The sequence below is a fragment of the Streptomyces sp. NPDC050161 genome (assembly GCF_044460025.1).
GTDB lineage: Bacteria > Actinomycetota > Actinomycetes > Streptomycetales > Streptomycetaceae > Streptomyces.
The window spans coordinates 114,118-169,010 of the sequence record NZ_JBITJM010000002.1 but is presented as its reverse complement, the minus strand read 5'-3'; the positions used below and the strand labels follow the sequence as shown (position 1 = coordinate 169,010).

General features: G+C 71.8%; 57 protein-coding genes, 1 tRNA gene and 1 riboswitch (2 of these 59 only partly in view). Of the genes, 16 read left to right on the top strand and 42 right to left on the bottom strand.

The features are described 5' to 3' along the window. The 9 genes from ACIBK8_RS03995 to ACIBK8_RS03955 all read right to left on the bottom strand — a co-directional run. Positions 1 to 922, bottom strand: the 5' portion of a protein-coding gene (locus ACIBK8_RS03995; RefSeq protein WP_399039938.1) for a 2-aminoethylphosphonate ABC transporter substrate-binding protein. The gene continues 143 nt to the left of window position 1, outside the view; 922 of the gene's 1,065 nt are visible here — the first part of the coding sequence; it begins with the start codon at positions 920 to 922; its stop codon lies off the left edge, out of view. A gap of 27 nt (positions 923 to 949) precedes the next feature. After that, positions 950 to 1,747 carry an ABC transporter permease gene (locus ACIBK8_RS03990; protein ID WP_399039936.1) on the bottom strand — a complete coding sequence of 266 codons (798 nt, stop codon included), beginning with the start codon at positions 1,745 to 1,747 and terminating at the stop codon, positions 950 to 952. Next, positions 1,734 to 2,600, bottom strand: a complete 867-nt coding sequence (locus ACIBK8_RS03985; protein ID WP_399039934.1) for a 2-aminoethylphosphonate ABC transporter permease subunit — start codon at positions 2,598 to 2,600, stop codon at positions 1,734 to 1,736. The genes ACIBK8_RS03990 and ACIBK8_RS03985 overlap by 14 nt, the downstream gene beginning before the upstream one ends. After that, a complete protein-coding gene (locus ACIBK8_RS03980) occupies positions 2,593 to 3,696 on the bottom strand; it encodes an ABC transporter ATP-binding protein (RefSeq protein ID WP_399039933.1) in 1,104 nt (367 codons plus the stop codon). The genes ACIBK8_RS03985 and ACIBK8_RS03980 overlap by 8 nt, the downstream gene beginning before the upstream one ends. Position 3,697: 1 nt before the next feature. Continuing rightward, positions 3,698 to 4,414 (bottom strand): phosphonatase-like hydrolase, encoded by a 717-nt coding sequence (locus ACIBK8_RS03975; RefSeq protein ID WP_399039931.1) that lies wholly within the window; start codon positions 4,412 to 4,414, stop codon positions 3,698 to 3,700. A gap of 5 nt (positions 4,415 to 4,419) precedes the next feature. After that, positions 4,420 to 5,541, bottom strand: a complete 1,122-nt coding sequence (locus ACIBK8_RS03970; protein ID WP_399039929.1) for a TIGR03364 family FAD-dependent oxidoreductase — start codon at positions 5,539 to 5,541, stop codon at positions 4,420 to 4,422. Positions 5,542 to 5,680: 139 nt separating this feature from the next. Beyond that, entirely contained in the window at positions 5,681 to 6,451 is a 771-nt protein-coding gene (locus ACIBK8_RS03965) for a GntR family transcriptional regulator (protein WP_399039928.1), read from the bottom strand. 31 nt (positions 6,452 to 6,482) lie between these two features. Next, a complete protein-coding gene (locus ACIBK8_RS03960) occupies positions 6,483 to 7,325 on the bottom strand; it encodes a hypothetical protein (protein WP_399039926.1) in 843 nt (280 codons plus the stop codon). Between the two features lie 409 nt (positions 7,326 to 7,734). Next, positions 7,735 to 8,982, bottom strand: coding sequence for an ROK family protein (locus tag ACIBK8_RS03955; RefSeq protein WP_399039924.1), 1,248 nt, complete (start codon positions 8,980 to 8,982; stop codon positions 7,735 to 7,737). On the opposite strand from ACIBK8_RS03955, the gene ACIBK8_RS03950 reads away from it, so the two are divergent. Beyond that, on the top strand, positions 8,981 to 10,087 hold the full coding sequence (locus ACIBK8_RS03950) for a Gfo/Idh/MocA family oxidoreductase (RefSeq protein WP_399039923.1): 1,107 nt from the start codon (positions 8,981 to 8,983) through the stop codon (positions 10,085 to 10,087). The genes ACIBK8_RS03955 and ACIBK8_RS03950 overlap by 2 nt on opposite strands. A 107-nt stretch (positions 10,088 to 10,194) precedes the next feature. Here the strand turns inward: ACIBK8_RS03950 and ACIBK8_RS03945 are convergent, their stop codons facing one another. From ACIBK8_RS03945 to ACIBK8_RS03910, 8 genes are all read right to left on the bottom strand, one after another. After that, positions 10,195 to 11,991, bottom strand: a complete 1,797-nt coding sequence (locus ACIBK8_RS03945; RefSeq protein WP_399039922.1) for a choice-of-anchor A family protein — start codon at positions 11,989 to 11,991, stop codon at positions 10,195 to 10,197. A 166-nt stretch (positions 11,992 to 12,157) separates the two neighbouring features. Then, positions 12,158 to 13,015, bottom strand: coding sequence for a fumarylacetoacetate hydrolase family protein (locus ACIBK8_RS03940; protein WP_399039921.1), 858 nt, complete (start codon positions 13,013 to 13,015; stop codon positions 12,158 to 12,160). 138 nt (positions 13,016 to 13,153) lie between these two features. Next, the gene (locus ACIBK8_RS03935; protein ID WP_399039920.1) at positions 13,154 to 13,930 is read right to left on the bottom strand and encodes a YidC/Oxa1 family membrane protein insertase; all 777 of its coding nucleotides are present in this window, start codon (positions 13,928 to 13,930) and stop codon (positions 13,154 to 13,156) included. A gap of 124 nt (positions 13,931 to 14,054) precedes the next feature. Then, on the bottom strand, positions 14,055 to 14,360 hold the full coding sequence (locus ACIBK8_RS03930) for a DUF6412 domain-containing protein (RefSeq protein ID WP_399039919.1): 306 nt from the start codon (positions 14,358 to 14,360) through the stop codon (positions 14,055 to 14,057). A gap of 202 nt (positions 14,361 to 14,562) precedes the next feature. After that, positions 14,563 to 16,113, bottom strand: coding sequence for a sodium:solute symporter (locus tag ACIBK8_RS03925; protein WP_399039918.1), 1,551 nt, complete (start codon positions 16,111 to 16,113; stop codon positions 14,563 to 14,565). Then, on the bottom strand, positions 16,110 to 16,343 hold the full coding sequence (locus tag ACIBK8_RS03920) for a DUF3311 domain-containing protein (protein WP_399039917.1): 234 nt from the start codon (positions 16,341 to 16,343) through the stop codon (positions 16,110 to 16,112). The genes ACIBK8_RS03925 and ACIBK8_RS03920 overlap by 4 nt, the downstream gene beginning before the upstream one ends. Positions 16,344 to 16,404: 61 nt before the next feature. Beyond that, positions 16,405 to 17,181 (bottom strand): class E sortase, encoded by a 777-nt coding sequence (locus ACIBK8_RS03915; RefSeq protein ID WP_399039916.1) that lies wholly within the window; start codon positions 17,179 to 17,181, stop codon positions 16,405 to 16,407. Between the two features lie 54 nt (positions 17,182 to 17,235). After that, positions 17,236 to 18,555, bottom strand: a complete 1,320-nt coding sequence (locus ACIBK8_RS03910; protein ID WP_399039915.1) for a DUF445 domain-containing protein — start codon at positions 18,553 to 18,555, stop codon at positions 17,236 to 17,238. A gap of 336 nt (positions 18,556 to 18,891) precedes the next feature. Between ACIBK8_RS03910 and ACIBK8_RS03905 the strand changes: the two genes are divergently transcribed. Beyond that, complete coding sequence (locus tag ACIBK8_RS03905) at positions 18,892 to 20,199, top strand: SGNH/GDSL hydrolase family protein (protein ID WP_399039914.1); 1,308 nt, start codon at positions 18,892 to 18,894, stop codon at positions 20,197 to 20,199. 33 nt (positions 20,200 to 20,232) lie between these two features. On the opposite strand, the gene ACIBK8_RS03900 is transcribed toward ACIBK8_RS03905, so the two are convergent. The 3 genes from ACIBK8_RS03900 to ACIBK8_RS03890 all read right to left on the bottom strand — a co-directional run bounded on the left by ACIBK8_RS03900 (position 20,233) and on the right by ACIBK8_RS03890 (position 22,942). Next, the gene (locus ACIBK8_RS03900) at positions 20,233 to 21,213 is read right to left on the bottom strand and encodes an ATP-binding cassette domain-containing protein (RefSeq protein ID WP_399040283.1); all 981 of its coding nucleotides are present in this window, start codon (positions 21,211 to 21,213) and stop codon (positions 20,233 to 20,235) included. A 63-nt stretch (positions 21,214 to 21,276) separates the two neighbouring features. Next, a complete protein-coding gene (locus ACIBK8_RS03895) occupies positions 21,277 to 22,041 on the bottom strand; it encodes an ABC transporter permease (protein ID WP_399040282.1) in 765 nt (254 codons plus the stop codon). A gap of 103 nt (positions 22,042 to 22,144) precedes the next feature. Then, positions 22,145 to 22,942 (bottom strand): ABC transporter permease, encoded by a 798-nt coding sequence (locus tag ACIBK8_RS03890; RefSeq protein WP_399039912.1) that lies wholly within the window; start codon positions 22,940 to 22,942, stop codon positions 22,145 to 22,147. A gap of 361 nt (positions 22,943 to 23,303) precedes the next feature. On the opposite strand from ACIBK8_RS03890, the gene ACIBK8_RS03885 reads away from it, so the two are divergent. Continuing rightward, positions 23,304 to 25,544 carry a transglycosylase domain-containing protein gene (locus tag ACIBK8_RS03885; protein WP_399039911.1) on the top strand — a complete coding sequence of 747 codons (2,241 nt, stop codon included), beginning with the start codon at positions 23,304 to 23,306 and terminating at the stop codon, positions 25,542 to 25,544. Positions 25,545 to 25,559: 15 nt separating this feature from the next. Here the strand turns inward: ACIBK8_RS03885 and ACIBK8_RS03880 are convergent, their stop codons facing one another. The 3 genes from ACIBK8_RS03880 to ACIBK8_RS03870 form a co-directional block, all read right to left on the bottom strand. Next, a complete protein-coding gene (locus ACIBK8_RS03880; protein ID WP_393685699.1) occupies positions 25,560 to 25,880 on the bottom strand; it encodes a DMT family transporter in 321 nt (106 codons plus the stop codon). A 31-nt stretch (positions 25,881 to 25,911) separates the two neighbouring features. Further along, a riboswitch (guanidine-III (ykkC-III) riboswitch) is annotated at positions 25,912 to 25,979 on the bottom strand. A 90-nt stretch (positions 25,980 to 26,069) separates the two neighbouring features. Then, positions 26,070 to 26,372, bottom strand: a complete 303-nt coding sequence (locus tag ACIBK8_RS03875) for a co-chaperone GroES (RefSeq protein ID WP_227048872.1) — start codon at positions 26,370 to 26,372, stop codon at positions 26,070 to 26,072. 97 nt (positions 26,373 to 26,469) lie between these two features. Continuing rightward, positions 26,470 to 26,790: a DUF3618 domain-containing protein gene (locus tag ACIBK8_RS03870; RefSeq protein ID WP_399039910.1), complete on the bottom strand. Its 321-nt coding sequence runs from the start codon at positions 26,788 to 26,790 to the stop codon at positions 26,470 to 26,472. Between the two features lie 230 nt (positions 26,791 to 27,020). On the opposite strand from ACIBK8_RS03870, the gene bcp reads away from it, so the two are divergent. Further along, positions 27,021 to 27,488, top strand: coding sequence for a thioredoxin-dependent thiol peroxidase (gene bcp / locus ACIBK8_RS03865; RefSeq protein ID WP_399039909.1), 468 nt, complete (start codon positions 27,021 to 27,023; stop codon positions 27,486 to 27,488). Positions 27,489 to 27,702: 214 nt separating this feature from the next. Here bcp and ACIBK8_RS03860 read toward each other — a convergent pair whose 3' ends face one another. Then, complete coding sequence (locus ACIBK8_RS03860; protein WP_399039908.1) at positions 27,703 to 28,980, bottom strand: sensor histidine kinase; 1,278 nt, start codon at positions 28,978 to 28,980, stop codon at positions 27,703 to 27,705. Then, the gene (locus tag ACIBK8_RS03855) at positions 28,980 to 29,486 is read right to left on the bottom strand and encodes a hypothetical protein (protein ID WP_399039907.1); all 507 of its coding nucleotides are present in this window, start codon (positions 29,484 to 29,486) and stop codon (positions 28,980 to 28,982) included. The genes ACIBK8_RS03860 and ACIBK8_RS03855 overlap by 1 nt, the downstream gene beginning before the upstream one ends. Positions 29,487 to 29,888: 402 nt before the next feature. Here ACIBK8_RS03855 and ACIBK8_RS03850 point away from each other — a divergent pair, with 402 nt between their 5' ends. The 4 genes from ACIBK8_RS03850 (at position 29,889) to ACIBK8_RS03835 (ending at position 33,042) form a co-directional block, all read left to right on the top strand. Next, entirely contained in the window at positions 29,889 to 31,427 is a 1,539-nt protein-coding gene (locus tag ACIBK8_RS03850; RefSeq protein WP_399039906.1) for an MFS transporter, read from the top strand. Between the two features lie 166 nt (positions 31,428 to 31,593). After that, positions 31,594 to 32,256: an HNH endonuclease gene (locus tag ACIBK8_RS03845; protein WP_399039904.1), complete on the top strand. Its 663-nt coding sequence runs from the start codon at positions 31,594 to 31,596 to the stop codon at positions 32,254 to 32,256. Beyond that, entirely contained in the window at positions 32,253 to 32,930 is a 678-nt protein-coding gene (locus ACIBK8_RS03840) for an HNH endonuclease (RefSeq protein WP_399039902.1), read from the top strand. The genes ACIBK8_RS03845 and ACIBK8_RS03840 overlap by 4 nt, the downstream gene beginning before the upstream one ends. A gap of 25 nt (positions 32,931 to 32,955) precedes the next feature. Continuing rightward, positions 32,956 to 33,042: transfer RNA gene (locus tag ACIBK8_RS03835), tRNA-Leu, on the top strand. Between the two features lie 82 nt (positions 33,043 to 33,124). On the opposite strand, the gene rdgB is transcribed toward ACIBK8_RS03835, so the two are convergent. The 4 genes from rdgB to ACIBK8_RS03815 form a co-directional block, all read right to left on the bottom strand. Further along, entirely contained in the window at positions 33,125 to 33,754 is a 630-nt protein-coding gene (rdgB, locus tag ACIBK8_RS03830; protein WP_399039901.1) for an RdgB/HAM1 family non-canonical purine NTP pyrophosphatase, read from the bottom strand. Between the two features lie 9 nt (positions 33,755 to 33,763). Continuing rightward, complete coding sequence (locus ACIBK8_RS03825; protein ID WP_399039900.1) at positions 33,764 to 34,159, bottom strand: hypothetical protein; 396 nt, start codon at positions 34,157 to 34,159, stop codon at positions 33,764 to 33,766. Between the two features lie 145 nt (positions 34,160 to 34,304). Beyond that, positions 34,305 to 35,036, bottom strand: coding sequence for a ribonuclease PH (gene rph, locus ACIBK8_RS03820; RefSeq protein ID WP_399039898.1), 732 nt, complete (start codon positions 35,034 to 35,036; stop codon positions 34,305 to 34,307). A 148-nt stretch (positions 35,037 to 35,184) separates the two neighbouring features. Next, complete coding sequence (locus ACIBK8_RS03815) at positions 35,185 to 35,706, bottom strand: glucose PTS transporter subunit EIIB (protein WP_399039897.1); 522 nt, start codon at positions 35,704 to 35,706, stop codon at positions 35,185 to 35,187. Here ACIBK8_RS03815 and ACIBK8_RS03810 point away from each other — a divergent pair. Together ACIBK8_RS03810 and ACIBK8_RS03805 are read left to right on the top strand one after the other, a co-directional pair. Beyond that, positions 35,645 to 36,955 carry a PTS transporter subunit EIIC gene (locus ACIBK8_RS03810; protein WP_399039896.1) on the top strand — a complete coding sequence of 437 codons (1,311 nt, stop codon included), beginning with the start codon at positions 35,645 to 35,647 and terminating at the stop codon, positions 36,953 to 36,955. The two genes, ACIBK8_RS03815 and ACIBK8_RS03810, sit on opposite strands and share 62 nt — an antisense overlap. A gap of 294 nt (positions 36,956 to 37,249) precedes the next feature. Then, positions 37,250 to 38,503 (top strand): PTS transporter subunit EIIC, encoded by a 1,254-nt coding sequence (locus ACIBK8_RS03805; RefSeq protein WP_399039895.1) that lies wholly within the window; start codon positions 37,250 to 37,252, stop codon positions 38,501 to 38,503. Positions 38,504 to 38,598: 95 nt separating this feature from the next. Here ACIBK8_RS03805 and ACIBK8_RS03800 read toward each other — a convergent pair whose 3' ends face one another. Beyond that, on the bottom strand, positions 38,599 to 39,351 hold the full coding sequence (locus tag ACIBK8_RS03800; protein ID WP_399039893.1) for an MBL fold metallo-hydrolase: 753 nt from the start codon (positions 39,349 to 39,351) through the stop codon (positions 38,599 to 38,601). Positions 39,352 to 39,643: 292 nt separating this feature from the next. Between ACIBK8_RS03800 and ACIBK8_RS03795 the strand changes: the two genes are divergently transcribed. Further along, positions 39,644 to 40,177, top strand: coding sequence for a type II toxin-antitoxin system PemK/MazF family toxin (locus ACIBK8_RS03795; protein ID WP_399039891.1), 534 nt, complete (start codon positions 39,644 to 39,646; stop codon positions 40,175 to 40,177). A 76-nt stretch (positions 40,178 to 40,253) separates the two neighbouring features. Here the strand turns inward: ACIBK8_RS03795 and ACIBK8_RS03790 are convergent, their stop codons facing one another. From ACIBK8_RS03790 to clpS, 7 genes are all read right to left on the bottom strand, one after another. Then, positions 40,254 to 41,204, bottom strand: coding sequence for a PLP-dependent cysteine synthase family protein (locus tag ACIBK8_RS03790; RefSeq protein ID WP_399039889.1), 951 nt, complete (start codon positions 41,202 to 41,204; stop codon positions 40,254 to 40,256). Positions 41,205 to 41,206: 2 nt separating this feature from the next. Then, positions 41,207 to 41,485, bottom strand: a complete 279-nt coding sequence (locus ACIBK8_RS03785) for a MoaD/ThiS family protein (protein WP_399039888.1) — start codon at positions 41,483 to 41,485, stop codon at positions 41,207 to 41,209. 95 nt (positions 41,486 to 41,580) lie between these two features. After that, on the bottom strand, positions 41,581 to 41,754 hold the full coding sequence (locus ACIBK8_RS03780) for a putative leader peptide (RefSeq protein ID WP_393685728.1): 174 nt from the start codon (positions 41,752 to 41,754) through the stop codon (positions 41,581 to 41,583). Between the two features lie 134 nt (positions 41,755 to 41,888). Then, complete coding sequence (locus tag ACIBK8_RS03775; protein ID WP_399039887.1) at positions 41,889 to 42,314, bottom strand: Mov34/MPN/PAD-1 family protein; 426 nt, start codon at positions 42,312 to 42,314, stop codon at positions 41,889 to 41,891. Positions 42,315 to 42,430: 116 nt separating this feature from the next. Beyond that, a complete protein-coding gene (locus ACIBK8_RS03770; protein ID WP_399039886.1) occupies positions 42,431 to 43,897 on the bottom strand; it encodes an amino acid permease in 1,467 nt (488 codons plus the stop codon). A 311-nt stretch (positions 43,898 to 44,208) separates the two neighbouring features. After that, positions 44,209 to 44,805, bottom strand: a complete 597-nt coding sequence (locus ACIBK8_RS03765; RefSeq protein WP_399039885.1) for a DUF2017 domain-containing protein — start codon at positions 44,803 to 44,805, stop codon at positions 44,209 to 44,211. Beyond that, positions 44,805 to 45,092 carry an ATP-dependent Clp protease adapter ClpS gene (gene clpS, locus ACIBK8_RS03760; protein ID WP_227050406.1) on the bottom strand — a complete coding sequence of 96 codons (288 nt, stop codon included), beginning with the start codon at positions 45,090 to 45,092 and terminating at the stop codon, positions 44,805 to 44,807. Before clpS ends, ACIBK8_RS03765 begins: the two co-directional genes overlap by 1 nt. 205 nt (positions 45,093 to 45,297) lie before the next feature. Here clpS and ACIBK8_RS03755 point away from each other — a divergent pair, with 205 nt between their 5' ends. Both ACIBK8_RS03755 and ACIBK8_RS03750 read left to right on the top strand, forming a co-directional pair. Next, the gene (locus ACIBK8_RS03755; protein WP_399039884.1) at positions 45,298 to 46,626 is read left to right on the top strand and encodes a nicotinate phosphoribosyltransferase; all 1,329 of its coding nucleotides are present in this window, start codon (positions 45,298 to 45,300) and stop codon (positions 46,624 to 46,626) included. Between the two features lie 157 nt (positions 46,627 to 46,783). Then, positions 46,784 to 47,380 (top strand): isochorismatase family protein, encoded by a 597-nt coding sequence (locus tag ACIBK8_RS03750; RefSeq protein ID WP_399039883.1) that lies wholly within the window; start codon positions 46,784 to 46,786, stop codon positions 47,378 to 47,380. A gap of 22 nt (positions 47,381 to 47,402) precedes the next feature. Here ACIBK8_RS03750 and ACIBK8_RS03745 read toward each other — a convergent pair whose 3' ends face one another. Next, on the bottom strand, positions 47,403 to 47,717 hold the full coding sequence (locus ACIBK8_RS03745; RefSeq protein WP_393685741.1) for a hypothetical protein: 315 nt from the start codon (positions 47,715 to 47,717) through the stop codon (positions 47,403 to 47,405). Positions 47,718 to 47,838: 121 nt separating this feature from the next. Further along, on the bottom strand, positions 47,839 to 50,232 hold the full coding sequence (locus tag ACIBK8_RS03740; RefSeq protein WP_399039882.1) for an immune inhibitor A domain-containing protein: 2,394 nt from the start codon (positions 50,230 to 50,232) through the stop codon (positions 47,839 to 47,841). A 332-nt stretch (positions 50,233 to 50,564) separates the two neighbouring features. On the opposite strand from ACIBK8_RS03740, the gene ACIBK8_RS03735 reads away from it, so the two are divergent. Then, entirely contained in the window at positions 50,565 to 50,873 is a 309-nt protein-coding gene (locus ACIBK8_RS03735) for a hypothetical protein (RefSeq protein WP_399039881.1), read from the top strand. A gap of 6 nt (positions 50,874 to 50,879) precedes the next feature. Here the strand turns inward: ACIBK8_RS03735 and ACIBK8_RS03730 are convergent, their stop codons facing one another. Further along, positions 50,880 to 51,581 carry an RDD family protein gene (locus ACIBK8_RS03730; protein ID WP_399039880.1) on the bottom strand — a complete coding sequence of 234 codons (702 nt, stop codon included), beginning with the start codon at positions 51,579 to 51,581 and terminating at the stop codon, positions 50,880 to 50,882. 84 nt (positions 51,582 to 51,665) lie between these two features. Next, positions 51,666 to 53,243 (bottom strand): RDD family protein, encoded by a 1,578-nt coding sequence (locus ACIBK8_RS03725; protein WP_399039879.1) that lies wholly within the window; start codon positions 53,241 to 53,243, stop codon positions 51,666 to 51,668. Positions 53,244 to 53,482: 239 nt separating this feature from the next. Here ACIBK8_RS03725 and ACIBK8_RS03720 point away from each other — a divergent pair, with 239 nt between their 5' ends. Next, a complete protein-coding gene (locus ACIBK8_RS03720; protein ID WP_399039876.1) occupies positions 53,483 to 53,959 on the top strand; it encodes an SsgA family sporulation/cell division regulator in 477 nt (158 codons plus the stop codon). A 179-nt stretch (positions 53,960 to 54,138) separates the two neighbouring features. Then, positions 54,139 to 54,510 (top strand): tetratricopeptide repeat protein, encoded by a 372-nt coding sequence (locus ACIBK8_RS03715; RefSeq protein ID WP_399040281.1) that lies wholly within the window; start codon positions 54,139 to 54,141, stop codon positions 54,508 to 54,510. 13 nt (positions 54,511 to 54,523) lie between these two features. On the opposite strand, the gene ACIBK8_RS03710 is transcribed toward ACIBK8_RS03715, so the two are convergent. Continuing rightward, a protein-coding gene (locus ACIBK8_RS03710; protein ID WP_399039874.1) for a dihydrolipoyl dehydrogenase family protein crosses the window boundary here: on the bottom strand, positions 54,524 to 54,893 show its 3' portion. The gene runs 1,085 nt beyond the window's last position; 370 of the gene's 1,455 nt are visible here — the last part of the coding sequence; its start codon lies beyond the right edge, outside the window; its stop codon occupies positions 54,524 to 54,526.

Sequence of the window (54,893 nt, the reverse complement as noted above, 5' to 3'; positions counted from 1 at the left end):
GGCGGGCCGCGAAGCCGCCGCCGGCCGCGGAGACCTGGCGCTGGACGGGCTCGGAGAGCAGGTAGTCGAGGAACTTCTTGGCCTGGGCGGTGTGCGGGGCGTTCTTGACCAGGCCCGCCGCGTACGGCAGGGCGAAGGTGGAGGGCTTGCCGCCCGGCTTCGCCGCGGGGAAGAAGATGCCCTGGTGCGGCATGGCGGGCATGTTCGCGTAGTTCATCTGCACATCGCCGTTGGCGACCAGGAGTTCGCCCTTGTCGGTCTTGGGGGCGAGCTGGCCGGTGGAGGAGGACGGGCCGACGTTGTTGGCCTGGAGCTTCTTGAAGTAGGCCATGGCCGGTGCCTGCCCGCCGAGGTCGTGCATGGCCTTGACGACGACGGCGGTGCCGTCGCCCGCCACCCCCGGCGTCGAGTACTGGAGTTTGCCCCGGTACCTGGCGTCGAGCAGGTCCTGCCAGCTCTCCGGGGGCCGCTTCAGCTCCTTCTTGTTGTAGATGAAGCAGAAGTAGTTGTTGACGACCGAGGTCCATCTGCCGCCCGGGTCCTTGTCGTGGGCGGCGACCTGGTCGGAGCCCCGGGGCCGGTAGGTGTCCAGCAGGCCCTTGCCGTCGGCCTGCTGGATGAAGGGCGGGAGGGTGACGAGCACATCGGCCTGGGTGTGGGAGCGCTCGCGCGCCAGCCGCTGGACGGCGGCGCCGGAACCGCTCTCGACGTAGTTGACCTTGATGCCGGTCTTCTTCTCGAAGCCCTTGAAGACCGTGTCGTAGAAGCCGTCGCCCTTCTCGCCGCGGAGGCCGTCGGCGCTGTAGACGGTGATCTCCTTGGCGTTCGGGTCGGCGGTGGCGCCGCAGGCGGTCAGCGAAGCGGCGAGGGCGAGCGCACCGCCGCAGGCGGCGAGCGAGGCGGGAAGGGAGTGCGTGCGCATGGCGGGTGGGGCTCCTGGTGGGAGGGGTCAGCGGTACGAGGCCCTGGTGCGGATGCGGGAGACGGCGAGCAGGACGAGGAAGGTGGCGGCCATCAGGACGACGGCGAGCGCGGCGCCCGCGAAGAGGGAGCCCCGGTCGGTGGTGGCGAAGATCTGCACCGGCAGCGGCATCCAGTCGGGCGGGTAAATCATCATCGTGGCGCTCAACTCGCCCATGGACAGGGCGAAGCAGAGCCCGGCGGCTGCGGTCAGGGACGGCAGCAGCAGCGGCAGTTTCACCCGCCACAGGACGTAGCCGGGGCGCGCGCCGAGCCCGGCCGCGCTCTGTTCGTACGCCGGGTCGAGACGGGTGAGCGCGGCGCTGACGGACTGGTGGGCGAAGGCGGTGACCAGCACCGTGTGCGCGATGATCACGATCTGCCGGGTGCCGTTGAGCAGCAGCGGCGGCTGCGAGAAGGCGACCAGCAGGGAGAGGCCGACGGCGACGGACGGCACGGCGACGGGCAGCAGGAACAGGCCGTCGACGATCCTGCGGACGCGGCGCGGCAGCCGCTCGGCCGCCAGCGCCGCCCAGGTCCCGGCCGTCAGCGCGATGACGCTCGCGGCCAGCGCGGTCAGCACGCTCGTCACCAGGGCGTCCAGGGAGCCGCCGTGCGCCATGTCCCGGTAGTGCGCCAGGGTCGCGCCGGAGGGGAGGGCTCCGCTCCAGCCGGTGGCGAAGGACGCGGCCACGATCACCAGCAGGGGCAGCGCGAAGAGCGGCAGGAAGAGCGCGAAGAAGACGGTCCACACCGTCCATCGGGCAGCTCGGCTATGCACGAGCACGGCGGACACCTCCGGCGGCGGTACGGGCCGCCACGCACCGGTAGAGCGCGTACAGCGCGACGGACAGGGCGATGTTGACGACGGCGACGACGCAGGCTCCGGTGTAGTCACCGTCGAGGATGGCCTTGGTGTAGACGAGGACCGGCAGGGTCACGACGTCCTTGGCGCCGGTGAAGAGCACGATGCCGAACTCGTTCAGGCACATCACCAGCACCAGCGCGCCGCCCGCCGCGAGCGAGGGCAGCGCCTCGGGCAGGATCACCTGCCGCACGATCCGCCAGGGCCGGGCGCCGAGGGACGAGGCGGCCTCCAGCTGACCGGTCTCCACCTGGGCGAAGGCGGCCAGCAGCGGGCGCATCACGAAGGGCGTGAAGTAGGTGACCTCGGCGAGCAGCACGCCCCAGGGGGTGTGCAGGAAGTCGAAGGGTCCGCTCGCCGCGCCGGCCGCCTGGACCCACACGCCGTTGGCGACGCCGACGGTGCCGTAGAGGAAGAGCAGCGCGAGGGTGATGAGGAAGGAGGGGAAGGCGAGGAAGACGTCGATGAAGCGGCCGAGCGCCCGGCCGCCGGGAAAGGGCACGAAGGCGATGACCAGCGCGAGGACGCAGCCCAGCACGAGGGCGCCGGCGGTGGCGCCGACGGCGATCAGCACGGTGTTGGCCAGCGCGTCGCGGAACGACGCCTGGGCGAGCACCGCCGCGTAGGGCGCGGTGGAGTGGCCGCCGTCCTCGGGGCTGAAGGACTGCCACACCACCAGGGCGAGCGGATAGAGGAAGACGAGGGCCAGCGCGGCGACGGGCGGCAGCGCCCAGAGGGCCTGCGCGCGGCGGGCGGCCGGTGCCGTACTAGCCATCGGCCACGCCGCTTCCGGCGAGCCCGGCGGGGATGAGGACCGCGTCATCGGGGGCGAAGTGCAGGGCGATCCCGTCGCCCGGCGCCGGGGTTTCGCGCAGTTCGCGGACGTCGGCCATGACGCGGTGGCCTGACACCTCCGCGTACAGCCGGTGGGTGGCACCGCGCCATTCGATGTCGGTGACGGTGCCGCGCAGGGTGGCGCCGTCCCCCGCCGGGCTCTCGCCGATGCCGACGAGGTGCGGGCGTACGCACAGGGTGGCGGCGGCGCCATCGGCCGCGCCGCCCGTGGCGAGTGGCAGCGTCCGGCCGGCGAAGCGGACCGCGCCGTCCGTCACGGTCACCGGCAGCAGGTTCGCGGTGCCCACGAAGGAGGCGGTGAACTCGGTGCGCGGGCGGCGGTAGAGGTCCTGGGGTGTGCCGCAGTCGCGCAGTCTGGCCCGGTCCATCACGGCGATCCGGTCGGCGAGGGTCAGCGCCTCCACCTGGTCGTGGGTGACGTAGAGGATGGAGACGTCAGGCAACTCGCGGTGCAGGCGGGCGAGTTCGGCGAGCATTTCGGAGCGCAGCCGGGTGTCGAGGGCGGACAGCGGTTCGTCCAGGAGCAGCACGCCGGGGCGGATGGCGAGCGCCCGCGCGATGGCCACCCGCTGCTGCTGCCCGCCGGACAGCTCCCTGGGGTGCCGGTCCGCGTACCCGGCCATGCCGGTCATCTCCAGCGCCTCGGTCACCCGGGGGGCGATCTCGGCACGCGGCACCTTCTGCGCCTTGAGACCGAAGGCGACGTTCTCGGCGACCTTCATGTGCGGGAACAGGGCGTACTGCTGGACGACCATGCCGATGCCGCGGCGGTACGGCGGCAGGTCGGTGACGTCACGGCCGCCGATCAGCACCCGCCCCGACACCGGCCTGACGAACCCGGCGACCGCCCGCAGCGCGGTGGTCTTCCCGGATCCGGACGGCCCGAGCAGCGCCATCACCTCGCCCGGCTCGACGGTCAGATCGAGGCCGTCCAGGACGACGTTGCGGCCGTAGGCGACGCTCACCCCGTCGAAGCGGATGCCCGCCGGGGTGTCCGCCTGCGGTGCGGGCGGCATCTCACACCACCCCGAGCAGCGCGGGGAGTCCGGCGACCGAGCCGAGGACATGGGTGGCGCCGGCCGCCTCCAGCTGCGCCGTGTCGTGCGCGCCGGTGAGGACCCCGGCCACGACGGCGGCACCCGCGCGGCGCCCGGAGAGCATGTCGTACGAGGTGTCGCCCGCCACAGCGATCCGCTGCACGCTGTCGGTGGCGCCGGTGCGCAGCAGGGCGGTGAGCACCATGTCCGGGTAGGGGCGCCCGCGCCCGGCGTCGGCGGGGCAGAGGGTGAGCGATGCCAGGTCCTGCCAGCCGAGCGCGCGCAGGATCGCGTCCTGGGTGACGCGGGCGAAGCCGGTGGTCAGGACGGTGGTCAGACCGGCGGCGCGGAGGGTTTCGATGGTCTCGCGGGCGCCGGGCAGCGGGGTGATCAGGCCGCCGTCGACGAGTTCCCCGTACGCCTCCTCGAAGGCGGTGTTGGCGCGCCGGGCGCTCGCCTCGTCGCCGAAGAGGTGCCGGAAAACGGAGATCTTGGACTCGCCCATGGTGGCGCGGACGTACCGGAGCTTCTCTTCGTGGTCGGGGCTGCCCGGTTCGACGCCGAGCGCGCGGGCCGCCATGTCGAAGGCCCGCTCGACGAGGCCGCCGTCGGCGACGGTGGTGCCGGCCATGTCGAGCACGACGAGTTCGGTGTCGCGAGGCCCGTACGGGGTGTGCGGGGTGTGCGGTGCGGTCATCGGTGTCACCAGCCCAGGTCGTTCGCGGTGGTTTCGGCGATGGCGGGGGCGCAGGTCATGCCGCGCCCGCCGGGCCCGGTGACCAGCCAGACGCCGTCCTGCACCTGTTCGCGGTGGACGACGCGTGAGGTGTCGGTGCACTGGGCGTAGACACCGGCCCAGCGGCGCCGCACGGCGGGCAGCGGGCGGCCGAGTATCGACTCGACGACGCCGGTGAGGTGCGCGTACGGGTCCTCGACGACGTCGAAGCCGAAGGGCGTCTCGTATTCGTGGGTGTCGCCGATGGTCAGGCCGCCGTCGGCGCGCTGGACCATCAGCAGCTGCATCTTGTGCGCGGCGGCGGTCGGCGTCTGCGCCTGGGCTGCGGCCATCGCGTCCAGGGCTCCGCTCGCGTAGGCGGGGTAGTAGCGGAAGCTGTCGGCGTCGGCGACGGAGGTGGTCAGCGGCTCGCCGAGCGGATCGGTCTGCATCATCTGGAGCCGTACCCGGCGCACCGGCAGGCCGGGTGCCAGCTCGCGGACCAGGCCGCCGAGCCAGGCGCCGGTGCACAGGACGACGCTGTCGCCGTGGTGGATATCGCCGTGGTCGTCGCGCACCGCGCGCCCGCCGAGCACCTCGCGGACCTCGCGGCCACCGAGGTAGCGGTACCTGCCGGACGCCAACAGCGTTTCCTTCAGGGTGCGTTGGGCGACGCGGGGTTCGACGGCGGCGTCCCGCTCGCACCACAGGGCGCCGGCGAAGTCGCCGCGCAGCGCGGGGTTGAGCGCGCGGGCTTCATCGGCGTCCAGCAGCCGGTAGCCGCGGGCCGCGGCGTCCGGGCGGCGGGTGGCGGCCTCGGCGACGGCCCGCTCCGCGGCGTTCTTGACGATGCTCAGCGATCCGATGGCGCGGAAGCCGATGCCGGGGACGCGGGCGCCGATGCCCTCCCACAGCTCGCGGGCGCGCAGCGCGGTCGCCAGCTCCTCGCCGCCGGCCCGTCCGCTGACCCAGATCTGTCCGAAGTTACGGACCGAGGCGCCGCGGGCCTCGGCCTCCCGCTCGATGTGCAGGACCTCGTGGCCCCGCTCGACTGCGTGCCAGGCGTGCAGGGTTCCCAGCACGCCGGCTCCGACAACTATGACTCGCATGCCGCAGACGCTCGCGGCGCCGGGTGACCCGCCGCGGTCGGCCGGGCGACGCGACGGTGAACACGGCTTCAAGTTTGGCCTAGACCCGTTATCTTTCCGTGACCCGATTTCCGGACGAAAGGCGCCGTCCGGCCGACGGTCAGGGCCGGGCCGACGTCCCCAGATGCGTGGTGAAGGAGAACCGGTCGCCGCGGTAGAGCGAGCGCACCCGCTCCAGCGGGCGGCCCCCGGTGTCCCGCGACAGCCGGTGGATCAGCAGCATCGGCAGGGCGCCAGGCGTGCCGATGAGCAGCGCCTCGCGCGGGGTGGCGAGCACCGTCTCCAACCGCTCGTCGGCGTCGCCGAAGCCGATGCCGAGCCGCTCGTGGAGGTAGGCATAGAAGGACGAGTCGGGGTCGAAGGCGGTGTCGAGATCCGGCACCCGCGCCACCGCGACGTAGGTGCTCTCCAGGCCCACCCGTTCGTCGTCGGCGAGCAGCACCCGCTCCATGTGCCACACGGGATCGCCGGCCGCCGCCCCCAGGTCGGCGGCGAGCGCGGGCGGGCACGGGAAGCGGTCGAGGCCGACGAGGTGCCGGCCGGGGCGCCGCCCCTGGTCGCGGACGCCTTCGGTGTAGCTGGCCAGGGACAGCGGCTGCGCCAGCTTGGGCCCGGCGACGACGGTGCCGCGGCCCATCCGGCGCAGCCGCCCCTCCAGGACCAGTTCGCGCAGCGCCTGGCGCAGCGTCTCGCGCGAGACGTCGAACCGCTGCGCCAGGTCGCGCTCGGGCGGCAGCGGCTCGCCCTCGTCCGCGTCGGCGAGCAGCGCGGCGATGCCGACCTTGGCCGCGTAGTACTTCGGGATGCGTCCGTGCTCGGGGATGCCGGACCGGATGGGTGCGCCAGGTTCCTGGCCGTACGGGAACTCCACGGCGTGATCCTCGCACCCCGCACAATCCCGCTCAGCGGCGCAGGCGCCTGGCCCCCGCCTTCAACAGGCCGCCGCTCATCAGCAGGGCAGCGGCAGCGGCGCCGAGCCCGAACATCGGGACCTGCCCGGTGGCCGCCAACTGCGGTGCCGCGCCCGGTACTTGGAACCATCCGTCCGCGCGGGCGGGGCCGGCCAGCGGAGACGCGGGCGCGTCGGCGGGGGCGGGCGCCACCGGGAACGAGGGGTCGTACGGGATCGTGGGCCCGGCGTCGGAATAGACGGTGAAGGTGTAGTCGCCGGACGGCTTCGGCCCGGCGCCGCCGCCTTCGGGCCTGCGTCCTGTGGTGACACCCGCGGCGACCCGGTCGCGCGGGGTCTCCCTGGCGAACCGCATCCGTACCGGCACGGCCGTGACGCCGTGCGCCGGAACGGTCAGGCCGCGACCGGCCCGACACCCGCCGCCGCCAAGGCCGTTGGTCTCGTCGCCGTCCTCGCCCAGGACACCGATCTGCTCGTGCCGGTCGGTGGGTGCGAAGGTCACCGGCAGCCAGTCGCCGGTCGTCTGGTCCCGGAACTCCAGCCGGATCATGTCCGGTTGCAGGCCGTGGCGCTCCGCGGCCAGCACCACGGCCGGGTGCACGTCCGTACAGGCCGCGTCGGCGGTGTTGCGGAGTTCCAGCTGCCAGCCGCGCCAGCCGTCGCCCGCCGCGTACTCCCCCGGGGCGCCGCCGGCCCGCGCGGTGAGCCCGGTGCCGCGGCGGCCCTGACGTCCGCATCCGGCCCGGCCCCCCGGCCCGTCCCTGCCCTGCGCGGCGGCCGGGCGGTACGGCGTCGCCGGGGCGGATCCCGACGGGACGGCGTACGCCTCCGCCACCGCCGACAGGCCGTCCGGCAGCGCGACGCCGAGCGCGGCGGACAGCAGCCCCCCGGTGAGCAGTGCCCGCGCCGCCCGCCGCCCGGTGCGACGGCACCCGCCGTGCCGCGGGGCTGACCGCAGGGCGGGCAGGGTTTGACGGACACGCCCTAAACGGCTGCCGCGTCCCTCGCGCCCCCTGACGCCTCTTCCTTGCCGGCCTGCGCTGGGCGTGGCCGCGCCGGACGGGTGCCTGCCGGACGGGTGCATGGCGGTCCTCCGCTGCTGAGTCGCTCGGGTCGTCAGGCGGTGCGTCGCCGCGGTGCCCCCTGCCCGCCGCGCACGGCCTGGCCAGACCCTGCCACGGGCACCGGCGGCGCCCGGGAGACCCGCATGCCGTGCACCCGTCCGGCGGCCGAATGCCGCCTTATCAGATGATTTCCGCGCTGGGGTGGTTGGTCATCTCCCCGCGGCCGGGCCGCGGTCGGGGCGGACCGAACAGCGGCCCGAGCACCAACTGCGCCGCCCCGTCCGCCACCGCCCGCGCGCCGCCGGCGGCCGTCGCCACCGGCACCGGACCGCCGGTCCTGCCGCGGGCCGCGGCCTGCGCCGCCAACTCGCCCGCCACACCGGCCACGAAGACGTCCGGCCGCTCCCACACCGTGCGCCCGCCGAGCAACACCCGCTCCACGTCGAGCAGTTCCACGAGGTTGGCAGCGCCCACCCCCAGCACCCGTGCCGCGCCCGGCAGATCGCCGCGCGCCACCGCCACCAGGCACAGCGCCTCCACGCAGCCGCGCCGCCCGCAGCCGCAGGGCGGTCCGTCCCACTGCACGACCTGGTGCCCGAACTCGCCCGCGCCGGTGTGCGGCCCGCGGTAGAGACCGCCGTCCAGCACCAGCCCCGCGCCGAGCCCGGTCCCCAGATGCAGATAGGCGAACGACCCGGCTCCGCCGCCCGCCGCGCTCCCCGCCAGGCCGAGCGCCGCCGCGTTGGTGTCCTTGTCGACGACGACGGGCAGGCCGAGGCGCTCCGCGAGGGCGTCCCGCAGCGGGAAGCCGTCCCAATGCGGGGCCCCGGTCACCCGGTGCAGCACCCCGGACGCGTGGTCGAGCGGCCCGGGGCAGGCCACACCGACGCCGAGCACCTGCGGGGCGACGGCCTGCGCCCGCACCGCGGCGACCTCTTCCGCCACCCGCTCCAGCACCGCCCCGGGGCCCGCGCCGAAGGCGAGCGGGGCGCGGCGCACGGCGATGGGGGTGCCCGCGAGGTCGGCGAGTACGGCGGTGATCTCGTCGCGGTCCAGGTGCAGCCCGACGGCGTGCCGGGCGCCGGGGACGAGGCGCAGGACCGTACGGGGCTTGCCGCCGGTGGAGGCGCGGCGGCCCGCGTCGGCCGCGAGTCCTCCGGCCCGCAGCCGTGCGGTGATCTTGCTGACCGCCTGCGGGGTCAGACCGCTCCGCTCGGCCAGTTCCAGCCGGCTGACCCCGTCCGCGCCCGCCGCCCGCAGCAGGCCGAGCAGCAGGGCGGTGTTGTGCCCGCGCAGGGCCGGCAGGTTGAAGCCCGAGGGGGCGGGGAGGGCGCCTTCGGTGCCGTGCGGGCCGGGATCGTTGCTGGTCACCCCTCCATTGTGGGCACGTCTTGCACTTTGGCAACAGCGTTGCTTAAGTGGTTCCATGAGCGACTCCACCGGCACCCCCGACTCCCCGCTCCGCGTCGGCCTGATCGGCTACGGCCTGGCGGGCTCGGTCTTCCACGCCCCGCTGATCGCCACGACCGACGACCTGGTCGTCGACACCGTCTCGACCCGCAGCCCGCAACGGCAGGCGCAGGCCCGCGCCGAGCACCCCGGGGTCCGTACCGTCGACACCCCCGAAGCGGTCATCGACCGCGCCGGCGCGCTCGACCTGATCGTGCTGGCCTCACCTAACAAGACCCATGTGCCGCTCGCCACGGCCGCGTTGGAGGCCGGCCTGCCGGTCGTCGTCGACAAGCCGCTGGCCGCGACCGCCGCCGAGGCCGAACAGCTCGCCGCGCTCGCCGACTCCCGCGGGCTGCTGCTCTCCGTCTTCCAGAACCGCCGCTGGGACAACGACTTCCGCACCGTGCGCAAGCTGCTGGACGAGGGCGCGTTCGGCGAGGTGCTGCGCTTCGAGTCGCGCTTCGAGCGGTGGCGGCCCCAGCCCAAGGGCGGCTGGCGCGAGTCGGGCGACCCGGCGGAGGTCGGCGGCCTGCTCTACGACCTCGGCAGCCACCTCGTCGACCAGGCGCTGACCCTCTTCGGCCCGGCCGCGTCCGTCTACGCCGAGTCCGACGTACGGCGCCCCGGCGCGGAGGCCGACGACGACACCTTCATCGCCGTCACCCACACCTCGGGCGTCCGCTCCCACCTGTGGATGAGCGCCACCACCGCCCAACTCGGGCCGCGCTTCCGGGTGTTGGGCAGCAAGGCCGGCTATGTGAAGCACGGGCTCGACCCGCAGGAGGCCGCCCTGCGCGAAGGACTGCGGCCCACCGCGGACGGCACGGCGTGGGGCGTGGAACCGGAGTCCTCCTGGGGCCGGCTCGGGGCGGGCACGTCCCCGCGCGACGGTGGCGGCGAGGTCGTGCCGACGCTGCCGGGCGACTACCCCGCCTACTACGCGGCCGTCGCACGGGCGCTGCGCGAGGGCGGCCTGCCGCCGGTCACGGCGCGCGAGGCCGCGGCGGCGCTGCGGGTCCTGGAGGCCGCCAAGCTGTCCGCCGCCGAGGGCCGCACGGTCACGATCGCGGCACCCGCGTGAGCGCCGTCGCGGTGTCCTGACATGCTCCAGGGCCTCGACCACACCTTGGTGGTCGAAGCCCTGGAGCGCTGTCCGGCCGGCTGTCCCCCGTCCGGCCTCAGGTGCCGTCAGCTGGAACGGCGGTTCCTCACCAGCAGGACCAGTGCCAACCCTGCGATCAGCGCGCCACCGGACGCACCGATGATCCACGGGTTGCTGAGCGCACCGCTGGCGGCCAGCTCACCGTCGTCGTGGCCGTGTCCGCCACCGTGGCCGCCGCCATGGCCGCCACCGTGCCCGTGTCCGCCGTCACCGCCGCCGTGTCCCCAGCCACCGGAGCTGTGCCCCGGCCACGGGTCGTCGGTCGGCTTGCCGGTGGGGTGTCCCGTCGGGTGCCCGGTGGGATGTCCCGACGGATGCCAGGTCGGGTGCCAGGTGGGATGCCAGGTCGGGTGCCCGGTGGGCCAGGTGGGGTGAGAGGTCGGCTCGGTCGGCCGTGAGGTCGGCTCGGTCGGCCCTGAAGTCGGCTCGGTCGGCCCTGAAGTCGGCTCCGTGGGACGCGAGGTCGGCTCGGTCGGACGCGAAGTGGGCTCCGTGGGACGCGACGTGGGCTCGGTCGGACGCGACGTGGGCTCCGTCGGAGTCGCGGTCGGCTCGGTCGGCGTGGCCGTGGGCTCGGTCGGGGTCGCGGTCGGCTCGGTCGGAGTCGCCGTCGGTTCCGTCGGAGTCGCGGTCGGTTCCGTGGGCGTCGCGGTCGGCTCGGTCGGAGTCGCCGTGGGCTCCGTCGGCGTGGCCGTCGGCTCCGTCGGGGTCGCGGTCGGCTCCGTCGGCGTCGCCGTGGGCTCCGTCGGCGTCGCGGTCGGCTCCGTCGGGGCGACCGTCGGTTCCGTCGGGCTGGTGGTGGGCTCCGGGCCGCAGTCCGGGAGGTCGCCCGTGAAGGGGTAGCTGTGGATCTCCGTGCCCGCGGTGCCGATGTGGTCCAGGGAACCTGCGGTGAAGAAGCGGCCGTTCATGCCCGGCATGCTCACCGACGTACGGCTGGCCTGCGGGCCGACGAGTACGGCGCCCTGGAACTGGGCGGTGCCCTTGAAGGTCACCGTGTTCGCGTCCGGGAAGTTCCACAGCAGCCGCTCGCGGATGCCGGCCGGCTGGAGGTCGTGCCCGATGTACGAGCTGATGGTGCGGCTGTCGCCGAGCATGTTGACCAGGACGGTCGCGCCGTCCGGGATGTTCTCGAAGGCGATGCCCTGGTCGCCGCCGTTCGCCGAGGCGATGTCGAAGTCGACGTTGAAGACCTGGAGCTGGGAGGTGCCGTCGCCGCGGAACAGGGTCTGGTAGCCCTGGTTGACCGCGGTGCCGGTGGCCGGCCTGGAGGCGCCGTTCTCGTACGCGTAGCAGCTGCTGGAATCGGTCAGCTGCTGCCGCAGCCCGCGGTAGGGCTCGGCTGCCGCCGCGTCGTGGACGGGAGTGGGGATGACCGTGCCGCTCAGCGCGCCGGCGTACTTGACCACGCCGGTCGTGCTGCCCTCCTCGGCGAGCAGCCGCTGGCCCTGGGCGACGGTGAGGTCGCCGCCGACGGTGAGGAAGTCGGAGCCGTTGGGCGGCGGCACCCGCGAACCGACGCCGACCACGCCGACGTTGTAGACGCTCGACCCGCCGGTCTTGTTCACGGAGAAGTTGCCGAGCGTGACGATCTTGCCCTCGGCCTCGGCCGCCGAGCCGCCGACGTTGTAGTCGCCGCCGACGTAGATATTGATGTTCTCGTCGCGGCCGGCGATCGGGCCGTTGTTCGGATCGCTGTAGGAGCCGGGGCACGCGCTGCCCAGGCAGGGGCCGAGCCCGCCGGGGAGCGGCTCGGCGAACACCACGGCGGCACCCAGTCCGAGCAGCGCGGCGAGCGCCGTACCGATCAGTGCGGCCAGCACCGCCCTAAACCATTTTGTCCTCTTTCTTGGCATGTCTGGCACTATGCGGATGCCGCCCGCGCGCAGGGCAGACCGCTGGGGCGCGTCGCCCGAAAACGACCGGCAGATGGCCCTGACCGGGGCCATCTGCCGTAGTGCCGGATACTCCGGATGCCCGGGAGCGCGGTCAGGCGTCCTTGAGCGGCTGGCGCTGCCTGCCCAGGCCGTCGATCTCCAGCTCGACCACGTCACCGGCCCGCAGGTACGGCTTGGGCTCCGGCTGCCCCATGGCCACCCCCGCCGGCGTGCCGGTGTTGATGACGTCGCCCGGGTACAGGGTCATGAAGTGGCTGACGTAGCGGACGACTTCGGCCACCGGGAAGATCTGCTCGGCGGTGGTGCCGTTCTGCTTCAGCTCGCCGTTGACCCACAGCCGGACGCCGAGCGCCTGCGGGTCGGGAACCTCGTCCGCGGTGACCAGCCAGGGGCCGAGCGGGTTGAAGGTCTCGCAGTTCTTGCCCTTGTCCCACTGGCCGCCGCGCTCGATCTGGAACGCGCGCTCGGAGACGTCGTGCGCCACCGCGTAGCCGGCGACGGCGGCCAGCGCCTGCGCGTCCGTCTCCAGATAGCGGGCGGTACGGCCGATGACGACCGCCAGCTCCACCTCCCAGTCGGTCTTCTCGCTGCCCCGGGGGACCAGCACCGTGTCGTCGGGTCCGACGACGGTGTCCGGGGCCTTCATGAAGAGGATCGGCTCCTCGGGGGCCTTCGCCCCGGTCTCCCGGGCGTGATCGTGGTAATTCAGCCCGATGCACACGATCTTGCCGATCCCGGCGACCGGCGGTCCGGTGCGCAGCCCCGCCGTCCCGATCGCGGGCAGCGCGCCCGACGCCTCCGCGGCACGGATCCGTGCCAGCGCCTCATCGTCGCGGAGCAGTGCGCCGTCGATGTCCCGCACCAGGCCCGACAGGTCCCGCAGGACCCCCGAGGCGTCGAGCAGCGCCGGGCGTTCCGCCCCTGCCGTTCCGACACGCAGCAGCTTCATCGGTACAACTCCCGTGGTCGAAGGGCCGGCCCTGGAAGGGACTTCCGGGCCGGGCGATGGGGGACGGCCATCGAGCAATTCGGCTGATCGTCCAAGAACTCGGTGCAGTCCGCAAGACGGCGTTCACGGACCGGACCGTTACCGCGGGGTAGTGGCGGCGGGCCGCGCCGTGCCACCGGGGGCCGCCGGCGCCGGTTCGGCGCGGGTGCGGTCGCGGTGCAGCAGGGCCCGTTCGCACGCCGTCCAGGTCGTGGTCGTGACCAGGTACAGGCCGGCGGCGAGCGGCACCACCGCCACCGTGATCAGCGTGCCGAACGACAGCAGCGGCATCAGCTTCGCCATCCCCGCCATGCCGGGCAGCGCGGCGCCCCCGGCGTCCGGCCGCGGCGCGCCGGCCACCGCGGCACGCGCCCGGCGGAAGTTCCAGGTGGCGACGGCGGCGATCAGGGCGAACAGGCCGAGGTAGACCAGCCCCTGCGGGCCGATGACCCCGCCGTCGCCGAGCGCCTGCCGCCAGCTGCCGCCGAGCGGCGCGCCGAACAGGGTGTGGTCGAGCAGGCTGCCGCCGCCGGTGGAGAACAGGTGGTACATCACGAAGAAGACCGGCATCTGAAGCAGCGTCGGCAGGCAGCCGGCCAGCGGCGAGGCGCCGGTCTCGGCGTACAGCGCGGCGGTCGCCTTCTGCAGGCGTTCGGGGTTGCCCTTGTGCTTGCGCTGGAGGGCGGCGAGCTGCGGGGCGAGTGCGCTGCGCGCCTTCTCGCCACGGGCCGCCGCGCGGGCGAGCGGGTGCAGCGCGGCGCGTACCGCGAGGGTGAACAGGACGATGGCGACGGCCGTGGCCGAAGCGCCGAAGAGCGGGTCGATCGCCTGGGCGCCGTGCCCCAGAAGATCGCCGAGAAAACCGAATACGGACATGGGTGGGAGCCCTCCACGGGTCTCGTCGTGCCGGAATACGGAATCGGCGTGACGGACCGCGCGGGGCGCGGGGCATGCGGGTCTCGGGGTACGAGAAAAGAAAGCGGAATGCCTGCCTGAGCGCCTACGCGGCCGTCGGGAGGGGACGTCCCGGTGCTCGGGGGCGGGGGCGGCCCGCCGCGTCGGGGTCGCGTTGCGGCAGGAAGGCGGTACGCCGCTCACGGTCGCGGATCGCGGTACGGACCCGGCCGGGTGGCATCGGGCGGGCGCAGGCGGCGATCAGGAAGGCGCTGCACAGCAGCAGCACCGCGGCGGTGGTGGCGGCAGCGGTCAGCCCGGACGTCAGCCCCGGCTCGGCCAGCAGCAGACCGGCGGCGAGGAAGAGCAGCGCGGAGACGTAGAGCCGCCAGGCATCGGCGATGCGGTACATCGGGCGCCTCCTGTGGCCGTTGCCGCGCCGTGCGGCGTTCGGTGCCCTGCGGCCGGGTGGCGGCAGGAACGTATCTGCTCCGCCCCAGGGTAGCCATACGTCAGGGCGGCAGGACACCGGCGGGTGACCTCCGCGCCTCCCCGCCCGCGTCCGGTGGCGGGCGGGGAGTCACCGTACGGCGGCGGCCGGGGCCCTCGGCGGATCAGGCCGCCGGCGCCGGTCCCGGCGTCTCCTCGCGCGCGAACTCCTCGTCGAGCGCCAGCACTTCGGCGTCCGGACGCGGGTCGTCCTGCCGCGGCCCGAGCCAGGTGAAGGCCAGGGCGACCGCCAGGTTCACCGCGAGTCCGATGAGTCCGGCGTTGATGCCCCACAGCGGGTCGTGGCCGCCGAAGACCAGCACGCAGACGACGGTGACGCCGGCCGTCAGCCCGCCGACCGCCCCGTACAGCGTCAACCGCCGCCATATCAGCCCCAGCAGCAGCATCGGCACCAGTTGTGCCATGCCCTCGTACGAGATGAGGGACAGCCGGACGAGAGTGTTCGGGGCGGTGTAGGTGAGCAGCAGCGCGAGCGTTCCGGCGGCGACCACGACCACCTGCGACCACAGCTTCTGGCGCCGGTCGGCCGACCAACCGCCCGGGGTGGCCCCGCGGTTGAGCCGGGGGATGGCGCCGAGCACGCTCCTCCCCCACATCGTGCCGATGACCAGCATGAACACGGCCATCGGCACGATCGACGACAGTGCAGCCGCCACCCCGATCACCCCGACCGCCCAGGCCGGGAGTGAGTCCACGACCAGTTGGAAGAGCGCGAGGTCGGAGTCCGTACCGGTCAGCCCGGGGACCACGAACAGGGCGGCCATGCCCAGCAGCATCGGCACGAACAGCAGCACGTTGTAGGCCGGCAGGTAGACGGCGTTGCGGCGCAGGGTGTCGGCGCTGCGGGCGCCGAGGTAGCCGGCCACGGTCGTCGGAAAGATCACCACGGTCAGCGAGTTGACGAGGGTGGTGCTGATGAACCAGCTCTGGCCGAGGCCGCCGGACTCGTGCCCGGGGAAGGTCAGCCACTGCGGCTTCTCGGTGACGATCCGGTCCAGGAAGTGCCCGTAGCCGCCGAAGTAGTGCAGCGGCACGTAGATCACGAGGAAGGCGAGGGTGACGATGACGAGGACGTCCTTGAGCACCGACACCCAGGCGCTGCCGCGCAGCCCGCTGACGACGACGAACAGGGTGGTCACCGCGAAGCCCAGGAAACAGGCCCAGTTGAGGCTGATCGCGCCGTAGGAGATCGTCGAGACGACCACGCCCATGCCGGTGATCTGCAACTGGATGTAGGGCAGCAGGCAGACGGTGGCCAGCAGGGCGACGGCGGTACCGAGCCAGGGCCTGCCGTAGCGGTGGGCGATGATGTCGGTGATGCCGACCAGTTGGTGGCGGCGCGCGTAGGACCACAGCATCGGGCCGACGACGTAGCCGAGCGCGTAGCCGCAGGACATGTAGGCGATGACGTAGAGGACCGGGGCGCCGAACTTGTAGCCCCAGCCGGCCGCGCCGAGGTAGCTGAAGCTCGTATAGCTCTCGCCCGCCATCAGCACCCAGATGAACGCGGTGCCCAGGCTGCGACCGCCCACCGACCACTCGGCGAGCCCGGTGTCCCGCCGCCCCTTGCGCCTGCCGCGCACCGCGAGCAGGCCGAGGACGACGGTCAGCACCATGAAGGCACCGAAGACCGAGGTGGCGACGGCGGCCTTCACGAGCGCCGCCTTCGCAGGTCACCGCGGAACGCCAGGCCCACAGCGAGCGGCGTCAGCAGCGTCGCGAGCAGCATCCAGAAGATCAGGAAGGGCAGCCCGAACACGAGGGGGGTCAGCCGGTTCACGAGCGGCAGCACCCCCAGGAACAGGACGTAGGGCAGCAGCAGCCACAGCAGCGCGGGGCGCTTGCGGGAGGCCGGTGGCCGGCCGCCGGAGGTCTGGTTTCGCACGGGGCGAGAGCCTAACGGCCCGGGGCGGGCGGCAGTCCTGGCACCCGCGGCCCGGCCGCCCTCACCGGGGGCTCGCCGACCGCAGCTCGGCCCAGACCACCAGCCGGTAGGTGGAGGTGAATTCGGGGGTGCAGGTCGTCAGCGTCAGATAGGAGCCCGGTTGTGTGAAGCCGTACGAGGGGTGCACGGAGCTGTGCGGCACGGCGGCGATGACGGCGGTGTCGAAGGGGGCGGTCCGCGGCAGGACGCTGCGGACGACGTAGCGGTAGCGGGCCCGCGCGGTGTCGATGCCGACGGTGTCGCCCGGCCGCAGCCGGTCGAGGCGGCGGAACGGCTCGCCGTGCGTGTTGCGGTGCCCGGCCAGCGCGACGTTGCCGGCGCCGCCGGGCTGCGCGGTCTGCGGGTAGTGCCCGACGTAGCCGTTGTTGAGGACCGCGGCCCTGCCGATGCCCTCGGCGACCGGCGCGCGCAGGCCGATGCGCGGGATGCGCAGCACGGCGTACCCGATGCCGGGGCGGGGCGGACCCGCGGCCGGGCGGGCGGCGGATCCGGGCGGCGCGGTGGCGGGCGGATCCGCGCCGGACGCCTGCGGGGCGCCGGTCGTGGCGCCGTCCCCCGGCCCGGCCCCCGGTGTCGCCCCGCGCGCCCACCGGCTCTCCAACTGCGCGACGCGGTCCTGCGCGGCGCGCTGCGCCTGGCGGTTGGTCCACCACAGCTGGTGGACGAGGAGCAGCAGCAGGACAGCGCCGAGCGTCACCGCCAGCTCGCCGCAGCCCCACAGGGCCCGCGCCACCGGCGTGCGCCGCCCCCGCGCTCCGACCGCTCTCCGCTCCCGCACGCGGGCACCGTAGGCCCTGCGGCCACAGGTCGCCAGAGCGCGGGCGGGGCCGGGTCAGCCGCCGAACGCCTGCGAGACGGCGTAGATGCACAGCCCCGCCAGCGCGCCGACGACCGTGCCGTTGATCCGGATGAACTGGAGGTCGCGGCCGATGTGCGCCTCGATCTTCTTCGAGGTGTGCTCGGCGTCCCAGGAGGCGACGGTCTCGGTGATCAGGGAGGTGATCTCGCCCTGGTACGTCGTCACGACGTAGACCACGGCGCCCTCCAGCCAGCCGTCGACCTTGCCCTGGAGCCGCTCGTCGTGGGAGAGGCGCTGCCCGAGCGAGAGCAGGGCGGCCCGTAGCCGCAGCCGCAGTTCGCTGCGCTCGTCCTCGGCCGCCGCCACGATCATGGCGCGTACCGCGCCCCACGCGGAGGCGATCAGGTCCTGCACCTCGCCGCGGCCCAGCACCTCCGACTTGAGGCGCTCGACGCGGTCCCTGGTCTCCGCGTCGTGCTGGAGGTCGTCGGCGAAGTCCGTCAGGAAGCGGTCGAGCGCGCCGCGCGCCGGGTGTTCGGGCATGTCGCGCATCTCGGTGACGAACCGCAGCAGCTCCTTGTAGACCCGGTCGCCCACCTTGCGGTCGACGAACCGCGGGGTCCATCCGGGCGCGCCGCCGGAGACCGCCGTCATGACGGAATCGCCGTGCTCGACCAGCCAGTCGTGGGCGCGGGCGCACACCAGGTCCACCACCCGCCGGTGGCCGCCGTCCGCGACGATCTTCTCCAGCATCCCGCCGATGCCGGGCGCGACCTCCTGCGCGTCGGCCCGCCGGGTGATCGCCTCGCCCACCACCGCCTGCACGTCGGAGTCGCGCAGGACGGTGAGCGCGCCGCGCAGCGCGGTGGACAGTTCGGCGGTGACCCGGTCGGCGTTGTGCGGGTCGGCCAGCCAGCCGCCGAGCCTGCGGCCGATGCCGACGGAGCGCAGCCTGCGGCGTACGACCTCGCCGGAGAGGAAGTTCTCGCCGACGAAGTCACCCAGACTCTGCCCCAGTTGATCCTTTTTGGTGGGGATGATGGCGGTGTGCGGGATGGGCAGGCCCATCGGACGTTTGAACAGCGCCGTGACCGCGAACCAGTCGGCCAGCGCGCCGACCATCCCGGCCTCGGCCGCCGCCGCGACGAACCCCGTCCAGCCGCCCGCCCCGGCCGAGCCCGCCCACTTCGCCAGCACGTAGACCAGCGCGACCCCCAGCAGCAGGCCGGTGGCCAGCGTCTTCATCCGCCGTACGGCGCGGCGCTTCTCCTCGTCGGCGGCGCTGTAGCCGAAGCCGCCGGCCGGTGCCACGTCCGGCTGCGGCGCCGCGTCCTTCGTCTGCGTGCGTTCCATCCACTCCACCCGTCCACCTAGGGTCTTTCGTCCCCCTCGTGGGGCCGTGCCCGCCGCCACCCGTCCGGGCGGCGGCGTCGTACGCCCAACTGTGACCTACACGCGGAACGAACCACGAGTTCCCCGCGTCCCGTCATGGGGGCCGGTCAGGGCGCCGGGCCGGCCCCTGGTTCCCCGTGGGATCATGGGGGACCGATCGGACCGCAACGGTGCCGCTGATCGCCGGACGAGCGAGACCTCCGCCTTTCGCCCGCACGAAGGCGCGGTGGGCTCCCGCATCCGGCCGCCCTGCCCGCCCGGAGCCTGCCGCTCCGCCGTCCCAGGAGATCGTCCCGCATGAACAAAAGTGTGGGCTACGCCCTGCTCGCCGGTCTGGCGGCGGTGGTGGTGCTCGTCTCGACCGCCATTTTCGTCGGCTTCGGCGGCAACGGCGGCCTGGGCACCACCGGGAACCCGCCGCGCGACCCGGCGGCACCCGCCGCGGCCGGCCAGTGGGTCGGCACCTGGTCGGCGGCAGCGGCGGCGGCGGAGCCCGGCACCCTGGACGGCTACGCCGGAATGTCGATCCGCAACGTCGTGCACACCAGCGTCGGCGGCTCCAGCGCCCGCATCCAGCTGTCGAACCTCTACGGCACCCGCCCGCTGCCGGTCAGCCACGCCTCGCTGGCGCTCGCCGCGACCACCGGCAACCCGACCGCCGCGACCGGCAGCATGCGCCGGCTCTCCTTCGGCGGCCGGCAGGCGGTGACCATCCCGGCGGGCGGCGCGGTCACCAGCGACCCGGTCGGGCTGACCGTGCCGCACGACACCGACTTGCTGGTCACCACCTACTCGCCGTCCCCGTCGGGCCCCGCCACCTACCACCCGTACGCCCGCCAGACGTCCTACCTGGCACGCGGCGACCGCACGGAGGACGACACCGGCGCCGCCTACACCGAGCAGAGCCCCTACTGGCGCTACCTGACCGGCGTGGACGTCTGGAGCCGGGAGGCACACGGCTCCGTGGTGGCCATAGGCGACTCGATCACCGATGGCATCACCTCCACGGTCGGCGCCAACCACCGCTGGACCGACTTCCTCGCCGAGCGGCTGCGCAACGAGCCGGACGCCCCCCGCCTCGGCGTGCTCAACCAGGGCATCAGCGGCAACCGCCTGCTGGTCAACGGCAGCCGCTTCTCGCCGAACAACGGCCCCAGCGTGCTGTCCCGGCTGGAGCGCGACGCGCTCTCCCGCACGGGCGTGAAGGCGGTGGTCGTCGAGATCGGCCTGAACGACCTGTTCAAGTCACCGCGGCAGCTCGACCCTGAGAAGATCGTCGGGGGCATGCGGGAGATCGTCAACGAGGCGCACGCCCGCGGACTGCGCGTCACCGGCGGCACGCTCAGCCCGTTCGGCGGCCACCGCGGCTACTCACCGAAGCTGAACGAGGTACGCGAACAGGTCAACAAGATCATCAGGTCCGGCACGGTCTTCGACGAGGTCGTGGACTTCGACAAGGCACTCCGCGACCCGGCCCACCCCCTGCGGCTGCGGCCCTCCTACGACTCCGGCGACCACCTCCACCCGAGCGACCAGGGCTACCGCGCGATGGCCGACGCACTCGACCTCGACCACCTCAGGCGCCCGGCGCCCGCCTCGCTCTGAGCCGTACCCGCGGGCCGCGGCGCACCCGGCGGTTCACGACCGGCTGCCCTCCGCCACACCCGCCGGACGCCCGCCCGCGTACAGCCGGGCGATGACGTCCTCGATGTCCGGCTCGCGGATCGAGAGGTCCACCAGCGGATAGCGCGCGGCGACCGCCGCGACCAGCGGCGCCGCGCTCTGCCCCGCGGGGAACGCCAGCCACTGCCGCGGCCCGGCCACCTTGACCGTACGGGCCCCCGGCACCCCGTCGATCGGCGGCAGCTCCCGCTCCAGGTCGACCACCAGCGTCCGCTCCCCCTCGCCTGCCGCCCGCAGCCCGCCGAGCCGCCCGTCGTACACCAGCCGCCCGTGGTCGATGACCATCACCCGGCGGCACAGCTGCTCGATGTCGGTCAGGTCGTGGGTGGTCAGCAGGACGGTGGTGCCGCGCTCCGCGTTCACCTCGCGCAGGAAGTCCCGCACCTTCGCCTTGCTGATCACGTCGAGCCCGATCGTCGGCTCGTCGAGGTAGAGCACCTCGGGATCGTGCAGCAGAGCCGCCGCGATGTCCCCGCGCATCCGCTGCCCCAACGACAGCTGCCGCACCGGCACATCGAGCAGCGGCCCCAGGTCCAGCAGCTCCACACAGCGCTCGTGGTTCGCGCGGAAGACGGCGTCCGGGACGCGGTACATCCGGCGCACCAGCTCGTACGAGTCCTTCAGCGGCAGGTCCCACCACAGGGTGGTGCGCTGCCCGAACACCACGCCGATCCGGCGGGCGAGACGGTTGCGCTCGCGCGCCGGGTCGAGCCCTGCCACCCGCAGCCGGCCGCCGCTGGGCATCAGGATGCCCGTCAGCATCTTGATCGTCGTCGACTTGCCCGCGCCGTTCGGGCCGATGTAGCCGACCATCTCGCCGCGCGGCACGGTGAACGTCAGCCCCTCCACCGCCCGCACCTCCTGCCGCACCCGCCGCAGCCGCCCCGCCTTGCGGCGCACCGAGAAGACCTTCTCGACGTCCGTCACCTCGATCATCACGTCCCCTGCGGCACCACTCACCGCTCCTCCTCCGCTCGTCTCCCGCACCCCCACGCCCCCTCAGCTCCCCGTACTCCGGTACGCCCGCACCCCGTGCCGCCAGGCAAGACCCGCCACCCCCCACAGCGCCAGGGCCACCGCGGGCCCCAGGAAGTCCACCCACCCCGGCAGCCCCAACGGGTCGTCACGGCCCAGCAGCCACAGCGCCGGCAGCCAGTTCACGAACGCCAGCGGCACGATGAACGTCACCCCGCGCACCAGGTCCTTGCCGAACACCGTCGGCGGGAACTGCAGCAGGGCGTTGCCGCCGTACGTGAACGAGTTCTGCACCTGCGCGGCGTCCTGCGCCCAGAACTGGAACGCGGCACCCAGCGTGAAGACCGCCCCGAAAATGACCGCGCCGCACACCACCGTCAACGGCACCATCAGCACCCGGCCCGCCGTCCAGTCCACCTCCAGGCGGCCCAGCGACCATGCGAGCACCAGCAGCGCCTGGGTGATCTTGCCCAGCCTGCGCAGCGCGAAGCGGTCGGCGGCGAGCTGCGCGAAGACCGGCACCGGGCGCAGCAGCAAGACGTCCAGGGTGCCGTCCCTGATCCGGCTGCCGAGCCGGTCCATGCTGCCCAGCAGCAGATCGGCCAGGCCGAGCGAGGTGCTGGCCGTGCCGTAGAGGAAGGCGACCTCGGCCAGCGAGAAGCCGCCGAGCGCGTCGATGCGGGAGAACATCATCAGGATCGCGACGAAGTCCAGGGAACTGGCCGCGAAGTTGCCGACCACCGTCATCACGAACGACGCCCGGTAGGCGAGCGTCGAGCGCACCCACATCCACACGATCAGCCCGTAGACCCGCAGCCCGTGCACCGCCACGGCGCCCCGCCGGGGAGCGCCGTCCGCCACGGCCGTCCCGGCGGCCCGTACCCGTCCGGCGTCAGCCACCCTGCACCACCACCTTCCTGGTGGCCGCCGACTGCATCAGCCGCCCCAGCACCAGCAGCGCCACCGCCCAGCCCGCCTGGAACACCAGCCCCCGCACCACCGCACCCCCGGTCCGCGCGCCGATCAGCACATCGGCCGGCACCTGGAGCAGCGCCGCCCACGGCAGCAGCTGCGCGACCTGGCCGATTCCGTCCGGGAAGATCCGCAGCGGCAGCACCATCCCGGAGAAGAACATCGACGCCAGCCCGCTGATCACCGCCAGGCCCGACCCGTCCAGCAGCCAGAACGACGCCACCGCGACGAGATAGCGCACCGCGAAACTCACCACCACGGCCAGCACGGACGACACCAGGAACAGCCCCCACGTCCACCCGTCCCCGGGCAGCGCCAGATCGAAGAAGCAGGCACCCACCGCCATCGGCACCACCCCGCGGCCGATCAGCTGGAACCCCGCCCGCCCCAGGTCCGCCGCCAGCCACCACAGCTGAAGATCGGCCGGCCGGTGCAGGTCCACCGCGATGTCCCCGCTGCGGATCCGCTCCTCAAGCTCGGCGATCCCGCCGCCGGTCATCATCGCGGTGGCCGCCAGCAGCGCCTGCCCCGTCCAGGCGAACGTCAGCGACTGCGCCTGGTCATAGCCGCCCAGGTGAGGCCGCTCGTGCCACAGCGCGATGTACGAGTAGGCGACGATGAAACCGAAGACGGTGTTGGTGAACACCCCGGCTGCGGTGGCGACGCGGTACGTCGCGTACCGCCGGAAGCCGCCGGCCGCCACGGCCGTGTACAGCATCAGCGCGCTCCCCTTCGTGCTCGGTACCGCTGCCACCTGAGCGGCGGACCGGCGCCCGGCGGACGGATACGACGCCGGACGGACGGAAACAACGCCGGACGGCGGATGGCGGCAAAGCACCGGAGCGTACTGCGGTACCCGGAGCGACCACCATCGATTTATCACCCGAAGGGGTGCGCGAGGGGCCCCGTACGGCCGGACACGGAGCGGTACCCGGCGCACGCCGCCCCTCGCGGCAGGAGCAGATGAGGCGACAGAACGTCCCGGGGCGGGTAACCCTTGACAGGACGTACCGCGCATCCCCCGACGGCACCGATCCACCGCAGCACCATCCCCGGCGGCGGCAGAGGAGTCCCACCAGATGAGCGAAGAGCCGCAGCACGGACCGGAACACGACGGTCCCCCGCAGCAGGGCCCGCGGCCCGGCCCCACGGCCGCCTGGGCCGAGCGCCCGCCGCGCCGCCCGCGGCGCACCGGCCCGCGCCGCTTCCTCCCCACCTGGCGCCAGCTCCTCGGCACGCTGCTGCTGATCCTGCTGATCGTCGGCGGCGGCCTGATCGCCGGCTACCTCCTCGTCGACATACCGCCCGCCAACAGCGCGGCCAAGGCCCAGAGCAACGTCTACCTCTACTCCGACGGCACGGAACTGGCCCGCGACGGCGACGTCAACCGCGAGAACGTCCCGCTCAGCCAGATCCCCAGGACCGTCCAGCGCTCCGTGCTCGCCGCCGAGGACCGCGACTTCTACTCCGAATCGGCCGTCGACCCCGGCGCGATGCTCCGGGCCGCCTGGAACACCGTCACCGGCAAGGGCAAACAGTCCGGCTCGACCATCACCCAGCAGTACGTCAAGAACTACTACCTCGGCCAGGAACAGACCGTCACCCGCAAGGCCAAGGAGTTCTTCATCTCCATCAAGCTGGACCGCGAGGTGAGCAAGGAAGAGATCCTGGAGGGCTACCTCAACACCAGCTACTACGGCCGCAACGCCTACGGCATCCAGGCCGCCGCCCAGGCGTACTACGGCAAGAACTCCGACGAACTCACCACCGCCGAGGGCGCCTACCTGGCCACCCTCCTCAACTCCCCCAGCGCGTTCGACATCACCGCCCACCCCGAGAACAAGTCACGGGCCCTGGCGCGCTGGAACTACGTCCTGGACGGCATGGTGAAGAAGAAATGGCTCAGCCGCGCCGACCGGGCCGCCATGACCTTCCCCGCACCGCACCGCGCCACGTCCCCCACCGGCCTCAGCGGCCAGCGCGGCTACGTCGTCAAGGCCGTCACCGACTACCTGACCGACCACAAGATCGTCGACGAGGACACCCTGCGCTCCGGCGGCTACCGCATCACCACCACCCTCGACAAGGACCGCCAGGAAGCCTTCACCGACGCCGTCGACAACCGGCTGATGGACCAGCTGAGCGACAGCAGGAAAGTCGACTCCTACGTCCGGGCGGGCGGCGCATCCATCGCCCCGGAAACCGGCCGGGTCGTCGCCATGTACGGCGGCGTCGACTACGCCGAGCAGTACGTCAACGGCGCCACCCGGCGCGACTACCAGGTGGGCTCCGTCTTCAAACCGATCGTCTTCGCCTCCGCCGTGCAGAACGGCTCCACCACCCAGGACGGCACCCGCATCACCCCCCAGACCGTCTACGACGGCACCAACAAGCGCATGACCCTCAACAACGGCACCCCCACCGGCTTCGCCCCCGCCAACGAGGACGACCGCTCCTACGGCCCGATCACCGTCAGCGAGGCCATGGACAAGTCCGTCAACGCCGTCTACGCGCAGATGGGCATCGACGTCGGCCCTGCCAAGGTCAAGGACACCGCCGTCGCCCTGGGAATCCCGTCCGGCACGCCCAGCCTCGCCACCTCCCAGGGCGCCATCTCCCTGGGCACCGCCACCCCCAGCGTCCTCGACATGACGCAGGTGTACGCCACCCTCGCCAACCACGGCCAACAGCGCCCCTACACCCTCGTCGACAAGCTCACCAAGGCCGGCGCGGACGTCCCGCTCCCCGAACGCGCCCGTACCACCGCCATCGGGCGGGAAGCGGCCGACACCACCACGTCCGTCCTGCGCAGCGTCGTCGAGGGCGGCACCGCCACCGCGGCACAGGAGGCGGGCCGCCCGGCAGCAGGCAAGACCGGCACCGCGGAGGGCGACAAGGCCGCCTGGTTCGCCGGCTACACCCCCGAACTCGCCACCGTCGTCGCCGTATTGGGCCAGCACCCCAAGACCGCCGCCCAGGAACCGCTCTACGGCGCGGCCGGCCTGTCACGGGTCAACGGCGGCGGCTTCCCCGCCGAGATCTGGGCCGACTACACCGCGACCGTCCTCGACGGACAACCGGTCCGCGACTTCGACCTCCAACTGGAGCCCGGCGCCCACGAACCCGGCCCCGATGACTCCGGATCCCCGTCGGAGAGCACCTCGCCGGAGCCGGGCGACGGCGAACCCACCACCCCGCCCACGGACACCGGCACCCCCACAGAACCCGGCGAACCCGAACCCACCGACACCGCACCGACCGAGCCGACCGGCGCCCCCACCGAGGACTTCCCGACCGTGGGCCCCGACGAGGACTACTGAGTGAGGCCGCGCAGCTCAGTGACCTGACGTCGCCTTGAGCCCCACCACCGACACCAGCAGCAGACAGATGAAGAAGATCCGCGCCGCGGTGGCCGGCTCACCGAGCACCAGCATCCCCACGACCGCGGCGCCCGCGGCACCGATACCGACCCACACGCCGTACGCCGTGCCGATCGGCAGGGACCGCGCGGCGATCGACAGCAGCAGCATGCTCGCGATGATGCCCGCGCCGGTGAACACGCTGGGCCACAGCCGCGTGAACCCCTCGGTGAATTTCATCCCGATCGACCAGCCGACCTCCAGCAGACCGGCGATGATCAACAAAACCCATGCCATGACGGCACCTCCGTGAAAGACCTTCAACAGGGGTGCGTCGTCTTGTCCTGCCCGGTACGGCGCGTCTCGTCGGGTGTCTTCGAGGCTAGCAAAAGCCCAGCACAACGGGCGGTGACCTCGATCACCGCCCGTTCATCGCAGGGCCTTCACGGATGACCGCCGAAGACGGCCACCGGCTACCGGAAACGACTACAGGTACAGCCCGGTCGCGTCGTCCGAACCCTCAAGACGCTCCGCGGCCACCGCGTGCAGATCCCGCTCCCGCATCAGCACATACGCCACACCGCGCACCTCGACCTCGGCACGGTCCTCCGGGTCGTACAGCACCCGGTCACCCACCTCGACGGTCCGCACGTTCTGGCCGACGGCGACCACCTCCGCCCAGGCCAGACGGCGGCCGACGGCAGCGGTCGCCGGAATGACGATGCCCCCGGTCGAGCGCCGCTCGCCCTCGGGGATGTCCGTCCGCACCAGCACGCGGTCGTGCAGCATCCGGATCGGCAGCTTGTCGTGGGTGTCCTTGGTGTTATTCGGGCTCACGGCACGACCGTACCCGCACCCTGCCGACTGCCGGGCCGCCGGGCGCCGTTCAGCCGCGGCGCCGCTTGGCGCGCATCACCAGCAGCCCCACCACACCCACACCGACCATGGCCACCGGAACGATCCGCTCCAGCCGCGGCGCGCCGTCCTCCGACACCAGCTGGGCACGCACGTCCGAGACCGCACGGTTGGCGGCCACATACGCACGCCCCGCCGTCCGGTCCACCACCTCAGCGGTCTTCGCCTTCGCCTCACCGATGATCGTCTTCGGGTGCAGCCGCACACCGATCTCGTCCAGCGTCACGGCGAGATCCTGCCGCCGGCGGACGATGTCCGCCTCGATCTGCGCAGGGGTCCTGGCTTCCGACACCGCGCTGCCTCCGTCGTCTCGGGCCGATGCGTACAGGACCGGGCACGAGCCCCGTACGGAACCGGCCAAGATCCTGTCCGTGCCGATTCGTGAAGGACAGTCTGTCAGCTCACACCCGCCCGCGCCCCACAGCACCCCCGTTACGCGCAGCCACGGCTTCCACCGCACCGCACCACGGGCCCCACGGAAGCCGTAATCTCGGGGGCGTACGCACCATCCGAAGGAGAGACATGAGCGAGCGACTGCAGACCGGTGACACCGCCCCCGCCTTCACCCTCCCCGACGCGGACGGCAACGAGATCTCGCTCGCCGACCACAAGGGCCGCAAGGTCATCGTCTACTTCTACCCGGCCGCGCTGACCCCCGGCTGCACCAAGCAGGCGTGCGACTTCACCGACAACCTCGACTTCCTCGCCGGTCACGGCTACGACGTCATCGGCGTCTCCCCCGACAAGCCGGAGAAGCTCGCCAAGTTCCGCGAGAAGGAAGACCTCAAGGTCACCCTCGTCGGCGACCCCGACAAGCAGGTCCTGGAGGCATACGGCGCCTTCGGCGAGAAGAAGCTCTACGGCAAGACCGTCACCGGCGTCATCCGCTCCACCGTCATCGTCGACGAGGAGGGCAAGGTCGAACGCGCCCTCTACAACGTCAAGGCCACCGGCCACGTCGCCAAGATCATCAAGGATCTGGGGCTGTGAGGCGGGGTTCCGGGCTGTGAGGCGGGAGCTGTGAGGCAGGGGCCGCGAAGGCTCCCCCGCCCGCTGTGAGGCTTCCCCCGCCCCCTCCCCCCTCTCCCCCTACGGGGGAGGGGGCGGGGGTGGGTTCGGGGGTGGGGGGGGGTGAAACGCCGCCCGCGCCCGCCCGACCCCGGAAGCCGCTCCCCGCCCCGGACACCCCCCGCCCCGACCGCCCCTACCCCGCCCCCACCACGTCCACGTCGCCCCCCACCGTCCGGTCCGGCAGCTCCAGGACGGCCTCGGCGCCACCCTGCGCAGCCGTGCCGAAGTCCAGCCGCGCCCCCAGCACCTCCGCCTGGCCCGCCGCGATCGTCAGCCCCAGGCCGTGCCCCGTCCCCCGCTCCGGCGCCGCCGTACGGAACCGCCGCGGCCCCTCGGCACACAGCTCCGCCGGATAGCCGGGACCGTGATCACGCACCACGATCCGGCTGCCCGCCACCACCACCTCGATCGGCGGCTCCCCGTGCTTCGCCGCGTTCGCCAGCAGATTCACCAGCACCCGCTCCACCCGGCGCCGGTCCGTCTCCACGATCCGCGGCTCCCCCTCCACCGACACCGAGACCGACACCTCGGACACGCCCCGCTGCCGCACCGCCCGCTTCACGATCCCCCGCACCAGCGACGGCAGCTCACAGGCATCCAGATCCGCCCGCTCCACCCCGGCGTCAAGACGCGACACCTCCAGCAGGTCCTCCACCAGCCGCCGCATCGCCTGCGCCCGGTCCTGCACCATCTCCACCGCACGCGGCTGCGGCAACAGCTCGGCAGCCGCCACCAGACCCGCCACCGGCGTACGCAGCTCATGCGCCACATCCGCGGTGAACTCCCGCTCCGCCTGCGCCTGCGCCGCCAGCGACATCGCCATGTGATGCACACTGCGGCCCAGCTCGGCCACCTCGTCCCGGCCACGGCTCGCCAGCGCGTCCGCGTCCGGAGCCGCACCGGCGGCTATCCGCCGCGCCGCCGCCGCACTCAGCCGCAGCCGCCGCGACAGCCGCTGCGCCACGAACCACGACACCACCGCCATCACCGTGACCGTGCCCACCCCCGCGACCAGCAGCGCCCGGTCCAGCGCCAGCTGCGCCGGATCGTCATCGGGAAACGCCGCCGACACCGACAGCGAACGCCCCGGCCGCTCCTCGCTCCCGCCGACCCCCGTCGCCGCCCACACCCGCGGATCCTCGCCCCCGCTGACGTACGTCCCCGACTTCCCCTCGAACGCAGCCGCCCGCAACGGCGAAGGCAGCGTCGCATCGTCCAGCTGCGCCCCCATCGCCAGCGTCCCGTCCCGCTCGTAGATCTGGAGCGCCGCACTCAACCGGTAGTCCTGGTACACCCGCGCCGAACGCTCCCGCTCGGCGTCCGCGATGTGGTGCACGGCGAACCCCAGCAGCACCACGGCCAGCGCCGTCATACACGAAATGGCCAGCGCGATCCGGCCTCGGATGCCCATCACGCGAGGTTGTACATCTCCGTCGTGTCGCCGAGCGGCGTCGAGCCGTCGTACGTCACCTCAAGCCCCGTGAAGGCCCGGCCGCCCGCCACCGGCTCCGCCCCGTAGAGCCGGAACGTCGCGGGGAACACCGAATCCGCGCCGCCGCCCGCCGCGGTCTTCTCGACCTGCACCACGCCCCTGCCCTCCGCCGACTTCGCGCCGTACTTCTCCCAGGTGATGGCCGTCGCCACCATGCCCGCATCCGCGCACGTCAGCGTGATCACCCGCGGCTTGACCTCCGGCTCGCCCGCGCCGCAGTCCCGCACCCCCGGCAGCCCGTCCGACGGCTTCCCCGACGACTTCACGTCCTGCACCGCCGACGTCTTCGGCGCCACATCGACCGCCGTCGCATGGCCCCCCGACTGGCCGAACCACACCCCGCCCGCGGCCAGCGCGGTGACCACCACGAACGCCACCAGGGCGATACGCCCCCTCATCCGGCGCGCTCCGTCGCGGTCGGTCATCGCCCTCTCCTCCCGGAGCCCACGCCCCGTACCCCCACCCGGTACACACGAACGCCGCCACTCTCCTCACACGCGCGGCGGAAGCGGCGGCTCCGGGCGCACGGGCGGTGACGACAGCACACCACCCTCCTCCCTCCGCCACACGGACGGATTGCCCGGACGCTGCGATGACCCCGCGGCTGTGTACCAGTTCTGTAACGGCGCACCCCGCCCGAAAGCGCTCCCAAGGCCCGCTCCGGCCCGTAAAACCGCAGGCCAGGCCAAGTCATCCGGACGGCCCAACCCGAGTGACGTACCTCGCGTTCCGGCGCCAGAGTGGTTTGATCCGCGCTCGACTGCGCAGGCGCACTCGTCGTACCCCATCGCGCACCCCGCGCTCTGACCGAACGAGAGGACCGCCTCGTGCCGATCGGCAGCACCGAAGCTGAGAACGCTTCCGAACACGACCCGGAAGCGCTGAAGCGTCACCGCGCGCTCTTCCGTGCCATAGCCAGGCGCAGGAACCCCAAGCTCCGGCGCACCGATATCACGGTCACCGACGAAAAGGTGGTCAAGCGTGCCGTGAAGGCCGCCGCCCTCGGTAACGCCATGGAGTGGTTCGACTTCGGGATCTACGCCTATCTCGCCGTCGTCATCAGCAAGGTCTTCTTCCCCGGCGGCAGCGACACAGCCGGCCTGCTGTCGACGTTCGCGACGTTCGCCGTGGCCTTCCTCGTACGGCCACTCGGCGGCGCCTACTTCGGCCCGCTCGGCGACCGCATCGGCCGCAAGAAGGTCCTCGCCTTCACCATGATCATGATGGCGATCGGCACCCTCTGCATCGGCCTGATCCCCTCGTACGCGGCGATCGGCTTCTGGTCACCCGTACTCCTGATCATCTTCCGCCTCATCCAGGGCTTCTCCACCGGCGGCGAGTACGGCGGCGCCTCGACCTTCATAGCCGAGTACGCCCCCGACAAGAAGCGCGGATACTTCGGCAGCTTCCTGGAAATGGGCACCCTGATCGGCTACACCGGCGCCGCCGGCATCGTGCTGATCCTCAACGCCGCGCTGACCGACGAGGCGATGGTGCAGTGGGGCTGGCGCATCCCGTTCCTGGTCGCGGGCCCGCTCGGCCTGGTCGGTCTCTACCTGCGGATGAAGCTCGACGAGACCCCCGCCTTCCAGAAGCTGGAGGCGTCCCAGACCCACACCGCCACGGGCTCCGCCACCGACGCCGAGGCGGAGTTCTCGCACCTGTCGGAGAACGCCCCGAAGAAGAAGCTCGGCGAGATCTTCGCCCAGCAGTGGCCGACGCTGATCCTGTGCATCGCCCTCGTCGGCGCGTACAACATCACCGACTACATGCTGCTGTCGTACATGCCGACGTACCTCACCGACACCTTGCACTACAAGGAGTCGCACGGACTGCTGATCCTGGTCGGCACCATGATCGTCCTGATGCTGATCGTCAGCAGCGTCGGCAAGCTCAGCGACCGCTTCGGCCGGAAGCCGCTGCTGATGACCGGCATGCTCGGCTTCTTCATCACGTCCATCCCGGCCTTCCTCCTGGTCAAGCAGGGCAGCTTCGCCACGGTCATCGGCGGCATGGCCCTCCTCGGCCTCTCCCTCGTCTGCCTCCTGGGCACCATGTCCGCCGCCCTGCCCGCCCTCTTCCCCACCAGCGTCCGCTACGGCTCGCTCTCCATCGGCTACAACCTCGCGGTCTCGATCTTCGGCGGCACCACCCCGCTCGTCATCACGGCCCTGATGGGCGCGTTCAACGGGAACGTCATGGTCCCCGCCTACTACACGATGGGCGCAGCCCTCGTCGGCGTCATCGCCGTGGCCTGCATGAAGGAGACCGCCCAGCAGCCCCTGGAAGGCTCCCCGCCCTCCGTCGCCACCAAGGAGGAGGCAGTCGAAATGATCACCTCCCAGACGACGGAACCGAAGTTCTGACCGACGCCACATAGAGGGGCCCCGGGGCACGCGCCTCGGGGCCTCAGCCACACCCGGACCCTTCGCATTCTTTCCCTCACCCCGCGTAACCGCCTTTGCGTTCGATCGTTGTTCTGTTCGAGGGGGTGCGGGAAGGGCCCGCGCGCGGAGAACGGGGAGGGCGCACATGCCGGCCAGTCCGTACACCAGAGAACGGCTCACCACCGCGGCATCGACGTCACGGACGCTGTCGGAGGCACTGACCAAGCTGGGGGTGGATCCGAAGGGGCACTCCCGGCGATATCTGCGCGACCGGATGCGGTCGTTGGGGATCGACACCTCCCATTTCGAGCGGGAGGGGGCGCGGTGGACGAGGGAGGTTCTTGAGGAGGCGGTGGCCTGTTCGGTGAACATGTGCGAGGTGCTGCGGCGCCTCGGGCTCGATGTCGTAGGCGGCCAGCACTCCCACATCAGCCGCCGCATCCACGGCCTGGGAATCGACACCTCGCATTTCACACCGCAGGGCCGGAACAGGAGCACCACGCGTCGGCGTCTCGCTCCCGACGAACTGCTCGTGGAGTCCCGCTCTGCCGCCCGCCGGGTGCCGAGTAGCCGCCTCAAGGCCGCCCTGCTGGCTCTCGGGGCGGACGAACGCTGTGCGCTCTGCGGCACGGGGCCCGTCTGGAGGCGTTGTCTCCTGCCGCTGGAGGTGGACCATATCGACGGAGACTGGCGCAACAACCGGCGAGAGAACCTTCGCCTGCTGTGCCCCAACTGCCATGCGACGACGGACACCTACCGGGGGCGCAACACATCCGCACGCTCCGGTCATCCGGCGGGGCAGCGATGAGCGAGCGGGTCCGCTACACACGGGAACTGCTCGCCGAGGCCGCGCGGTGCTGTACGGACATCGACGAGGTCATCGTGTTCTGCGGCGGCCACTCCTACCACCAGGTCCGACGGCACCTGCTCAAGCGCTTCGACCATTTCGGGATCGACGTGTCCCACTTCCGGCCCGTCGTACGGGGCGCCAAACACCCCCGCCCCACCCGGGAGTCCCTGCAACAGGCTGCCGACGCGTCGGTCTCCGTCGCGGCCGCCCTGCGCCACCTGGGCATCGCGGACACCGCGCGCAGCCGGTCCCTCTTCCGTTCCTGGGTGTCCGCCGAAGGCATCAGCACGACACACTTCCTGGGGCAAGCACACATGCGAGGCAAACCGGGCCGGACTCCGCCCAGGAGCCCCGAGGACATACTCGTCAAGCACCACCGGAAGCGGCGCGCACACAGCGCCATGCTGCGGCGAGCCCTTTTGCAGACGGATGTGCCCGAACGGTGCTCCGCGTGCGGTACGGACCCCGTGTGGAACGGCCGGCCCATGACGCTCGAAATCGACCACATCAATGGCGACTGGCGCGACGACCGTTCGGAGAATCTGCGCCTCCTGTGCCCCAACTGCCATGCGATCACGGACACTTGGTGCCGTGGCGGACGGCGACGGCGCCAGCCTTCTGGGGCGTCATAGGCACCCAGTACTATGACCCTGGCGCGCGGCCGTGCTGGAATTGGTGAGACAGGCTGGTTTTAGGTACCAGTGCCTTCGAGGCGTGAGGGTTCGAGTCCCTCCGGCCGTACCAGGTACTCGCGAAGGCCCGGCACGATCACTCGTGCCGGGCCTTTGCCATGCATGCCAGACCTTCGGCAGGCGAGCCGCACGCCTCAGCCCAGGAGTTCCTTCACCACCGGTGCCAGTGCCCGGAACGCCTGGCCGCGGTGGCTGATGGCGTTCTTTTCGTCGGCGGTGAGTTCGGCGCAGGTGCGGGTCTCGCCGAGGGGCTGGAGGATCGGGTCGTAGCCGAAGCCTCCGGTGCCGGCGGGGGTGTGGCGCAGGGTGCCGCGCAGGGTGCCTTCGACGACGCGCTGGGTGCCGTCGGGGAGGGCCAGGGCGGCGGCGCAGGCGAAGTGGGCGGCGCGGTGGTTGTCGTCGATGTCGGAGAGCTGGGCGAGGAGCAGGGCGAGGTTGGCGCGGTCGTCGCCGTGCCGGCCCGACCAGCGGGCGGAGAAGATGCCGGGGGCGCCGCCGAGTACCTCGACGCACAGGCCGGAGTCGTCGGCGACGGCGGGGTGGCCGGTGGCGCGGGCCAGGGCGTGTGCCTTCAGCAGGGCGTTCTCGGCGAAGGTGACGCCGGTTTCCTTGACGTCGGGGACCTCCGGGTAGGCGTCGGCGCCGACGAGTTCGACGTCGAGGCCGACGGTGGCCAGGATGGCGCGGAGTTCGGTGATCTTTCCGGCGTTGCGGGTGGCGAGGATCAGGCGCCGGGGGGCCTGCGGTTCGGTTGTGTGCTGCATGGGACGTAATTATCCCGGGGTGCAGACCTTGGTGAGTTCACCGGCCGCGTCCGCGAGGGGCTGGAGGTCGGGGGCCTTGTTGTCCTCGACGGCGCGCTGTGCGTTGTCGACGGCGCGCTGCAGGCTCGTGACGGTCTTGGCGAGGTCGGGGTCGCCGGTGGAGTCGCCGATGTCCTTGAGGTCCTTGTCGATGTCGTCGAGGGCCTTTTCGGTGCGCTGCGGGTCGTCGAGTGCGTCGCCTGCGTTCTTCTGGAGTCTGTCGACGCCGTTGACGACGGCGGTGGCGGTCTTGGCGCAGTTCACGGCCGTGTCGACCGCTCCGCAGGCGGTGAGGAGCGGGAGGGCGAGGGCCGCCGCGGCGAGTGCGGTGGCGGCGGGTCGTCGGCGGTGCGGGTGCTGGGCCATGGTGCGGTTCCTCCCCTTGGGTCATGCTCGGGCAAAGGATGACACGCACGGGGCCGGTTTTTGGTTGCCGGGACGGGGTGCGGGCCGGGCCAGGACGGGGTGGGGCACCGGGCGCCGCGGCCCCGTCCTGGTGGCGTCGCCGGGGTCAGAGGGTGCGGGCGAGTGCCTCGTGCTGGGCTGCGTCGAGTGCGGCGCAGCCGTTGACGGCGAGGTCGAGGAGTGCGTTGAGTTCGTCGCGGGCGAAGGGCTCGGCTTCGGCGGTGCCCTGGACCTCGACGAAGCGGCCGTCGCCGGTGCAGACGACGTTCATGTCGGTGTCGGCGCGGACGTCTTCCTCGTAGCAGAGGTCGAGGAGCGGGGTGCCGTCGACGATGCCGACGCTGACGGCGGAGACGGTGCCGGTCAGCGGCTTGCGGCCGTGCTTGACGATCTTCTTGCCCTGGGCCCAGGTGATGGCGTCGGCGAGGGCGACGTAGGCGCCGGTGATGGCGGCGGTGCGGGTGCCGCCGTCGGCCTGGAGGACGTCGCAGTCGAGGACGATGGTGTTCTCGCCGAGTGCCTTGAAGTCGATGACGGCGCGGAGGGAGCGGCCGATGAGGCGGGAGATCTCGTGGGTGCGTCCGCCGATCTTGCCGCGTACGGCTTCGCGGTCGCCGCGGGTGTTGGTGGAGCGGGGCAGCATCGAGTACTCGGCGGTGACCCAGCCCTCGCCGCTGCCCTTGCGCCAGCGGGGGACGCCTTCGGTGACGGATGCGGTGCAGAAGACTTTGGTGTCGCCGAAGGAGACGAGGACGGAGCCTTCGGCGTGCTTGCTCCAGCCGCGTTCGAGGCGTACGGGGCGGAGCTGTTCGGGGGTGCGGCCGTCGATGCGAGACATGGCGTAGAGCCTAGATGAGTGCGTCCGGGGTCGTGTCGCCAGGCAGGCGCGGCTTCGGCTCGTTCGTCCGGCGGGCATGGCGCGGGCCCCGTCCCTGGCGTGGGTTGCCGGGGGGCGGGGCCCGCGTGGTGGTGACCTGGGGGTCAGCTCACATCATGTCTTCGATGTCGGCGGCGATGGGGTCCGCGTCGGTGCCGATGACGACCTGGATCGCGGTGCCCATCTTGACGACGCCGTGGGCGCCTGCGGCCTTGAGTGCGGCCTCGTCGACGAGGGAGGCGTCGACGACCTCGGTGCGGAGGCGGGTGATGCAGCCCTCGACCTCTTCGATGTTGTCGAGTCCGCCGAGCCCGGCGACGATCTTCTCAGCCTTGCTGGCCATGTCCACTCCTGCTTGTCTCGGCCGCCGGCGGTTCTGCCGTGCGGTTGACGAACCGTAACGCACGTTCAGCCCAGTTTTATGGGCGTTTGCCCGCCGTCTGGCGAAGGATGGCGAGCACCCGGAGTGCACGCCGGGGGCCCGGAATCGCACCACAACTGGTCTACACCACCAGTATGCGGCACGCCTCGGGCGACGTGGTGACGGGCGGCCTGCCGGGAGGTGGCGGATGAGTTCCGGTGCGGCGGCGGCTCCCCGTAGGACCTGGGCGGCCAACGCCTTCCAGGGCATGCAGAAGATGGGGCGCAGCCTTCAGCTGCCCATCGCGGTGCTGCCCGCCGCGGGCATTCTCAACCGGCTGGGGCAGCCGGATGTGTTCGGCGCCGACGGTCTCGGCTGGGACGACGTCGCCAAGGTGTTCGTGGGGGCGGGCGGTGCGCTGCTGGATTCGGGGCTCGGTCTGCCGCTGCTGTTCTGCATCGGTGTCGCGATCGGGATGGCGAAGAAGGCGGACGGGTCGACGGCGCTGGCGGCGGTGGTCGGCTTCCTCGTCTATTACTCGGTGCTGCACCAGTTCCCGGTGGGCTGCGCCGCGGGGCAGACGTATACGCAGGCGGGTCTGTGGGGCGGGGTGTGCGTGGACGGCAAGGGGGCGGTGGCGCAGGCGACGTTCCAGAATCCGGGGGTGTTCGGCGGCATTCTGATGGGGTTCGCGGCGGCGTGGTTCTGGCAGCGGCTGCACCGGGTGAAGCTGGTGGACTGGCTGGGGTTCTTCAACGGCAGGCGGCTGGTGCCGATCGTGATGGCCTTCGTGGGCCTGGCGTTCGCCGTGGTGTGCCTGTTCGTCTGGCCGCCGGTCGGCGATGCGCTGACGAGTTTCAGCAAGTGGCTGACGGATCTGGACTGGGTCGGTTCCGGCATTTTCGGTGTCGCCAACCGGGCGTTGCTGGTGGTGGGGCTGCACCAGTTCCTGAATACGTTCGTCTGGTTCCAGTTCGGCGACTTCACCAAGCCGGACGGCACGGTCGTGCACGGCGACATCAACCGGTTTCTGGCGGGCGATCCGACCGCGGGGCAGTTCACCACCGGCTTCTTCCCGATCATGATGTTCGCGCTGCCCGCCGCCGCGCTGGCGATCGCGCACTGCGCCAAGCCGCACCGCCGCAAGGAGGTCGCGGGCATGATGCTGTCGGTCGGGCTGACGTCGTTCGTGACCGGGGTGACCGAGCCGATCGAGTACTCGTTCCTGTTCATCGCGCCGGTGCTGTACGGGATCCACGCGGTGCTGACGGGGGTGTCGATGGCGGTCAGCTGGGCGCTGGGGGTGCACGACAGTTTCAGCTTTTCGGCGGGTCTGATCGACTACGTCATCAACTGGGGTCTTGCGACCAGGCCGTGGCTGATCATTCCGATCGGTCTGTGCTTCGCCGTGGTTTACTACGTGCTCTTCCGCTTCGTGATCACGAAATTCGATCTGACGACTCCGGGGCGTGAGCCGGAGGACGTGGCGGAGGAATTGGAGAAGGACAACGTGAAGTAGTCGCGGAAGTCCGGTGCGTGAGCATCGGGCATTTTCGTCCGCGCGCCCCAACTCACCGTGCACACTGAGCCGGTGAGGTTCGCGGCGGCGCATTTCCTGGATGCCTGGCCCGCTTTTTCCGGCCTTTGGACCCGTCGGTCCGAGGGCCGGTCGCCATGTGGTCCACACCACTTGGAAGAATGGATTCCTTTATGTCGGGGCTACGTGCTAAGAATGGTCTAAACCACTGAGTGGTGTAGACCAACAAGCGGGCCGTCCCCCTTCCCGAGTGCCCGCCTCACCAGGAGGAATCCGATGAGTTCGGCCACTGCCGCGAAGGCGGCCCCCGCAAAGAAGCGGGGCTCCGGCCTGTTCCAGGGCCTGCAGAAGATCGGCCGCAGCCTCCAGCTGCCGATCGCCGTGCTGCCCGCAGCGGGCATCCTCAACCGGCTGGGGCAGCCGGACGTCTTCGGCAAGGACGGTCTGGGCTGGATCGACGTCAGCAAGGTCTTCGCCGCGGCCGGCGGTGCCGTCTTCGACAACCTGCCGCTGCTGTTCTGCATAGGCGTGGCCATCGGCTTCGCCAAGAAGGCCGATGGCTCCACCGCGCTCGCCGCGCTGGTCGGCTTCCTGGTCTACAGCAATGTCCTCAAGGCGTTCCCGGTCACCGAGGGACACATCGAGAAGGGCAAGTGGGTCGAGCCGGTCGTCAACAACCCCGGCGTGCTCGGCGGCATCATCATGGGTCTGCTCGCCGCGACCCTGTGGCAGCGCTACCACCGCAAGAAGCTGGTCGACTGGCTCGGCTTCTTCAACGGCCGCCGGCTCGTCCCGATCATCATGGCCTTCGTGGGCACCGCGGTCGGCGTGCTCTTCGTGCTGGTCTGGGAGCCCATCGGCGACGGCATCTCCAGCTTCGGCGAGTGGATGACCGGCCTCGGCGCGGGCGGCGCGGGCCTCTTCGGCCTGATCAACCGCGCCCTGCTGCCGATCGGCATGCACCAGTTCGTCAACACCGTCTCGTGGTTCCAGCTCGGTGACTTCACCGACGCGGCGGGCAAGGTCGCGCACGGCGACATCGGCCGCTTCTTCGCCGGTGACCCGTCCGCCGGACAGTTCATGTCGGGCTTCTTCCCGATCATGATGTTCGGCCTGCCGGCCGCCGCCGTCGCCATCGCGCACGCCGCCCGCCCCGAGCGCCGCAAGGCCGTGATGGGCATGATGGTCTCGCTCGCGCTGACCTCCTTCGTCTGCGGCATCACCGAGCCGATCGAGTTCTCGTTCATGTTCATCGCCCCGGTGCTGTACGCGATCCACGCGGTGCTGACCGCGATCTCGATGGCCGTCACCTGGGCCTTCGGCGTGCACGACGGCTTCACCTTCTCGGCCGGCGCCATCGACTACGTACTGAACTGGAACCTGGCCACCAAGCCCTGGCTGATCATCCCGATCGGCCTGGTCTTCAGCGTCATCTACTACCTCCTGTTCCGCTTCGCCATCAAGAAGTTCAACCTCACCACCCCGGGCCGCGAACCCGAGGAAGAGGTCGAGGACCTGACGAAGGCGTAGCGGTCGCCCCGCACACGGAAAAGGGCCCCGGAACCGATCGGTTCCGGGGCCCTTGTGCGTCCCGGCCGCGCGCCGCTCCTGCTGCGCGGCGGGCCTCAGATCTCGTAGACCGTCCCGGCCCTGGCGACCTCGACGGGCCCGTCGTAGACCTTCTGCGCGTCGCGGAGGCTGATGTCCGGGTCGGTCCACGGCGGGATGTGGGTCAGCACCAGCCGTCCCGCGCCGGCCCGCTGCGCGTGCTCCCCCGCCTCGCGGCCGTTGAGGTGCAGATCGGGGATGTCCTCCTTGCCGTGCGTGAAGGACGCCTCGCACAGGAAGAGGTCGGTGCCGTCGGCGAGGTCGTCGAGCGCCGCGCAGGTGCCGGTGTCGCCCGAGTACGTCAGCGAACGGCCGTCGTACTCGATCCGGAAGCCGAACGCCTCGACGGGGTGGCTGACCCGTTCCGCGCGGAGGGTGAAGGGGCCGATGGTGAACGAACCCGGCGTCAGGGTGCGGAAGTCGAAGACCTCGCTCATCGCCCCTTCGTGCGGCAGGTCGGCGTGCGCGGCGGTCAGCCGGCGCTCGGTGCCGGCCGGCCCGTAGACCGGCATCGGCGCGCAACGGCCGCCGTCCGGCCTGTAGTAGCGGACGACGAAGTAGCCGCAGAGGTCGATGCAGTGATCGGCGTGCAGGTGCGAAAGGAGTACGGCGTCGAGGTCGTAGAGACCGGTGTGGCGCTGCAGCTCGCCGAGGGCGCCGTTGCCCATGTCGAGGAGCAGCCTGAAGCCGTCGGCCTCCAGGAGGTAGCTCGAACAGGCCGATTCCGTGGAAGGGAACGACCCCGAGCATCCGACGACAGTGAGCTTCATACGGTCGTGAACCTCCTGGGCGGGGGCGGCGGAGCGGCAGGCCCGTGCCGTGTGGTGCGGTCCGGCGGTCCACGCAGGTTTCCTGCGGTAACCCGGCGGTACTCGGCGGACACGGGCTCTCAGTGCAGTGCCCACGAGCGTAAGGCGCAAAGGGTTGTGTGGCGCCTCCAGCGGGGCGAGCTGTGGGCGGAATCACCAGTCCGGGTGGGCAGGTGCGGCGGGCCTCTCCCCTGTGCCGCGGACGGCGGCTGCCGGTACGGTCGCAGGGACCTGCGGCGTGGAGGGAGCGGGTGTGGACACCTCGTGGTGGCCGGGTGTGGTGGCCGTGATCGCGTTGGCGCTGGTCGCCGCGGTGGTCGACGGGCGCGGGCGGAGCCGAAGGCCGCCGCGCCGCGGGCGCCGCACCACAAGGCCGGGACCGGCCCGTCCGCCGCGGCGCGGCCGGCGGACCACCGGCGGACGGCGCGCGGACGGCGGCGCGGACGGCGGCGCGCCGCGGACCGGGGCGACCACCCGTCCGGCGCCCGGCGAGATCTGGTGGGCGCGGGTGCCGTACGAGGACACTCCGGCGGGTGCGAAGGACCGGCCCTGCCTGGTGCTGTCGGTGCGCGGCGGCACGGCGCTCGTCATCAAGATCACCACGCGGCATCACGAGGAGCGGCCCGGGGTGATCCCGCTGCCCCCGGGGGCGGTCGGTGACGCGCGGGGCCGCCGGAGCTATCTGGAGACGGACGAGCTGCGGGAGGTGGCGGCGAACGCTTTCCGGCGCCGCGCGGGTGTCGCCGACCCGCTGGTGTGGGACCGGGTGCGGCATCTGGGGGGCTAGTTGCTGTGCCACCGCCTGCGGGCGGGCCCGTGAGATCCGGGCCCGCCCGCAGGCGGTGCAGAAGGGGTCAGGCGGGTCAGGCCCAGAGCTGGCCGTGCAGCGTGTCGATGGCCGCCTCGGTCGACTCGGCGGTGTAGACGCCGGTGGAGAGGTACTTCCAGCCGCCGTCGGCGACGACGAAGACGATGTCGGCGCTCTGCCCGGCGCGCAGCGCCTTCTTGCCGACGCCGATGGCCGCGTGCAGGGCGGCGCCGGTGGAGATTCCGGCGAAGATGCCTTCCTCGGCGAGGAGTTCGCGGGTACGGGCGACCGCGTCCTGGGAGCCGACGGAGAAGCGGGTGGTGAGCACCGACTCGTCGTACAGCTCCGGGATGAAGCCCTCGTCGAGGTTGCGCAGCCCGTAGACGACGTCGTCGTAGCGCGGTTCGGCGGCGACGATCTGGATGCCGGGGACCTTCTCGCGCAGGTAGCGGCCGACGCCCATCAGGGTGCCGGTGGTGCCGAGGCCCGCCACGAAGTGGGTGACGGACGGCAGGTCGGCGAAGATCTCGGGGCCGGTGGTGGCGTAGTGCGCACCGGCGTTGTCGGGGTTGCCGTACTGGTAGAGCATCACCCAGTCGGGGTGTTCGGCGGCGAGTTCCTTGGCGACCCGTACGGCGGTGTTGGAGCCGCCCGCCGCGGGCGAGGAGATGATCTCGGCGCCCCACATCGCGAGCAGTTCGCGCCGCTCGGACGAGGTGTTCTCCGGCATCACGCAGACGATGCGGTAGCCCTTGAGCTTGGCCGCCATGGCGAGCGAGATGCCGGTGTTGCCGCTGGTCGGCTCCAGGATCGTGCAGCCGGGGGTGAGCCTGCCGTCCTTCTCCGCCTGCTCGATCATGTGCAGCGCGGGGCGGTCCTTGACCGAGCCCGTGGGGTTGCGGTCCTCCAGCTTCGCCCAGATGCGGACGTCGTCGGACGGCGAGAGGCGCGGCAGGCGGACGAGCGGGGTGTTCCCGACCGCCGCCAGCGGGGAGTCGTACCGCACCGTCAGACCGCTCCGCCGGCCACGGCCGGCAGGATCGTGACGTGGTCGCCGTCGGTGAGCTTGGTGGAGATGCCTTCCAGGAAGCGGACGTCCTCGTCGTTGAGGTAGACGTTCACGAAGCGGCGCAGCTGCTCGCCGTCGACGAGGCGCTCGCGGATGCCGGCGTGCCGGCTCTCCAGGTCGGCGAAGAGGTCGGCGAGGGTCGCCCCGCTGCCCTCGACGGCCTTGGCGCCTTCGGTGTAGGTGCGCAGGATGGTCGGGATTCGGACCTCGATGGCCATGAGAGTGCTCCTGTCGGAGTGCGGTGGCGGGTGGCGTACGTCCCGAGTGCACGGCCTGCGGCGGTGCGGGTGCGTCGGGGGCGCGGAGCTGCGGCTCAGGCGGCGGCGCGGCGCGTACAGATGGCGCCGGCCAGGCGGCACAGGTCGATGTGCAGCCGGGCGGCTCCGCAGCCGAAGGCGCCCAGCAGGGCGGAGGCGGAGCGACGCGTGGCGAGCGGAGCCTGCTGGTGCATGGCCCTCCTCTTCTCGCGCACGTCGTGGTCAACCATGTGGTCATCGTAGCGATTCCCGGTCCGGGTATTGGAACCTCGTCCCATGATGCGGACGGTGGGTGTACGCCAGGTGGGACACGGTACGGGCCACCGCCTCGGCCCGTACCCGCAGCGGCCGAGGAAGCCCCAGGTCAGGCGTAGGAATCCACCAGCTCGACCGGTTCCTCTGTGACCACGCCGTCCACGATGCGGAACGAGCGGAACTGGAAGGGTCCGGCATCGTCGGCGTCAGCGGTGGATACCAGGACATAGTGCGCGCCCGGCTCGTTCGCGTACGAGATGTCGGTGCGCGACGGGTACGCCTCGGTGGCGGTGTGCGAGTGGTAGACGATCACCGGCTCCTCGTCCCTGTCGTCCATCTCGCGGTAGAGCTTGAGCAGGTCCGACGAGTCGAACTCGTAGAACGTGGGCGAGCGGGCGGCGTTCAGCATCGGGATGAAGCGCTCGGGACGGCCGCTGCCGGCCGGTCCCGCGACGACGCCGCACGCCTCGTCGGGGTGGTCCTTACGGGAGTGCGCGACGATCTGGTCGTGGAGGGCCTTGGTAAGGGTCAGCATGCGGCAAGGATAAGAGGGCCCGCCGCGGCGCCCCGGAAAGGGTGCGGACGGCCGACGGGCCCGCACGTACCGGAGAGTGGTACGTACGGGCCCGCATGCTGGGACGGGAGTGAGGGTCAGCCCTTCGTGTCCCCGTCCGAAGACGTGCCCTCCGCCGCCGGGACAGCGGTGGCCGTGGCGGCGTCCCTGCGCTTGATGGCGAGGTAGCCGACGGTCAGGATGGCGGCCCACACCGGCGCCGCGTACAGCGAGATCCGGGCATCCGGGTCCACACCCATCATCACGATCACCATCGCGATGAAGGCGAGCGCGAAGAGCGAGGTGTACGGGGCGCCCGGCGCCTTGAACTCGGACTGCGGCAGCTCGCCGCGGTTGGCCTTGGCCCGGAAGCGCAGCTGCGAGAGCAGGATGACGATCCAGGCCCACATGCCGGAGATGGTGGCGAAGGAGACGACGTAGTTGAACGCGTCGCCCGGCCACTGGTAGTTGATCCAGACACCCACCAGCATCATCGCGACGGAGACGCCGGTGCCCCAGGTGGGCAGGCCGTTCTTGCTGAGGTGCGTGAAGAGCTTCGGGCCCTGGCCGTTGAGCGCGAGGTCCCGCAGCATCCGGCCGGTGGAGTACATGCCGGAGTTGGCGGACGACAGCGCGGCGGTCAGCACGACGAAGTTGACGATGCCGGCGCCGGCCGGCAGGCCGATGTGCCGGAACGCCTCGACGAAGGGGCTGACGTTCGGCGCGAAGGCCGTCCAGCTGACGACGGACAGAATGATGATGAGCGCGCCGATGTAGAAGAGGCCGATGCGCCACGGAACGGTGTTGATCGCCTTGGGCAGGACCTTCTTCGGGTCCTTGGCCTCGCCCGCGGTGACGCCGACGAGTTCGACGGCGAGGAACGCGAACATCACGATCTGCAGGGTCATCAGCGTGCCGCCGACACCCCTGGGGAAGAAACCGCCGTCGGACCAGAGAAGGGAGAAGGAAGCGGTGTCACCGGCGTCGGAGAAGCCGAGGATGATGACGCCGAGACCGATGAGGATCATTCCGATGATCGCGGTGACCTTGACCATCGAGAACCAGAATTCCAGCTCTCCGAAGATCTTCACGGAGATCAGGTTGATGCCGAAGAGTGCAACGGTGAAGATCAATGAGGACACCCATTGTGGGATGTCCTGGTTCCAGTAGTGAATATAGGTGGCCGCGGCAGTTACCTCGGTGATGCCGGTGACGACCCAGAACAGCCAGTACGTCCAGCCGGTCACGAAGCCGATGAACGGGCCGAGGAATTCACGTCCGTACTCCGAGAAGGAGCCGGAGACGGGCCGGTACATGAGCAGTTCGCCCAGTGCCCGCATGATGAAGAAGATGACGAGACCGACGATCGCGTAGGCCAGGATGATGCTGGGCCCCGCCTTGGATATCGCCTTGCCCGCCCCCAGGAACAGGCCGGTACCGATGGCGCCACCAATGGCGATCATCTGGATCTGGCGGTTTCCCAGACCCCGCTGGTAGCCCTCTTCCGAGCCTTTCCCAGCGGCCTCATTGCCGTCGTGCTGCTTGTCGACCTGCACAGAGGTCATGAGTGGTGCGCCTTTCTCCATACCGACCCGGTCTGTCCGGATCGGGTTCCGATCCCCCCGGATGGAGTTCCTGCACGCCGACGGTCGGCCGGCTCAGCGCTCCCGCAGCGACATGGGTGGCGTCACTCACGGCAGGTCGTGAACATCTATCACGGCGCCTTGTAAGCCGACCAGGGATGCCCCGGGGCAGGGCCGCACGAAAATCAGGACAAAGTCCTAAAGACTCGGCAAGGCGCACGCGTGTGGTGATGGGATCGTTATCCGGATTTGAGCATCCGCTGAGCGAATGTCCCCGGAATGGTAACCAGGTTTCAGGACATCAGCGATTCGACAAGTGTTTCCTGGAGCCCGCCGAGCCAGAGGTAGGCCAGCACCATGGGCTTGCGCGGGTCCGTGTCGGGCAGCCGCAGCAGCTCCCCGCCGTCGTCCTCGTCCGTGACGTCGAGGCGGGTGCCGATGGCCAGCCGGAGGTCGTTGAGGGTGCCGAGCCACTGCCGGCACTCGCCGGGCGCCAGGCGCAGCACGGCGCCCGTCTCCGGGTCGGCCGACAGCGCGTCCAGCGAGCGGATCAGCACCAGGGCGTCGTCGCGCTTGCGGGCGCGAAGATCGTTCTCGGTGTAGCGGCGGAACTCGCCGGACGCGGCGCGCACGTCGTCGTCCGGCACCACGTCGGGGCCGCCGTACGCATCCGGGAAGAGGCGGGCCAGGACGGGGTCGGCGGGCGGCTCGCTGGGGCCGTCGTTGAAGACCGAGGCGAGCAGGTCGTCGCTGCCGCCGTCGCCGGGCTCGTCCCCCGGGCCGACGAGTTCGAGGAGCTGCACGGCGAGGCTGCGCAGGATGGAGATCTCGACCTCGTCGAGGGTGACGGCGGCGCCGCCGCCGGGCTGGGGCTCGAAGTGGCCGGCCATCAGCGGTCCTGCTGGAGGGTCGCCCACAGGCCGTAGCCGTGCATGGCCTGCACGTCGCGTTCCATTTCCTCGCGGCTGCCGCTGGAGACGATCGCGCGGCCCTTGTGGTGGACGTCGAGCATCAACTGGTGGGCCTTGTCCTTGCTGTAGCCGAAGTAGGACTGGAAGACATAGGAGACGTAGCTCATGAGGTTGACGGGGTCGTTGTGGACGATCGTGACCCACGGGACGTCGGGTTCCGGCACCTCATAGGGAGCCTCGCTCGACTCGGGACGTTCGATCTCCACCGGGACGCTGAGGGTGCAGCGGTGCGGCCGGAGAGTGATCGTGGGTGACGGATGAGCGCTCACGTGCCCCATGCTGCCACCCGGGGGCGGGCGGCGCACAAACGCCCCACAGGCACGCACCTCCCGCACGGTCACCGATGGCCTCCGGCTGCCACCCCGACCCGAAATCGTCAGAGTGACGAGTAATGGGGGTAGCATCTCCTTCATGAACACAGCAGACCTGGGGCTGCCGGTGGCCGTGCCGTCGACTGCGCTCTTCACCGACCAGTACGAACTCACCATGCTGCAGGCCGCCTTGCGGTCCGGGAACGCGGACCGCCGCTCGGTCTTCGAGGTCTTCACCCGGAGGCTGCCCGAGGGCCGCCGCTACGGCGTGGTGGCCGGCACCGGCCGGGTGCTGGACGCGGTGGAGAACTTCCGGTTCGACGAGACCATCCTCGGCTTCCTGCGCGAGCGCGGCATCCTGGACGAGCCGACGCTGGAGTGGCTGGCCGGCTACCGCTTCCGCGGCGACATCTGGGGCTACCCGGAGGGCGAGGTCTACTTCCCCGGCTCCCCGATCATGCGGGTCGAGGGCACCTTCGCCGAGGCGGTGGTGCTGGAGACGGTGATCCTCTCCATCCTCAACCACGACTCCGCGGTGGCCGCCGCCGCGTCCCGGATGTCGGTGGCGGCCGGAAACCGCCCGCTGATGGAGATGGGCGCCCGCCGCACCCACGAGCTGGCGGCGGTGGCCGCGGCCCGCTCCGCGTACGTCGGCGGCTTCCACACCACGTCCGACCTGGCGGCCGGCTTCCGCTACAACATCCCCACCGTCGGCACCAGCGCGCACGCCTTCACCCTGCTCCACGACACCGAGCGGGACGCCTTCACCGCGCAGGTCGACACCCTCGGCAGCGGCACGACGCTGCTGGTGGACACCTTCGACGTGGCCGAGGCGGTCCGCACCGCCGTCGAGGTCGCGGGTCCTGGACTCGGCGCGGTCCGGATCGACTCCGGCGACCTGCTGCTGATCGCCCACCGGGTCCGCCAGCAGCTCGACGAGCTGGGCGCCAGGGACACCAAGATCGTGGTGACCAGCGATCTGGACGAGTACGCCATCGCCTCGCTCGCGGCGGCGCCGGTGGACGCGTACGGCGTCGGCACCCAGCTGGTGACCGGCAGCGGCCACCCGACCTGCTCGATGGTCTACAAGCTGGTGGCGCGGGCGGACAGCAACGCGCCTGGCGCCCCGCTGAAGGCGGTGGCGAAGAAGTCGATGGGCGCCAAGTCGTCCGTCGGCGGCCGTAAGTGGGCCGCGCGCCGGCTGGACGAGGACGGCGTGGCCGAGGCCGAGGTCGTGGGGACCGGCGAGGTACCCGAGGAGCTGGCCGGGCGGCAGCTGCTGGTGCCGCTGGTGACCGCGGGCGATGTGGTGGCGCGCGAGCCGCTGGACGCGGTGCGGGACCGGCACATCGCGGCCCGCGCCGGGCTGCCGCTGTCGGCGACCCAGCTCTCCCGCGGCGAGGCCGTGATCCCGACCGAATACGTCTGACGCCGCCGGGCGCGGGCGCACGCCCCCGCCCCACCGGCCCGGCGGACGGCCCCATCCGGCCACTCCCGCTCGGGCCGGAAGGTGACTACCCTCGGTCACACCACCGGAGAACCCCGTCGCGGCGGGCTCCCCGACCTCCATCCGGAAGGCACGCACCATGCACCGGGCACTGCTCGTCGTCGACGTACAGAACGACTTCTGCGAGGGCGGCAGCCTCGCGGTGGCGGGCGGCGCGGACGTCGCCGCGGCCATCACCGACCTGGTGGGCCGCGCCGCGGGCAGCGGCTACCGCCACGTGGTGGCCACCCGCGACCACCACATCGATCCGGGCGACCACTTCTCCGACCGGCCGGATTACGAGCACTCCTGGCCGGTGCACTGCGTGGCCGGCACCGAAGGCAGCGGCTTCCACGCGAACTTCGCGCCCGCCGTCGCCTCCGGCGCCATCGACGCGGTCTTCGACAAGGGCGCGTACGAGGCCGCGTACAGCGGTTTCGAGGGCACGGACGAGAACGGCACCTCGCTCGCCGACTGGCTGCGCGCCCACCGGGTCACCGAGGTCGACGTGGTCGGGCTCGCCACCGACCACTGCGTACGGGCCACCGCGCTGGACGCGCTGCGGGCCGGGCTGCGCACCCGTGTGCTCCTCGACCTGACGGCGGGGGTGTCCCCTCGCACCACCGAGCGGACGCTGGCCGAGCTGCGGGAGGCGGGCGCCGAGCTGTCCGGCAAGCCGGTGGTCGCCACCGGCTGACCGGGCCGCCGGAGCCCGTCCCTCAGGCGGCGTTCGCGGGCCGCAGCAGCGCCCGTATCGGGTGCCAGGACTCCGTGTCGTCGTCCGGGGCCTGGCGCCACACCAGGCCGTCCGGGTGGTGCAGGACGGCGGTCACCTCGTCCGGTGTCGGCGGCTGCATGTTGCCGCGCAGGTAGACGGCGCGCAGCCCGTGATTGCGCAGCCTGGTCAGGGCGCGCTGGCGGTTCGCGGCGTGGACGAGTACGCGGACGCGACGGCCGCCGCCGCCCGGTCTCGGCAGGGCGAGGGCGACCACCACACTGCCGCCGGGAAGTCTGATGTAACCGCCACCGGTCATGGGCATATCTCCCCCGTGAGACTCAGCGTCAACAAGGAACTGTAGGACGCATCTAAACGCGATCGGCCGCCGCCCGCCAGGGGGCAACGGCCGATCATGTTTTGACCTGCGGCTTTACCGGTTACTTAGGCGCCCGTCCCACCTGGAGGGTCACCGTGGAGCCGTCCCCGGCCTCCTTGATGATCTTGATCCGGGTGTGAGTGTCAGGAACGAGGACACCACCGGTCGGGTTCGCCTTGTCGTAGTAGACGCCGTTGTGATCGTCGAAGACTGCTACGCCCTTCTTCGACTTGATCCGCACCGGCTTGCCGTCCTTGTGCAGCCGCAGGGCATCCGTGCGGTGCCGGGTGAACGTCGCGTCGTAGGTCTGGAAGCGGTTGCGCATCAGCTTGCCGTCGGCCCACTTCTCGGCCTTGGGGTGGGCGTCGACCGGCAGGATCTGGCCGCGGCCCGGGTGCGTGCCGACGTTGTTGTCCGGCTGCGAGGTGTCCCACAGCCACACCAGCACCCCGTTCTGGAACGGGAAGTGCTCGACCCAGCCCGGCCGCCCTGTGGTCCAGCCGAAGTTGTACGGGCCGGTCTTCAGGGTCGTGTCGTACGAGACGTACTGGCGGTTCTCCGCGAGGTAGTACTGCGGGTAGTCCTTGGTGAAGGACGCGCCGATCCGCGAGAAGCCCTTGGCGCTCCAGCCGTTGTCGTCGCCCTCGGCGCCGTCGGTGAAGAGCGGCTTGCCGTCGGCGACCACGCCGAGCGCGTCGGCGGCGAAGCCCTTCTGGGCCATCCCGCCGTCCGTCTGGTAGCGGAAGCGCAGGTCGATCTTCTTGCCCGCGTACGCGTCGAGCGGGAAGACCAGGTCCTGGTAGGAGCCCGCGGCGCCGGTCAGGCCCGGCTTGCCGCCGCCGTCGCGCGGGACGGCCTTGCCGTTCGCGGTGCCGTCGAGCGGCGTCCAGTCGGTGCCCCCGTCCGTGGAGACCTCGGCGTACAGGAAGTCGTAGTTCTCCTCGATGTCCCACCAGCCCTTGAGGGTCAGCGCCGCCTTGGAGACGCCGGTGAGGTCCACCGGGCGGGAGAGGGTGTTCTTGAGGTTGTCGCCCATGCCGCTCCACCACTGGTGGGCGCCTTCGGCCGGCGGGACGATGTCGGTCCTCACCGACTTGGCGGGCAGGTCGACGACCAGCGCCTGCTCGTCCTTGGTGTGGTACTCGGCGACGCCGAGCCTGTGGGTGGACGGTGTCGCGGCCTTCGCCTTGCCGTAACTGAGCCAGCCCAGCTGGAGCTTGTCCCAGGCGCTCATGTCGCCCGGCAGGTCACCGATGGCGTTGTGGCCGGTGCCGAGCCAGGAGCCCGACGACATCAACGACCAGAAGTCCACCGACGATTCGCCGGTACCGGTGGTGTCGTACTCGTCCGGCAGCCCCAGGTCGTGCCCGTACTCGTGGGCGAAGACGCCCAGGCCGCCGTTCTCCGGCTGCATGGTGTAGTCGCCGACCCAGATACCGGTGCCGCCGATCTCGGTGCCGCCCGCCCGGTTCCCCTCCGGTCCGCTCTTGCCCGCGTCGGTGCCGTACGCGTACCAGCGGTGCGCCCAGAGGGCGTTGGTCTTCTGGACGCCGCCGCCCGCGGACTCGTCCTCGCCCGCGTGCACGATCTGGAAGTGGTCGATGTAGCCGTCGGGCTCGTTGAAGTTGCCGTCGCCGTCGTGGTCGTAGCGGTCCCACTGGTCGTACGCGGCGAGGTCGGCCTTGATCTGCGCGTCCGTGCGGCCGGCCGCCTTCTGGTCCTGCGCCCACTGGTTGACGCCGTCGCGGATCAGGTCCCAGGCGCTGGGGCAGTTGGTGTCACCGCAGTAGTTCGAGCCGTACCGCGCCTCGTTCCAGCCGACCCGCACCCAGTCGGATACCTCGCCGTCGACGGAGTAGCGGCCCGACGACTGCTTCTCGTAGTACTTCGCCAGCGACTGCTTCTTCTTGTCGTGCGAGAAGTACAGGTCCTGGAAGTGCTTCCGGTCGAAGTCCCGCTGCCAGGCGGTGCTGTTGTCGTCCTTGCGGTCCGGCTCGGCGATCTCGTTGTGCGCGGGGCCCGGCTCGCCGCCGTACTTCTTCACCGGCGGCTTCGGCCCGTCGCCGTCCGGGTCGTACAGGGTGGTGTCGTCGACCTTGTCGCCGAAGTCCACCAGGATCGTGAAGATCTTGTCGGTCTTCTCCCGCGCCAGCTCGACGTACTTGCTCTTCCCCAGCTTCACGACCCGCGAGGCGCCCCGCTGCTTCGCCTCGGCGTCGCCGGATATGACCTGCTGGAGCGCTTCCTTGCGCTGCGCCGCCTGCCGGTCGCTGAACGGGCCCTTCAGGTCGTGGTCAACGGCCCGCTCGGGCGCCGGGTCCTGACGGTGCGCAACGGGCTGCGGGCGGCCGGATTCGGCCGCGGCCACCGCCCCCGACGACAAAGCAGCCGCCCCGATCGCGGCGATCGCCGTGGCCAGGGCGGCCGGTCTGAACACCCTTCTCCGATATCTCACTTGACGCTTCCCTCCCCTGTGAACGGTCACTGTTCGAGGCATTTGACCGGAAGGGCGGAGGAAAAGACAGATCTTGACTTGCTCACGTCATCGACGTACGTTGCACGGTCGGCGAGGTGCGGACACCGGCCCCCGCAGCCCCACCTTCAACGGCCGCACCACGAACACCCGTTCACCCCTGCGATGAACCGGTGCGCCCCCCGTGCGCCGGGACGGTGGGTGAGGTCACGCTTACCAGAGGTTCCTGACGGGAAGTAAGGACCGTAGAGTCGATTGGCGGCACACCCCTTGTCGACCGACATCCAGCCGACGCTCCGAGGACGGATCCCGTCATGCCTCGTCCGACCGCCGCACAGCTCGCCTACGGTTCGGCCACCGTCTTCCTGTCCACCCTCGCGATGCTGCTGCTGTCGCAGACGCGGACCGGGATCGGCGTCGCGGTCATCGCCGTCGCCGGGCTCGGGCTCGGGCTGCTGGTCGCGATGACGGTGCCGATGCCGGGCATCGCGCGGGTGGTCCGCCGCCGCGCCACCCGCGCCCGCGCCACCACGCGCTGGGAGCCCGCGCCCGCCCGCCTGCCGCACCCCCGCGTCCCCCGGCCGGCCGCCACCCGCGCCGGCGCCGGCCGCCCCTCGCGCTGAGAGCCGTCAGGCCGCCGACACCACCACGGTCTTGGCCGCCTTGTCGTGCAGACACTGCTGGTACGGCTTGTCCCAGGTACACCACAGGACGTTGACCAGCCAGAAGATGAATCCGCAGCACGGCACGATCTCCGGCAGCGTGTAGACGGCCGCCCGCAGCCAGCCCGCCTGCTGGGTCGGCACCGAGCCGTTCGACAGCATCGCCACCCGGATCTTCATCGCCATCTTGCCGAGCGTCTGCCCCCGGCTGGTCAGCATCAGACCCTCGTAGACGAGATACACCAGCATCGTCACACCGGACACCGTCGCCTGCTTGCTGGTCTGGGCGTTGCTGGTGCTGGTGTAGTCCACCCAGCCGACGATCGCGTTCATGATCAGCATGACCGGTACGCCGATGATGATGGCATCGATGATGCGCGCCACCAGCCGCCTGCCGCGCCCGGCCAGCGGCGGCATCCCGGCGAGCGGATCGGCCGCGCCGTACTCGCCGCCGTAGGGATTGCCCGCGTACCGGCCGCCGCCGTAGGGATCCTGGCCGAAGGGCGGCGGGGTGCCGTCTCCCGGGGGCGGGCCGCCAGGAGGCGGGGCGCCGGCACCGCCGTACGGGGAACCGCCGGCGCCACCCGCCGGCGGCTCCTGCGGCTTCTTCAGGAACGGGTCGTCCTCCGGTGGTTCACCGGATCCGGGCCGGGGCGTCTCGCTGCTCATGGCCCGAGTCGACCCTCTGCGGCGGCCCTCCGCATCCGGCGAAGGCCGTTCGGGGTATCCGGGCCGCGCGCCCGCCGCGCAGGGTCAGTCGGCGGCCACGAACGTGCGCGCCACCTTGTCGTGCCAGCACTGCCGCCACGGGCGGTCGAACAGGCACCAGGCGGCGTTGGCCACACCCACCACCAGGACACCCAGCACGCCGTACACCAGCCAGCGCTTGATCGCAGCCGCGACCGGCGGGGTGTCATGGCTCTCGATGTCCAGCACCCGCACCCCGCACAGCTTCTTGCCGAGGGTGCGGCCCCACTTGAGGGTCGGCAGCACCTCGATCAGGCCGCCGCCGATCAGCAGGACACCCAGCACCACGGCGAAGACCGGGAAGGTCGTGCCGTCCAGCAGATAGACCGTCACCTGCCTGCCGGACTGCTTGGCCGCCTCGATCTTGCCGTCGATGTGGTCGACGGCCGAGCCCCACAGCGGCAGCGCGGCGGCGACGGTGACGAGCAGCAGCACGGCCAGGTCGATCAGCCGGGCGCCGAGCCTGCGGCCCAGCGCGGCGGGGTGCCCCTGGGCGGCCTGCGCCGCGGCGAAGAAGACGTCGGCGCTCGGCGGCTTCCAGGGGATGACGCCCTCGTCGGCGCCCGGCCCCGACGCGGGCGGCGCGCCCGCGGGACCGCCCTGGCCCGGGAACCCGGGCGAGGGAGCGGGCGCGGCCTGACCCTGCGGGCCTGCTCCGGGACCTGCCGTGGGCTGCGGCGGGCGGCCCTGGCCCGGTACGGCGCCCGGGTGCGACGCCGGGGGTGCCTGGGGCGCTTGGGACACCTGGGGTGCCTGCGGTGGCGTCTGCTGCGGGGCTCCCGCCGACGGCAGCGGCTGCGGGGCGCCAGGACCCGACGTGCCGGGCGGCCCCGACGGTGCCGGGCCGCCGCGCGGGGGCAGCCGGATGGCCATGGTGTCGTTGCCCTTGGGTGCTCCGCCGCCGTCCGGGCGGACCGCGCGGATCGCCGTCGTGCCCTGGTCGCGGGTGGGCGGCTGGACGGCGCGGATCGTGACGGTGCCGTCCGTCCGCGGGGTGTCGGGGTCCTGCGGCGCATCCGGCTGCCGCGGCGCATCCGGCTGCCGCGGGGCCGGTGCCACAGGCGCCTGGGGCGGCTCGCCCGTGCCGCGCTCCGCTCCCCCGGCCCGCTGGTCGCGCTGCGGCGGCAGGCCGCCCCAGGCGCCCGCGCCCTGCGGGGCGCCCGGCTGGTCGGGCGATCCCCAGGAGACGCGGGCCGCGGCCTCGCCGCCGAAGCCGCCCTGCCGGGAGGCGTCGGCCTGCCAGGCGGACGCGGGCTCGGGTCCTGAACCGTGCAGCCTGGCGGGGTCGTCCCAGGCGGCGGGTGCGTCGTCGGCCCTGCGCGCGCCCGGCAGGTTCTGTCCCGCCGCTTCCTCGTCGAAGAAAACCGGCCCGGTCTCCTCGACGGGGGTGACGGGCGGCGCGGGGGTGACGGGCGCGGCCCCGGGCGGCGGTGCGGGCATCGCCTCCCCGTCGGCGGGCGCCGGCCTGCTGGTGCCCGGCACCCACGCGGCACCGTTCCAGTACCGGATGTAGCCGGGGATGGACGGGTCCGGGTAGAAGCCTGGCGTGGGGCTGCCGGCGGATCCTGAGGTAGGGGCGCTCATGTCCGAAGTCCCGTATCTGTATTCGTCCTGGTGGATGTGGGATGCAGTCTGCCGCAACGCAGCGTCCACATCTATCAGACCTCCGGTCGTCACGGCGGCGCTCGGGTCCACGACCACCTGGAAGAGGCCCGCGAAAAAAGTTGTACGAAGTTGTGTAAGGAACCGGCGGCTGCGGCCTCTCTCCTTGCGCGGGCGGATTTTCCCGGGGCCCGCGCAGCGAGCGGAGAGAGGTGGACCTCATGCACACCGTGGTGGAACGAGAACTGGAACTGGGCCTGGTCGTGTCAGCGGAGCGGAGCGTTCCGGTACCGGCCAGGCTGACCTACAGGACCGACGACCCCTACGCCGTCCACGTCACCTTCCACATCGGCTCGGACGCGCCCGTCAACTGGACGTTCGCCCGCGAACTGCTCGTCGAGGGCGTGTTCCGGCCGTGCGGCCACGGGGACGTGCGGGTGTGGCCGACGAAGCTGGACGGGCGCAGCCTGGTCTGCATGGCGCTGTCGTCGCCGGACGGTGACGCGCTCCTCGAGGCGCCGGCCGCGGCGGTGTCGGCCTGGCTGGAGCGCACCCTGCGGGTGGTGCCGCCGGGATCCGAGCAGGAGCACCTGGGCATCGACAAAGGGCTGAGCGAGCTGCTGACGCTGGCGACCCGCGACGACCTGTGGACGGCCGACCCCTGGGCGCCCGACGAGTCGTCGGAGCCCGGGGCGTAGCGCGTGGCGCACGCCCCGTCGGGCACCGGCGCGGACCGGGGAGGGTGCGGTAGCTCCCACCCGCCCTCCCGTTCATGGAATGTTCAACCATCTCGTGGTGTTCCACGGTCATGACCGCAGCGCACCACGACCCTCAGGACTTCAGGGCGTACGGAACGGCGGACGGCACGGCGAACGGCGTGCCAGGCCGCGCAGACGCCCGCCACGACGACACCTACCTCACCCACGGCGCCCCGGCCGCACGCTGGGAGCGCGCTCAGCTGTTCTTCGACGCCAAGGACTTCACCGCGGCTGCCCGGATCCTGCGCGACCTGGTCGACGAGGCGCCCGCCCGGGTCGGCCCGCGCCTGCTGCTCGCCCGCGCCTACTACCACTCGGCCCAACTGCGGCGCGCCGAGACCGAGTTGCGCGGCGTCCTGGACGTCGATCCGGTCGAGGAGTACGCCCACCTGATGCTCGGCCGCACCCTGGAGCGCCAGGGCCGCCCCGATGACGCCGCCGGCCATCTGCGGATCGCGGCGGCGCTGGGCGGGGACGTGGCGCCGGGCTGAGTCCGGGCGCCCTCTAAGCCGTGCCGTCGCGGTACGCCTCCAGCAGCCGCAGCCACACCTCGCTGATCGTCGGGTAGGCGGGCACCGCGTGCCAGAGGCGTTCGATGGGGACCTCGCCGGCCACCGCGACCGTCGCGGAGTGCAGCAGTTCGCCGACGCCGGGGCCGACGAAGGTCGCGCCGAGCACGGTCTCGCGGTCCAGGTCGACGACCATCCGGGCCCGGCCGCGGTAGCCGTCGGCGTACAGGGCGGCGCCAGCCACCGCGCCCAGGTCCTGGTCGACGACGCGGATCCGGTATCCGGCGCGCTCCGCCTCGGCGGCGGTCAGTCCGGCCGACGCGGCCTCGGGGTCGCTGAAGACGACCTGCGGGACGGCGGCGGTA

Coding starts and splice junctions, on each gene's coding strand:
- ACIBK8_RS03985 (WP_399039934.1), bottom strand. CDS start 2,600: ATGGCTAGTACGGCACCGGCCGCCCGCCGCGCGCAGGCCCTCTGGGCG.
- ACIBK8_RS03980 (WP_399039933.1), bottom strand. CDS start 3,696: ATGCCGCCCGCACCGCAGGCGGACACCCCGGCGGGCATCCGCTTCGAC.
- ACIBK8_RS03975 (WP_399039931.1), bottom strand. CDS start 4,414: ATGACCGCACCGCACACCCCGCACACCCCGTACGGGCCTCGCGACACC.
- ACIBK8_RS03970 (WP_399039929.1), bottom strand. CDS start 5,541: ATGCGAGTCATAGTTGTCGGAGCCGGCGTGCTGGGAACCCTGCACGCC.
- ACIBK8_RS03950 (WP_399039923.1), top strand. CDS start 8,981: ATGAGCGACTCCACCGGCACCCCCGACTCCCCGCTCCGCGTCGGCCTG.
- ACIBK8_RS03955 (WP_399039924.1), bottom strand. CDS start 8,982: ATGGAACCACTTAAGCAACGCTGTTGCCAAAGTGCAAGACGTGCCCAC.
- ACIBK8_RS03940 (WP_399039921.1), bottom strand. CDS start 13,015: ATGAAGCTGCTGCGTGTCGGAACGGCAGGGGCGGAACGCCCGGCGCTG.
- ACIBK8_RS03935 (WP_399039920.1), bottom strand. CDS start 13,930: ATGTCCGTATTCGGTTTTCTCGGCGATCTTCTGGGGCACGGCGCCCAG.
- ACIBK8_RS03930 (WP_399039919.1), bottom strand. CDS start 14,360: ATGTACCGCATCGCCGATGCCTGGCGGCTCTACGTCTCCGCGCTGCTC.
- ACIBK8_RS03910 (WP_399039915.1), bottom strand. CDS start 18,555: ATGGAACGCACGCAGACGAAGGACGCGGCGCCGCAGCCGGACGTGGCA.
- ACIBK8_RS03905 (WP_399039914.1), top strand. CDS start 18,892: ATGAACAAAAGTGTGGGCTACGCCCTGCTCGCCGGTCTGGCGGCGGTG.
- ACIBK8_RS03900 (WP_399040283.1), bottom strand. CDS start 21,213: ATGATCGAGGTGACGGACGTCGAGAAGGTCTTCTCGGTGCGCCGCAAG.
- ACIBK8_RS03895 (WP_399040282.1), bottom strand. CDS start 22,041: ATGTGGGTGCGCTCGACGCTCGCCTACCGGGCGTCGTTCGTGATGACG.
- ACIBK8_RS03890 (WP_399039912.1), bottom strand. CDS start 22,942: ATGCTGTACACGGCCGTGGCGGCCGGCGGCTTCCGGCGGTACGCGACG.
- ACIBK8_RS03885 (WP_399039911.1), top strand. CDS start 23,304: ATGAGCGAAGAGCCGCAGCACGGACCGGAACACGACGGTCCCCCGCAG.
- ACIBK8_RS03880 (WP_393685699.1), bottom strand. CDS start 25,880: ATGGCATGGGTTTTGTTGATCATCGCCGGTCTGCTGGAGGTCGGCTGG.
- ACIBK8_RS03875 (WP_227048872.1), bottom strand. CDS start 26,372: ATGCTGCACGACCGCGTGCTGGTGCGGACGGACATCCCCGAGGGCGAG.
- bcp (WP_399039909.1), top strand. CDS start 27,021: ATGAGCGAGCGACTGCAGACCGGTGACACCGCCCCCGCCTTCACCCTC.
- ACIBK8_RS03860 (WP_399039908.1), bottom strand. CDS start 28,980: ATGGGCATCCGAGGCCGGATCGCGCTGGCCATTTCGTGTATGACGGCG.
- ACIBK8_RS03855 (WP_399039907.1), bottom strand. CDS start 29,486: ATGACCGACCGCGACGGAGCGCGCCGGATGAGGGGGCGTATCGCCCTG.
- ACIBK8_RS03845 (WP_399039904.1), top strand. CDS start 31,594: ATGCCGGCCAGTCCGTACACCAGAGAACGGCTCACCACCGCGGCATCG.
- ACIBK8_RS03840 (WP_399039902.1), top strand. CDS start 32,253: ATGAGCGAGCGGGTCCGCTACACACGGGAACTGCTCGCCGAGGCCGCG.
- rdgB (WP_399039901.1), bottom strand. CDS start 33,754: ATGCAGCACACAACCGAACCGCAGGCCCCCCGGCGCCTGATCCTCGCC.
- ACIBK8_RS03825 (WP_399039900.1), bottom strand. CDS start 34,159: ATGGCCCAGCACCCGCACCGCCGACGACCCGCCGCCACCGCACTCGCC.
- rph (WP_399039898.1), bottom strand. CDS start 35,036: ATGTCTCGCATCGACGGCCGCACCCCCGAACAGCTCCGCCCCGTACGC.
- ACIBK8_RS03810 (WP_399039896.1), top strand. CDS start 35,645: ATGAGTTCCGGTGCGGCGGCGGCTCCCCGTAGGACCTGGGCGGCCAAC.
- ACIBK8_RS03815 (WP_399039897.1), bottom strand. CDS start 35,706: ATGCCCTGGAAGGCGTTGGCCGCCCAGGTCCTACGGGGAGCCGCCGCC.
- ACIBK8_RS03805 (WP_399039895.1), top strand. CDS start 37,250: ATGAGTTCGGCCACTGCCGCGAAGGCGGCCCCCGCAAAGAAGCGGGGC.
- ACIBK8_RS03800 (WP_399039893.1), bottom strand. CDS start 39,351: ATGAAGCTCACTGTCGTCGGATGCTCGGGGTCGTTCCCTTCCACGGAA.
- ACIBK8_RS03785 (WP_399039888.1), bottom strand. CDS start 41,485: ATGGCCATCGAGGTCCGAATCCCGACCATCCTGCGCACCTACACCGAA.
- ACIBK8_RS03780 (WP_393685728.1), bottom strand. CDS start 41,754: ATGGTTGACCACGACGTGCGCGAGAAGAGGAGGGCCATGCACCAGCAG.
- ACIBK8_RS03775 (WP_399039887.1), bottom strand. CDS start 42,314: ATGCTGACCCTTACCAAGGCCCTCCACGACCAGATCGTCGCGCACTCC.
- ACIBK8_RS03770 (WP_399039886.1), bottom strand. CDS start 43,897: ATGACCTCTGTGCAGGTCGACAAGCAGCACGACGGCAATGAGGCCGCT.
- ACIBK8_RS03765 (WP_399039885.1), bottom strand. CDS start 44,805: ATGGCCGGCCACTTCGAGCCCCAGCCCGGCGGCGGCGCCGCCGTCACC.
- ACIBK8_RS03755 (WP_399039884.1), top strand. CDS start 45,298: ATGAACACAGCAGACCTGGGGCTGCCGGTGGCCGTGCCGTCGACTGCG.
- ACIBK8_RS03750 (WP_399039883.1), top strand. CDS start 46,784: ATGCACCGGGCACTGCTCGTCGTCGACGTACAGAACGACTTCTGCGAG.
- ACIBK8_RS03745 (WP_393685741.1), bottom strand. CDS start 47,717: ATGACCGGTGGCGGTTACATCAGACTTCCCGGCGGCAGTGTGGTGGTC.
- ACIBK8_RS03735 (WP_399039881.1), top strand. CDS start 50,565: ATGCCTCGTCCGACCGCCGCACAGCTCGCCTACGGTTCGGCCACCGTC.
- ACIBK8_RS03730 (WP_399039880.1), bottom strand. CDS start 51,581: ATGAGCAGCGAGACGCCCCGGCCCGGATCCGGTGAACCACCGGAGGAC.
- ACIBK8_RS03725 (WP_399039879.1), bottom strand. CDS start 53,243: ATGAGCGCCCCTACCTCAGGATCCGCCGGCAGCCCCACGCCAGGCTTC.
- ACIBK8_RS03720 (WP_399039876.1), top strand. CDS start 53,483: ATGCACACCGTGGTGGAACGAGAACTGGAACTGGGCCTGGTCGTGTCA.